The 57,671-nt window shown below is 32.8% G+C and carries 46 protein-coding genes and 5 tRNA genes (1 of these 51 cut by a window edge); 38 read left to right on the top strand and 13 right to left on the bottom strand.

All coding sequences use genetic code 11. The annotated features are described in order from the left end of the window. From IEW41_RS02870 to IEW41_RS02860, 3 genes are all read left to right on the top strand, one after another. A protein-coding gene (locus IEW41_RS02870) for a tetratricopeptide repeat protein (RefSeq protein WP_188604826.1) crosses the window boundary here: on the top strand, positions 1-846 show its final stretch. The gene continues 2,175 nt to the left of window position 1, outside the view; only the last 846 of its 3,021 coding nucleotides appear in the window; its start codon lies off the left edge, out of view; it ends in the stop codon at positions 844-846. A 52-nt stretch (positions 847-898) separates the two neighbouring features. After that, on the top strand, positions 899-2,626 hold the full coding sequence (locus IEW41_RS02865; RefSeq protein ID WP_188604825.1) for a porin family protein: 1,728 nt from the start codon (positions 899-901) through the stop codon (positions 2,624-2,626). 143 nt (positions 2,627-2,769) lie between these two features. Then, positions 2,770-4,386, top strand: a complete 1,617-nt coding sequence (locus IEW41_RS02860; RefSeq protein ID WP_188604824.1) for an amidohydrolase — start codon at positions 2,770-2,772, stop codon at positions 4,384-4,386. 2 nt (positions 4,387-4,388) lie between these two features. On the opposite strand, the gene IEW41_RS02855 is transcribed toward IEW41_RS02860, so the two are convergent. Next, positions 4,389-5,084: a class I SAM-dependent methyltransferase gene (locus IEW41_RS02855; RefSeq protein ID WP_188604823.1), complete on the bottom strand. Its 696-nt coding sequence runs from the start codon at positions 5,082-5,084 to the stop codon at positions 4,389-4,391. Positions 5,085-5,142: 58 nt separating this feature from the next. On the opposite strand from IEW41_RS02855, the gene IEW41_RS02850 reads away from it, so the two are divergent. The 5 genes from IEW41_RS02850 to IEW41_RS02830 all read left to right on the top strand — a co-directional run bounded on the left by IEW41_RS02850 (position 5,143) and on the right by IEW41_RS02830 (position 8,902). Continuing rightward, the gene (locus IEW41_RS02850) at positions 5,143-5,640 is read left to right on the top strand and encodes a YkgJ family cysteine cluster protein (RefSeq protein WP_188604822.1); all 498 of its coding nucleotides are present in this window, start codon (positions 5,143-5,145) and stop codon (positions 5,638-5,640) included. A 46-nt stretch (positions 5,641-5,686) separates the two neighbouring features. Then, positions 5,687-6,586 carry a hypothetical protein gene (locus IEW41_RS02845; protein ID WP_188604821.1) on the top strand — a complete coding sequence of 300 codons (900 nt, stop codon included), beginning with the start codon at positions 5,687-5,689 and terminating at the stop codon, positions 6,584-6,586. 4 nt (positions 6,587-6,590) lie between these two features. Beyond that, on the top strand, positions 6,591-7,418 hold the full coding sequence (locus IEW41_RS02840) for a sterol desaturase family protein (protein WP_188604820.1): 828 nt from the start codon (positions 6,591-6,593) through the stop codon (positions 7,416-7,418). A 193-nt stretch (positions 7,419-7,611) separates the two neighbouring features. Continuing rightward, positions 7,612-8,337 (top strand): hypothetical protein, encoded by a 726-nt coding sequence (locus IEW41_RS02835; RefSeq protein WP_188604819.1) that lies wholly within the window; start codon positions 7,612-7,614, stop codon positions 8,335-8,337. 154 nt (positions 8,338-8,491) lie between these two features. Next, the gene (locus IEW41_RS02830) at positions 8,492-8,902 is read left to right on the top strand and encodes a hypothetical protein (RefSeq protein ID WP_188604818.1); all 411 of its coding nucleotides are present in this window, start codon (positions 8,492-8,494) and stop codon (positions 8,900-8,902) included. A gap of 1 nt (position 8,903) precedes the next feature. Here IEW41_RS02830 and IEW41_RS02825 read toward each other — a convergent pair whose 3' ends face one another. After that, a complete protein-coding gene (locus tag IEW41_RS02825) occupies positions 8,904-9,986 on the bottom strand; it encodes a serine hydrolase domain-containing protein (RefSeq protein ID WP_188604817.1) in 1,083 nt (360 codons plus the stop codon). Then, a complete protein-coding gene (locus IEW41_RS02820; RefSeq protein ID WP_188604816.1) occupies positions 9,986-11,227 on the bottom strand; it encodes an exo-beta-N-acetylmuramidase NamZ family protein in 1,242 nt (413 codons plus the stop codon). Before IEW41_RS02820 ends, IEW41_RS02825 begins: the two co-directional genes overlap by 1 nt. A 9-nt stretch (positions 11,228-11,236) precedes the next feature. Here IEW41_RS02820 and IEW41_RS02815 point away from each other — a divergent pair, with 9 nt between their 5' ends. Together IEW41_RS02815 and IEW41_RS02810 are read left to right on the top strand one after the other, a co-directional pair. Then, the gene (locus IEW41_RS02815) at positions 11,237-12,475 is read left to right on the top strand and encodes an ABC transporter permease (protein WP_188604815.1); all 1,239 of its coding nucleotides are present in this window, start codon (positions 11,237-11,239) and stop codon (positions 12,473-12,475) included. Positions 12,476-12,817: 342 nt separating this feature from the next. Continuing rightward, entirely contained in the window at positions 12,818-13,798 is a 981-nt protein-coding gene (locus IEW41_RS02810; protein WP_188604814.1) for a PLP-dependent cysteine synthase family protein, read from the top strand. Positions 13,799-14,094: 296 nt separating this feature from the next. Here the strand turns inward: IEW41_RS02810 and IEW41_RS02805 are convergent, their stop codons facing one another. Together IEW41_RS02805 and IEW41_RS02800 are read right to left on the bottom strand one after the other, a co-directional pair. Then, positions 14,095-15,876, bottom strand: a complete 1,782-nt coding sequence (locus tag IEW41_RS02805; protein ID WP_188604813.1) for a DGQHR domain-containing protein — start codon at positions 15,874-15,876, stop codon at positions 14,095-14,097. Positions 15,877-15,885: 9 nt separating this feature from the next. Further along, a complete protein-coding gene (locus tag IEW41_RS02800) occupies positions 15,886-17,151 on the bottom strand; it encodes a DNA methyltransferase (protein WP_188604812.1) in 1,266 nt (421 codons plus the stop codon). 217 nt (positions 17,152-17,368) lie between these two features. On the opposite strand from IEW41_RS02800, the gene IEW41_RS02795 reads away from it, so the two are divergent. Next, positions 17,369-19,246 carry a B12-binding domain-containing radical SAM protein gene (locus tag IEW41_RS02795; RefSeq protein ID WP_188604811.1) on the top strand — a complete coding sequence of 626 codons (1,878 nt, stop codon included), beginning with the start codon at positions 17,369-17,371 and terminating at the stop codon, positions 19,244-19,246. A 55-nt stretch (positions 19,247-19,301) separates the two neighbouring features. On the opposite strand, the gene IEW41_RS02790 is transcribed toward IEW41_RS02795, so the two are convergent. The 6 genes from IEW41_RS02790 to IEW41_RS02765 form a co-directional block, all read right to left on the bottom strand. Further along, the gene (locus IEW41_RS02790; protein WP_188604810.1) at positions 19,302-19,739 is read right to left on the bottom strand and encodes a DUF1801 domain-containing protein; all 438 of its coding nucleotides are present in this window, start codon (positions 19,737-19,739) and stop codon (positions 19,302-19,304) included. Positions 19,740-19,916: 177 nt separating this feature from the next. Continuing rightward, complete coding sequence (locus IEW41_RS02785) at positions 19,917-20,576, bottom strand: NAD-dependent epimerase/dehydratase family protein (RefSeq protein ID WP_188604809.1); 660 nt, start codon at positions 20,574-20,576, stop codon at positions 19,917-19,919. A gap of 7 nt (positions 20,577-20,583) precedes the next feature. After that, positions 20,584-21,498 carry a helix-turn-helix domain-containing protein gene (locus IEW41_RS02780; protein ID WP_188604808.1) on the bottom strand — a complete coding sequence of 305 codons (915 nt, stop codon included), beginning with the start codon at positions 21,496-21,498 and terminating at the stop codon, positions 20,584-20,586. Positions 21,499-21,508: 10 nt separating this feature from the next. Continuing rightward, positions 21,509-22,015: a hypothetical protein gene (locus IEW41_RS02775; protein WP_188604807.1), complete on the bottom strand. Its 507-nt coding sequence runs from the start codon at positions 22,013-22,015 to the stop codon at positions 21,509-21,511. A gap of 23 nt (positions 22,016-22,038) precedes the next feature. Further along, positions 22,039-22,989, bottom strand: coding sequence for an SDR family oxidoreductase (locus tag IEW41_RS02770; RefSeq protein WP_188604806.1), 951 nt, complete (start codon positions 22,987-22,989; stop codon positions 22,039-22,041). Between the two features lie 424 nt (positions 22,990-23,413). Continuing rightward, on the bottom strand, positions 23,414-25,258 hold the full coding sequence (locus IEW41_RS02765; protein WP_188604805.1) for a PLP-dependent aminotransferase family protein: 1,845 nt from the start codon (positions 25,256-25,258) through the stop codon (positions 23,414-23,416). Between the two features lie 109 nt (positions 25,259-25,367). Here IEW41_RS02765 and IEW41_RS02760 point away from each other — a divergent pair, with 109 nt between their 5' ends. The 26 genes from IEW41_RS02760 to IEW41_RS02635 all read left to right on the top strand — a co-directional run bounded on the left by IEW41_RS02760 (position 25,368) and on the right by IEW41_RS02635 (position 50,515). Next, positions 25,368-26,639 (top strand): DUF2851 family protein, encoded by a 1,272-nt coding sequence (locus tag IEW41_RS02760; RefSeq protein ID WP_188604804.1) that lies wholly within the window; start codon positions 25,368-25,370, stop codon positions 26,637-26,639. An 88-nt stretch (positions 26,640-26,727) separates the two neighbouring features. After that, on the top strand, positions 26,728-26,955 hold the full coding sequence (locus tag IEW41_RS02755; RefSeq protein ID WP_188604803.1) for a PspC domain-containing protein: 228 nt from the start codon (positions 26,728-26,730) through the stop codon (positions 26,953-26,955). 3 nt (positions 26,956-26,958) lie between these two features. Continuing rightward, positions 26,959-27,978 (top strand): potassium channel family protein, encoded by a 1,020-nt coding sequence (locus IEW41_RS02750; protein ID WP_188604802.1) that lies wholly within the window; start codon positions 26,959-26,961, stop codon positions 27,976-27,978. Between the two features lie 113 nt (positions 27,979-28,091). Next, positions 28,092-29,762, top strand: a complete 1,671-nt coding sequence (locus tag IEW41_RS02745; protein WP_188604801.1) for an alanine/glycine:cation symporter family protein — start codon at positions 28,092-28,094, stop codon at positions 29,760-29,762. A 9-nt stretch (positions 29,763-29,771) separates the two neighbouring features. Continuing rightward, positions 29,772-30,659, top strand: a complete 888-nt coding sequence (locus IEW41_RS02740; protein WP_188604800.1) for a ComEA family DNA-binding protein — start codon at positions 29,772-29,774, stop codon at positions 30,657-30,659. Positions 30,660-30,676: 17 nt separating this feature from the next. After that, positions 30,677-31,843, top strand: coding sequence for an acyl-CoA dehydrogenase family protein (locus IEW41_RS02735; protein WP_188604799.1), 1,167 nt, complete (start codon positions 30,677-30,679; stop codon positions 31,841-31,843). Between the two features lie 16 nt (positions 31,844-31,859). Further along, entirely contained in the window at positions 31,860-33,281 is a 1,422-nt protein-coding gene (locus IEW41_RS02730) for a carboxypeptidase-like regulatory domain-containing protein (protein ID WP_188604798.1), read from the top strand. Positions 33,282-33,382: 101 nt separating this feature from the next. Further along, a complete protein-coding gene (gene rpsU / locus IEW41_RS02725; RefSeq protein WP_188604797.1) occupies positions 33,383-33,577 on the top strand; it encodes a 30S ribosomal protein S21 in 195 nt (64 codons plus the stop codon). Between the two features lie 329 nt (positions 33,578-33,906). Then, entirely contained in the window at positions 33,907-35,379 is a 1,473-nt protein-coding gene (locus IEW41_RS02720; protein WP_188604796.1) for a T9SS type A sorting domain-containing protein, read from the top strand. A gap of 133 nt (positions 35,380-35,512) precedes the next feature. Continuing rightward, complete coding sequence (locus IEW41_RS02715) at positions 35,513-36,406, top strand: tyrosine-type recombinase/integrase (protein WP_188604795.1); 894 nt, start codon at positions 35,513-35,515, stop codon at positions 36,404-36,406. Positions 36,407-36,430: 24 nt separating this feature from the next. Continuing rightward, on the top strand, positions 36,431-36,733 hold the full coding sequence (gene hpf, locus IEW41_RS02710; protein ID WP_188604794.1) for a ribosome hibernation-promoting factor, HPF/YfiA family: 303 nt from the start codon (positions 36,431-36,433) through the stop codon (positions 36,731-36,733). A gap of 101 nt (positions 36,734-36,834) precedes the next feature. Then, a tRNA-Thr gene (locus IEW41_RS02705) sits at positions 36,835-36,908 on the top strand. A gap of 62 nt (positions 36,909-36,970) precedes the next feature. Further along, positions 36,971-37,052 (top strand) — tRNA-Tyr (locus tag IEW41_RS02700). Positions 37,053-37,166: 114 nt separating this feature from the next. Beyond that, positions 37,167-37,239, top strand: a tRNA-Gly gene (locus tag IEW41_RS02695). Positions 37,240-37,316: 77 nt separating this feature from the next. Beyond that, positions 37,317-37,388 (top strand) — tRNA-Thr (locus IEW41_RS02690). Positions 37,389-37,450: 62 nt separating this feature from the next. Next, positions 37,451-38,638 carry an elongation factor Tu gene (tuf, locus tag IEW41_RS02685; RefSeq protein WP_188604793.1) on the top strand — a complete coding sequence of 396 codons (1,188 nt, stop codon included), beginning with the start codon at positions 37,451-37,453 and terminating at the stop codon, positions 38,636-38,638. 61 nt (positions 38,639-38,699) lie between these two features. After that, positions 38,700-38,772, top strand: a tRNA-Trp gene (locus IEW41_RS02680). 96 nt (positions 38,773-38,868) lie between these two features. Continuing rightward, positions 38,869-39,063: a preprotein translocase subunit SecE gene (gene secE / locus IEW41_RS02675; protein WP_188604792.1), complete on the top strand. Its 195-nt coding sequence runs from the start codon at positions 38,869-38,871 to the stop codon at positions 39,061-39,063. Positions 39,064-39,080: 17 nt separating this feature from the next. Continuing rightward, positions 39,081-39,638, top strand: coding sequence for a transcription termination/antitermination protein NusG (gene nusG, locus IEW41_RS02670; protein WP_188604791.1), 558 nt, complete (start codon positions 39,081-39,083; stop codon positions 39,636-39,638). Between the two features lie 69 nt (positions 39,639-39,707). Next, positions 39,708-40,145: a 50S ribosomal protein L11 gene (rplK, locus tag IEW41_RS02665; RefSeq protein WP_188605577.1), complete on the top strand. Its 438-nt coding sequence runs from the start codon at positions 39,708-39,710 to the stop codon at positions 40,143-40,145. 12 nt (positions 40,146-40,157) lie between these two features. Further along, complete coding sequence (gene rplA / locus IEW41_RS02660; protein WP_188604790.1) at positions 40,158-40,847, top strand: 50S ribosomal protein L1; 690 nt, start codon at positions 40,158-40,160, stop codon at positions 40,845-40,847. Positions 40,848-40,865: 18 nt separating this feature from the next. Beyond that, positions 40,866-41,387 carry a 50S ribosomal protein L10 gene (gene rplJ, locus IEW41_RS02655; protein WP_188604789.1) on the top strand — a complete coding sequence of 174 codons (522 nt, stop codon included), beginning with the start codon at positions 40,866-40,868 and terminating at the stop codon, positions 41,385-41,387. Between the two features lie 60 nt (positions 41,388-41,447). After that, entirely contained in the window at positions 41,448-41,822 is a 375-nt protein-coding gene (rplL, locus tag IEW41_RS02650; protein WP_188604788.1) for a 50S ribosomal protein L7/L12, read from the top strand. A gap of 133 nt (positions 41,823-41,955) precedes the next feature. Further along, positions 41,956-45,768, top strand: a complete 3,813-nt coding sequence (gene rpoB / locus IEW41_RS02645; protein WP_188604787.1) for a DNA-directed RNA polymerase subunit beta — start codon at positions 41,956-41,958, stop codon at positions 45,766-45,768. A gap of 72 nt (positions 45,769-45,840) precedes the next feature. Beyond that, complete coding sequence (rpoC, locus tag IEW41_RS02640; RefSeq protein WP_188604786.1) at positions 45,841-50,142, top strand: DNA-directed RNA polymerase subunit beta'; 4,302 nt, start codon at positions 45,841-45,843, stop codon at positions 50,140-50,142. 55 nt (positions 50,143-50,197) lie between these two features. Then, on the top strand, positions 50,198-50,515 hold the full coding sequence (locus tag IEW41_RS02635) for a DUF3467 domain-containing protein (RefSeq protein WP_188604785.1): 318 nt from the start codon (positions 50,198-50,200) through the stop codon (positions 50,513-50,515). Positions 50,516-50,739: 224 nt separating this feature from the next. On the opposite strand, the gene IEW41_RS02630 is transcribed toward IEW41_RS02635, so the two are convergent. Together IEW41_RS02630 and IEW41_RS02625 are read right to left on the bottom strand one after the other, a co-directional pair. Then, complete coding sequence (locus IEW41_RS02630; protein ID WP_188604784.1) at positions 50,740-50,967, bottom strand: (4Fe-4S)-binding protein; 228 nt, start codon at positions 50,965-50,967, stop codon at positions 50,740-50,742. A gap of 218 nt (positions 50,968-51,185) precedes the next feature. Beyond that, positions 51,186-52,772 (bottom strand): peptide chain release factor 3, encoded by a 1,587-nt coding sequence (locus tag IEW41_RS02625; RefSeq protein WP_188604783.1) that lies wholly within the window; start codon positions 52,770-52,772, stop codon positions 51,186-51,188. A gap of 565 nt (positions 52,773-53,337) precedes the next feature. On the opposite strand from IEW41_RS02625, the gene IEW41_RS02620 reads away from it, so the two are divergent. Further along, positions 53,338-57,671, top strand: a 4,334-nt coding sequence (locus tag IEW41_RS02620) for a beta strand repeat-containing protein (protein WP_188604782.1), incomplete at its 3' end; no start/stop codon positions are given.

The following is a 57,671-nucleotide window of genomic DNA, read 5'->3' as shown; positions in this document are numbered from 1 at the left end:
TATCTTGCAGCAGAAAAACAGTATTTAGACAATAATACAGATAATGCCATTAAGCAGTTTAATAATTATTTAAGCTCGTTTCCAAATGGTATTCATGCCTTAAAATCTCATTTTTATATAGCACAATTATATTCTAAAAAGGCACTTCCAGAAAATGCTCAACCTCATTATGAGTATGTTGTAAATAAGCCAAAAAGTGAGTTTACTGAGCAGTCTTTGGTGAAGTTGTCTGAAACTTATTTAAATGCTTCACAATGGAACAAAGCAATACCATTATTAAAGCGTTTAGAATCTGAAGCCGATTATCCTCAAAATATAACCTATGCGCAATCAAATTTAATGAATGCTTATTATCAGCTATCAAAGTATAATGAAGCTGAAGCTTATGCTGAAAAAGTATTGGCGAGCTCTAAAATTGATAATAAAGTAAAAAGCGATGCGCAAATTATTATTGCACGTTCAGCAATTAAAACCAATAACGAGACAAAAGCTAAATCTGCTTATGCCGAAGTTGAGAAAATTGCAACAGGTGCTTTGGCTGCTGAGGCTTTATTTTATAACGCCTACTTTAAAAATAAAGAAGGTAAATATGAGGCTTCTAACACAACAATTCAAAAATTAGCGAAAGATTATTCTAGCTATAAATACTATAGTGCAAAAGGACTAGTAGTAATGGCAAAGAATTTTTATGCATTGAAAGATGCTTTCCAAGCAACATATATTTTGGAGAGTGTTATTAATAATTTTTCAGAGTTTGACGATGTAGTTACTGAAGCGCAAGCCGAATTGAAAAAAATAAAAACAGAAGAAGCTAAAACAAATTCATCAATCACAACAGAAAACTAACATCCTTACGAAAGTAGGAATCTCGTATAGTTCTGTTCAATGTATTAATAAAATGACAAACAAAATCAAATATATTTTCATAGCAACAATTTTTACTGCTTCTACAGTTTTCGCTCAAGAGCGAACTAAAGATACTTTAGATCCAGAAGTGGTAAATGTGGTAAAACCATATACACCAACAATATCTGATGCTTTTAAAGTTAAAGAAACCCCAACTTTAGATGACGAAACTACAGCAACTAAAAAGCCAATTAAGTATAATATATTTTCTATTCCTGTAGCGTCAACATTCACACCTGCAAAAGGAAAAGCTGCAAGCGTTAACAAAGCCAAACAAGAAAAATTATATGATAATTACGCGTCATTAGGTGTTGGTACTTACACAACAATTTTAGGTGAAGTGTATCTTAATCACGCATTAAGCAGAACAGAAAGTGTTGGAGGTTATTTGAGCCATCATTCTTCTGGTGGTGGCATTGAAGGCTTGTTGTTAGACGACAAGTTTTCTAACACTAACTTAAATGTAAATTATAGTAAGAAATTAAGAGATTACTCTTGGACAGTTGATGGCGGATTTTTATACCAAACGTATAATTGGTATGGATTGCCACAGCCTTATTTTGATGCAACAACGGCAGATACTTTAGATGTTAGTCATTCGTATTATGGAGCAAATTTTGGTGGAAAAATTAAGTTTGATGATGCTTGGTTTAAAGATGGTAGTGTGCGTTTTCGTCGATTTGGAGATAATCAAGGTTCAGGAGAAAATAGATTTGTAGCCAAAGGGAAAGTAAATATTCCTGTACAAGGTGAAACTATTTCTACAAGTATCACTTTAGATTATTTAAGTGGAAGTTTTGATAGAAATTATTATACAGATGATGAACTTAAATATGGAAATTTTAATGTTGGTGTAGCGCCAAGTTATCAGTTAATAGAAGACGATTTAACACTTAATCTTGGTGTTAATTTGGTGTATTTAAACGATACTGAAGCTGGAGAAAACAAGTTTTATCTATACCCAAATATAACAGCTAGTTATCGTTTGGTTGATGAGTTATTAATCGCTTATGGTGGTATTGAAGGCGGATTAATTCAAAATACATATGAAGATTTTGCACAAATTAATCCTTTTGTTTCGCCAACCTTGTTTGTCGCTCCAACAGATCAACAGTATAACGCTTCGGTAGGTTTAAAAGGACGTTTGTCTAATAATATGAGCTATAATATTAGCGGACATTATTTGGCAGATAGAAACAAAGCACTTTACAGAGCAAATAGTATTTTAGGAGGCGCAACAGAAGATTATCAGTATGGTAATTCTTATAGAATAGTTTATGATGATGTATCAACATTTTCATTAGCTGGAGAGTTAAATGTAGATGTTAACAGAAACTTTAAACTTGGTTTGAAAGCCGAATATTTTGCGTATAGTACAGATGCCGAAGCAGAGCCTTGGAATCTTCCAGATATTAAAGCATCATTGTTTATGGATTACCAAATAAACGAGCATTGGTTTGCTGGAGCTGGATTGTTTTATGTAGGTGAGCGTAAAGATTTATTTTATGAAGAAGCTACATTTTTTCCAACTACTCCAATGACCATAACTTTAGATAGTTATTTTGATGCCAATGCACATCTTGGTTATAAAGTAAATAGCCAGTTGTCTGTGTATGCTAAAGCTAACAATATTGCAAATCAAGATTACCAACGTTGGTTAAATTATCCTGTACAAGGAATTCAGTTTTTAGCAGGTGCAACATATCAGTTCGATTTTTAATAAATTCCTGCGAAGGCAGGAATCTCATTTTAAATAATTCAAAAGCGTTCTTCCATAGTGTCGAACGCTTTTCTTATTTTTACAATATAAGCTCGTCAGGTCGAGCGCAGTCGAGACCTAATCAATGAAATAAAAACTTTATCATGAAAAAACTTCTATCTCTAATTATTCTAATGTCTTGTCTTTCTTGTCAGACATCTAAAGAAACTGTCGATTCTATTATAATCAACGCATCTGTTTATACAGTTAATTCAAATTTTGATAAGGCTGAAGCATTTGCTATAAAAGAAGGAAAATTTGTTGATGTTGGTACCAATGCAGAAATACAAGAAAAATATACTTCTGAGACTATTATCGATGCCAAAGATCAAACTGTTGTTCCTGGATTAATAGATGCACATTGCCATTTTTTAGGAATGGGTTTTAATCAGCAATCTGTAAACTTAGTTGGGACAAAAAGTTTTGATGAAGTGGTGCAAAGAGTTGTAGAGTTTCAAAAGGAAAAGAATTTAAATTATATAGTTGGAAGAGGTTGGGATCAAAACGATTGGGACATTAAAGAGTTCCCAAATAAAGCTAAACTAGATAGTTTATTTCCTAATACACCTATATCGTTAACGCGTATTGATGGTCATGCAATTTTATGTAATCAGGCTGCATTAGGTTTAGGTAAAGTAACAGTGAATAGTAAAATAGATGGAGGAGAAGTAGTCATTGAAAACGGAAAATTATCAGGTGTTTTAATAGACAATGCCGAAAATTTAGTAATGAATTATTGGCCAAAATCGTCTAGACAAGATGTTGTAAATGCATTATTAGACGCTCAAAAAGTTTGTTTCGATTATGGGTTAACAACTGTTGATGATGCTGGTTTAAGTCCAGAATCTATCCAAATAATTGATAGTTTACAGCAGGTAGGTGATTTAAAAATTCGTATTTACGCAATGGTCTCAGCATCTAAAGAAAATTTAGAGTATTACTTAAATAAAGGCATTACAAAAACCGACCGACTTAATGTACGTTCATTTAAGTATTATGCTGATGGAGCATTAGGTTCACGAGGTGCTATGTTAAGAGCACCTTATAGCGATAAACCTGGTCATTTTGGATTGTTGGTTACCGATTTAGAAACCTTTAATGATGCTGCGCAACGTATTGCTAATTCAGAGTTTCAGATGAATACACACGCTATTGGCGATTCGGCAAATCATGCTGTTTTGCAAACTTATAGCAAAGTGTTAAACGGAAAATCTAACAGACGTTGGAGAGTAGAGCACGCGCAAGTAATATCACCTGAAGATTTTAAGTATTACAATGATATTATACCATCAATACAACCTACACATGCAACTAGCGATATGTATTGGGCTGAAGATAGACTAGGAGCAGAGCGTGTAAAAGGTGCTTATGCTTATAAACAATTATTGAATGCTTATGGTAAAGTAGCATTAGGAACCGATTTTCCTGTGGAGCAGGTAAGTCCGTTTTTAACTTTTTATGCAGCAGTAGCTAGACAAGATTTAGAGCAATATCCTGATGGAGGTTACCAAATGGAAAACGCATTAACAAGAGAAGAAACCTTAAAAGGAATGACCATTTGGGCTGCCTATTCTAATTTTGAAGAAAATGAAAAAGGAAGTATTGAAGTTGGTAAGTTTGCAGATTTCATCATTTTAGACACAGATATTATGACTGTTGATGCGCACCAAATTCCGAATATTAAAGTAGTGAAAACGTTTGTGGATGGGAAGGAGCAGTAAGTTTAACTCAACCTCGCCAAATAATCATAATGCTCACCTTCAATAACTAATTCGCACTGTAAACCAACAGCTTTACATGCTGTAAGCAAAGTGTTAAAATCGAGGTATAACCATTTCATTGGTGTTTCATCTTCACCTTTGTAGCTTAAAAAATAGTCGAGTTCGCCATAGTAGTCTGAGTTCATGTTTTGCCAAACGCCACCATCGTCATCTTCATACATATAAGTAATATCTGATGAATCTATTAAAATCTGTCCTTGAGGTTTTAAAAGCGATTTTAAATGCTTTAAGTATTTTGATACTTGCGATAGTTCTTGAAAAATACCTGTACCATTCATCAGCAATAAAATAGTATCAAAAGTATCGGTTTCGTTTAGGACATCTTTTAATTCAGAATTTAAAACACCTCGTAGTTTAGTAACTTCAATGGCGCCTTTAGAGATGTCAATGGCTTTTACATCTATACCTTTGCTTTGTAAATACAAGCTATGACTTCCAGAGCCACAACCAACATCTAGTACCTTTCCTTTAGCTAACTGTAAAGCTTTTTGCTCTAATTTAGGCATCTCTTTATAACTTCTAAAGAGATACGGAAGTGGTAATTCATCTTCATCAGAAATACTTGTAGATGTGATGAGGTCTTCAGTATAATTACCATTTTGATAATCTAACAATGCTTTTCCGAATAGATCTTTCATTAAAAATATTTGTCATACTGAACTTGATTCAGCATCTTATTAATGTTAAATTTGCTATATGCAAGACATCATAAACAATCTTCCAAAGCTCGCCAAAGATAAGCATAAGGAAAATAAAACCTTCTTTACAAAGCTTAAAAAGAAGACGCCAAAACAATTGGATTATCTCATGCAAGAGTTACATGACCAGGAGTTTAAACGTACAGATTGTTTAACATGTGCAAATTGTTGTAAAACTACAGGGCCTTTATTTACTGATAAAGATGTTGAGCGTATAGCGAAGCATTTTAAAATGAAGCCATCGCAATTTATAGATCAGTTTTTACGTATCGATGAAGATAATGACTACGTATTGCAAAGTGTACCTTGCACGTTTTTAGGAGCCGATAATTATTGTTCTATTTATGATGTAAGACCAAAAGCATGTCGTGAGTTTCCGCATACTGACAGGAAAAAGTTTCAGCAAATATCTAATCTAACATTAAAGAATGTTGAAATATGTCCTGCTGCTTTTAATATAGTTGAGGAAATGAAAAAGAGGATTGCGTTTAAATAAATAGCATTAGGAATAATTATTGATATATAACGTATTAAAAAAAGCTATGAAAAATCTAATTATAAGAGCTTCGTTAATTTTTTTCACAGTTAATTTATCGTATTCACAAGAATGGATGACCTCTTTAGAGATTGCCCAAAAGTTAGCATTAATGCAAAATAAGACAGTTCTTATGGTCTGGGAAGAAGCAACTAAATACCCTTACCTTGTATATGTAGATGATGAAAAAGGTGGAACGATTGTAATTGGAAACTTATTTGAAGATGAAAAAATAAGTCAATTAATTTGGAAAAATTTTGTGCCTGTAATAGTAAGTGAAAGCCAACATGCTAACTTATACAAGAAAGTAAAAGGCAAACGAAAACAGCGCTATATTGATAAATTTAATGATGACTCAATAAAAATAATGGATGCCAACGGCAATATTATTAATACCTCTTATGTAGCTGAAGACTATTTGGATATTGCAAAATTAATTGAGAATTATGCATTAAACACCCAATTAGTTACACTTGAATTAGAAGCTTATAAAAAGGAAAAAAACTTCTATTCTGCCTATTACCTGGCTTCAAAATATTTAGATTTAGCAGTGTATGTCAATGAGGCAATACGATCAGAAATTATTGATTTATCCAATATTTATTTAGATGAAGCTGTAGGTTTTTTAGAAATTGAAGCTACAGAAGATAAGTCAACTCTAAAACAAAGAGCTGAGCTTTTAAAAATTCAGGAATATCTAATTTTAAATAGACCAAAAAGAGTATTGAGAGAATTAAAAAAAATGGATGCTGAAAATATAGAGAGTACTAATGAAGCATTAGTTAACTTTTTATATTATACTGCTTATAGCATTTTAAAAGATGAAAAAAATATTGAGCTATGGAAAACTAAAGTTTCTTTATTAAATTTGAAAAAAGCACAAATGATTATTAATATAAATACTTAGCCACTTGGAATCTATCATAAATTATTTCGAAACCATCCCATCACTTCACAGAAGTATTATACTAGTTGGAGGTATTACTTTTTTCTGGCTTTTAGAAGGTACTTTACCTCTGTTTAATTTCAAGTATAAAAAATGGAAACATGCTGTACCTAACTTGTTTTTTACCTTAACAACTGTAATAGTTAATTTCGGATTAGCATCCTTATTGGTTTTTACATCACTTTGGGTAAAGGAAAATGATTTCGGAATTATTAATTGGTTACCAGAAATGCCTTTATGGTTATATGTTGTTTTAGGAGTGTTGCTTTTAGATTTTGTTGGAGCTTATTTAGCGCATTATGTCGAGCATAAAGTAAAACCATTGTGGATGATTCATTTAGTGCATCATACAGATCATAAGGTAGATACCACTACTGCGAACAGACATCATCCTTTAGAAAGTGTAATTAGATTTATGTTCACATTATTTGGTGTCTTTATTATTGGAACTCCAATTGCTATTGTATTCTTATACCAATCATTATCACTAGTAGCAACACAATTTAGTCATGCAAATATTAAATTACCTCGTAAAGTTGATACAGTATTAAGCTATGTTTTGGTATCACCAGATATGCATAAAGTGCATCATCATTATATGTTACCATATACAGATTCTAATTATGGAAACATCTTTTCAATCTGGGATAGATTGTTTGGAACCTTTATGAAGCTAGACAGAGAAACTATTGTTTATGGTGTAGATACCTTTCCAAATGAAGAGGAAAATAGTAATATTAAAGACCTTCTTAAGCAGCCTTTTCATAAATATAGAAAGCCAACGAGTTTGTAAATCTACTCGATTGCTTTTTTGTTATTCATCTGTTTTTTTTGTACATCTAAACAATATATCGCAACTTTTTGTACGTTAAACTAAAATTTAATGTATGCAGCTTTGTTCATTTTATCTTTGAGTTAAATAATTAATCCTAAGCTACTTAAGTGGTTTAGTTTGTTTTTTGTTTAACCCTCAAATGACCCCAGTCATGAACAAACCAGCAAACATTGAACTAAAAGTTCAATTACTTTCCGTAATACTATTTTTTGTATTAAGTGTAAATTTTAATGCATTTGCACAACATACATTTACAACCATTAAAAAGAATTTAAATCCTGATGCAGTTAACCTCGAACACGATTTAACTGTTAATGGAGATTCGTTAGTTTTAAAAAGCGATTATCTGTTTGATAAAATTGGATTCTTAAATAATGGTAATAGAAAAGTACTTCAATTTAATCCGCCAGTATTTTCAGCACAAGTTCCAGTAAATCAATTTCCTGTTGGTAATTATACTGTTTTGGTATATGAAAGCGATAGAATTATAGTGTTTAGAATTTCGAGACTTATGGAGTATGATGATGTTGAGGTACTTAGTGATGTTGCTATGAATGATGTAACTTTGGTTAATAGTACTGAAGAGCTGACTTCTGAAGATATTTCTAAAATCATGGCAAAAGTTGAAGATATGAGTAGTACCATTGTAATGAATGATGTTAGTATAAATAATGATGTAAAGATTGAATCTAGCGAAGTAGATAAAACATCAGATGAAAAGAGTATAGGTTTTGCAACGTCAATTACCGTTAAAGAAGAAAAACAAAAGGGCTATAACATTACTAATTTAGAGCGAGAAGGGACTATGACTCGTGAAGAGTATAGAAAAACACACGCTAGACCTAACGGAAAACCATATAACAACAAAAAGGAGTAAGCCAGTATGTGGTTTAAAGATACTTCAACTCCTTTTTTTACCGTTCATAGATTTTATTGTCTAGATAAAAAATAATATATCTAGATTAGATCTTAGGGATCAGACTATTTGCTATTAATTCAACAAACGTTGAGGTTAATAGCATTTTATATATATGGGTAAATATAGAAGATTAGTCATTGCATCCGTTATGGGTCTTTACATTCAAAAATCACAAGGGCAGCAAAATTTTGCTACGATTGAAAAGAATGTAAATATCAGAGCAAAAGACCTAATCCACGATTTAAATAAAACAAAAGATACTTTAATACTTAAAAGCACTAAAGGCATCGATTTTGTATATTCAATTAATAGTAAATATAAAAGAGAATTGGATGTCGAAATAGACGCTAACGCTACTTTGGTTAAAATACCATTAAATAGGCTCAGTAAAGGCAAACATACTTTTGTTGTTGGTCAATCACCTTTAAAAATCATTTTTGTTGTTCGTGTACAAAAAGAAAATCCTGCAATAGTATTAGTTTCTAATAATGATAAAGCTTTAGGAACTAACAAAGAAGATTAATTTAATCCAAAAAAATAGCTTCTAACTCATCACCAAACTGCTGCACTTGTGCACCAGAAAGGTTAGTTAAAATAGAGATTACAAGTTTTTCTTGCGGATAAACAATTAAAATCGTTGCAGCTCCAACACCACCTCCTGTGTGGTAATATTTTGGAGTGCCATTTTTAGAAGTTTCTACAGAAAAACCAATACCATAACCTGTATTGTTTCCTGTATCTAAATGTTGTGATGTGATTAGTTCTTTAATAGCTTCTTTAGATACAATTTTAGGGAATAATAGTTCATTCCCTAATTTCACAATATCTTCAGATGTCGATAAAAATCCTCCACCAGCTACTTTATATTCGTTAGCCACAGGATCACAAACAACAGGTTTTCTATAATTAGACTTTCTGTAAAACTCACATCTATTAGGTATTACAATATCAGATGCATCTATTACTGTATTAGTCATCTGTAAAGGCTTGAATACAGAATCTGTTACATAAGCATTAAACTCTTTCTGTGAAGCTTTCTGCATGGCTTCACTCATAAGTACATAACCAAAAGAGTTATATAAAAACTGAGTTCCAGGTTGAAAAACAAGTGAGTCGTTTTTAAATAAATCTAATCCTTCTGTAATCGACATTTTTTTATTAAGTGCATACTCATTATTATCTTTATAATGTCTAATGCCTGCGAGATGTCCACCAAGCTGTCGTACTGTAAAATCGAATTTCTGTTTTGGGTAGTCAGGTAAATAAGTGTAAATACTTTCGTTTAAATTAATCTCTTTATCATCTACCATTTTAGCTAAAGCAATAGCAGTAATCGATTTTGAAATACTAGCAATTCTAAACTGTGTTTCGTCTGGTTTTACTTTTGTTTTAGGCTTACGTTTTGCTTTTCCAAAACCATCAGACCAAATAATATCACCATGTTGTGATACTGTAATAGCCATTCCAGGCACACGTTGCTTTCGTAAAAACTTTTTAGCAAGCTTTTTTGCAGTTCTTATTTTGGCTTGTTGCGGACTGTCGATAGTCTGACTAAAACCCAATGAGGTAGATAGAAGTATAAAAGAGGCAATAATTCGTTTAAGCATTAGTTATAAATCAAATAGGTTTTACGCATGTTTTTAAATTCTTTAAGACCTTTAGCCCAAGTAGCTTTAATCTCTTTTTCAGACAGACCTTCTTCTATCTGTTGTTGTAGTGTTGTAGTTCCAGCCAATTTGGTAAAAAAAGCATTAAAAAATATCTTTTTATCTACAGTATGATTGTAGGCTTCAATTAGAAAACTTAAATCTAAAGTACTTAAAGCTTCCGAATTACTTAAATCTTTTCCAAAACACATTTTACCTTGATGAGGTGGCGTTTTTGCGCCTTCGTTAGGTTGAGGTACAAATTTAAAAGTATAATAATCTTTATACAAATACGGACTTCCATAAACCTGAAATTGCTTATGTGTACCACGACCTACACTCACATTAGTACCTTCAAAAAAGCACAAACTTGGATATAAATTTATCGAAGTATCATTAGGTAAGTTTGGCGATGGTTTAATAGGCAAACTATAAGCAGTTTTGTGAGTATAATTTTTAATAGGAATCACAGTCAATTCACATTGCACACCTTTGTTTAACCATTGTTCTCCATTAATCATTTTGGCATATTCGCCAATGGTCATCCCATGAACCACAGGAATTGGATGCATACCAACAAAACTTTTATGTTCTGGCTCTAAAATTGGTCCATCAACATAATGACCATTTGGATTTGGTCTGTCAAAAATAATAACAGGAATATTAGCTTCTGCACAAGCCTCCATAACATAGTGTAAAGTAGAAATGTAGGTGTAAAAACGAGTGCCAACATCTTGAAGGTCAAAAACCATAAGGTCAATACCTTTTAGCTGCTCTGGTTTTGGTTTTTTATTGTCACCATAAAGTGAAATAATTGGGATTCCAGTTTTTGTATCTACACCATCTTTTATAACTTCTCCAGCATCAGCAGTACCTCTAAAACCATGCTCTGGAGCAAATACTTTTTTTACAGCAATATGCATCGCAAGTAACGAATCTACACTATGCGTGTAAGTATTGTTATCACGTTTAAAAATAACCGAACTCTGATTGGCAACAATACCAACGTTTTTACCTTTAAGCAATGGTAAATACAGCTCTGTTTGGTTAGCACCTACTGCAATTTCTTCAGCAATTATATCGTTACTTTCTTCGGTAGTATCATTTGTGTTAGATTGGTCATCACGCTTCGAAAAGTTTCCACAAGAAATCAATACCAAAACAAATAATAAAACTGTATTTTTGAACATCTTAAAACGCATACATTAATTTTGAATTACGAGTTATTTTTAGCTAAACGTATTATAGGCAGTAAAGCGTATAAAAGTAGTGTTTCGGCACCAATTATAAAAATTGGAATTGCCGCAATTGCTATCGGAATTATAGTTATGCTCATTGCCATTGCTACAGGAATTGGGCTCCAGCAAAAAATACGCGATAAAGTCGTAGCTTTTAATGGAGATATTACCATTACCAATTATGATACCAATGTGTCCGACGAGTCAGAAAAACCAATCTCCATACATCAAGAATTTTATCCGAAGTTTAAAAACATCGAAGGTATAAAACACGTACAGGCAGTAGCAACCAAGTTTGGCGTTGTACGTACCGAAACCGATTTTGAAGGCATTGTATTAAAAGGCGTAGGTAACGATTATAATTGGACGTATTTTAAAGAGTTCTTGGTCGATGGTCGTTTACCAGACTATTCAAAAGATATGAATAGCGAAGTCCTTATTTCGCAGTACTTGGCTAACCGATTACACTTTAAAGTAGGCGATAGCTTCCAAACGCTATTTGGTAAAGAAAGCGCTAACGAAATTCCGTTTCAGCGTACCTTTAAAGTGGTAGGTATTTACAACTCAGGGTTTCAGGAGCTGGACGAAAAATTCGTAATTGGCGACCTTCGTCATGTGCAACGTCTTAATAAATGGGACGAAGACCAAATAGGCAATTTCGAGGTGTTTATTGACGATTTCTCTCAAATACAATATAAAGGCGTCGAAGTGTACCAAGCCACACCTTCTAACCTCAATGCCGAAACTGTAGAACAAAAATACGCGTCAGTATTCGAGTGGATAAAAATATTCGACAACAACACTTATGGCATTATAGGTATAATGATTATCGTTGCAGCAATTAACATGATAACAGCCTTACTCGTATTAATCCTCGAGCGCACACAAATGATAGGTATTCTCAAAGCATTGGGTAGCAACAATTGGAGCATACGCAAAGTGTTTTTATACAACGCAACCTATCTTATAGGCTTAGGTTTATTTTGGGGAAATCTCATTGGGTTAAGCATGTTGTTTATTCAAAAATATACAGGCATCATAAAATTCCCAAATCCCGAAGAGTATCACATGAGCACCATTCCAGCCTATATTAGTTTAGATTATATCCTGCTGCTCAATATAGGCACATTCGTAGTGTGTTTACTTATATTGCTTATCCCTTCAATCATCATCACAAAAATATCACCAGTAAAAGCCATTCGTTTCGAGTAGTTGGGCGTTACCTTTCAGGTCGAGCTTTCGTCACTCGCTTTTAAAACTGTCATATCGAGCGCAGTCGAGATACAGTTTTAAAGAGCTCAAACAATCGCCTCAATCACTAACGCGAAAAAGGCAATAGTTAAAAGGCATTAGTAAAAAGTAAAAAATAAATTCTCTATAGTTTGTCATTCCGCACTACGATGCGGAATCTATCTATTTAATATTGTCATATCGAGCGCAGTCGAATGTCATATCGAGCGCAGTCGAGATACAATTAACAATTAACTCAATCACTAACACAAAAATTGTAAATCGCAAATAATAAAACTACCTTTGCATCGCAAAATTAACAGAATGAAATACGCAAAAAACATATTAGAAACTATAGGTAACACACCATTAGTACAAATAAATAAACTCACAGCAGATTTACCTTGTTTAGTATTAGCAAAATACGAAACCTTTAATCCTGGCAACTCTACAAAAGACCGAATGGCATTAACCATGATTGAAGATGCCGAAGCCGACGGTCGCCTAAAACCAGGAGGAACCATTATAGAAGGTACTTCAGGAAATACAGGAATGGGTTTAGCATTAGCAGCCATTGTAAAAGGTTACAAATGTATTTTTGTGTTGTCCGACAAGCAGTCTAAAGAAAAAATGGACATACTTCGCGCAGTAGGAGCTGAGGTTGTTGTTTGCCCAACTGATGTTGAGCCAACCGATCCTCGTTCGTACTATTCTGTATCAAAACGATTAGCAACCGAAGTACCAAACTCATGGTATGTAAACCAATACGATAACCCAAGTAATGCCAAAGCACATTACCAAAGCACAGGACCAGAAATCTGGGAACAAACCGATGGTAAAGTCACACATTTTGTGGTTGGTGTTGGTACTGGTGGTACTATCTCTGGTGTTGGTAAATACCTAAAAGAGCAAAACCCTAATATTAAAGTTTGGGGAATCGATACTTATGGTTCGGTGTTTAAAAAATACCACGAAACTGGTATTTTCGATGAAAAAGAAATTTACCCTTACGTTACCGAAGGTATTGGCGAAGATATATTACCAGAAAATGTCGATTTTAGTATTATCGATGGCTTTACTAAAGTAACTGATAAAGATGCTGCGGTATATACACAACTATTAGCAAAACAAGAAGGTATGTTTTTAGGTAATAGTGCTGGTGCAGCTATTAAAGGACTCTTACAACTTAAAGAACACTTTACTAAAGACGATGTGGTTGTGGTATTATTTCACGACCATGGTAGCCGTTATGTTGGTAAAATGTTTAACGACGATTGGATGAAAAAAATGGGCTATATCGACTAGTCTTTTTGTCTCACTGAGCGGAGTCGAAGTGCCATAACGAGTAGCATGTAGCAACAATAATAACCTTGTCATACTGAACTTGTTTCAGTATCTATAAAAATAAAAACCTGAACGAAAGTTCAGGTTTTTTTATGGTTGGGTTTGATGGTTCGCTTAACCTCTGCGTTATGCGCAGTAAGGTTTAGGATTTTAAACACTAACTTTTCGGTTTATAACTGACCTTTATTTTATTATTTATCTTTCGTTTAAGCACTAAAACCGCTATTTTTTATATACGTTGTTAGGCAAAGTTTTTTTCAGAAGTATTTCTTATAAATAGCTTCTCCCATTTTTCGATATTGACTTGATTTAAATTGCTTGAAATCAAATTTGTCAATGTTTTTCAATTTTGTTTTGTAAGTATCAACTGTAGAAACTTTGTTATTTTCTATCAGTAATCTTAAAACATTCAATACACCGTTTATAAAAGTTACTGTTAATAAACCTTTTGGATTTCCTGGACTGTAAGTTTTCCATTGATCACTATCCAAATTCATTTTCAGAGCAATTAATAAATCTCTAATTTTTTCAACAGAGAATTGAATGTACTCCTCAAGCAAATCAAACTCTTTGTTGTCTTTTTGTTTCAGTTTTTGTTTATCAGGATTACTCCAAATAACATAAATACTGTCTTGAGCCTTAACATCTTCAATTTTTATTAACGGTCTCAACCCAAAACTAACAATCGAAGCAGTTTTAATCTTTCCTTTTTCATACCAATATTGTTCTATTAAATTTCCAATAGGTCCGCTTTTGTTTAATCCTGCTAATATTCGTTTGCCAATTGCAACTGATGAAAAAGGACTAATCATTAATTCTATTTCTTGTTTTAATTGAGATCTTACATTAGTTTGATTAGAATTTATTTCCAAGAATAAATTAGCTTCAAATTTTAATCTAGCTTGCTTGCTTTCAATTTTAGGAAAAAGAATTCCTGTAACCAATAAATTTTGAATGGTTCTCAATTTCGCAATTTTAGGTTCAAATTGATCATCTCCTTCGTGATAAGCATAAGTTCTATGTTGCCCATCAATCAAACCAATAATATTACATTCATCATTAATTTCAATCAGAGCAGGTGTCACTTCTGTTGCATTTTCTCCAACAAATTGTCCATTATCATTTACTGTTAGAAGATTATCTTCTTTGTCATATAGTTTAATTTTATCGATTGATATTGTCGAGATTATATTGTTAATAAAAACTCTGTTCTTATCAGTTAAATATCTTCTCATACTAGATATTTTCTTTGATTCAAACATACGCTGATAGTGTCCAACATTTTCAATATCACGCCATCCATTTTGTCTTAGAACATATGATCTTTTTAGTAATGATTCCGCATCAATATAAAATGATACTATTTTATAACCTTCATCAAAAGAGCTTTTTTCTTCTGGAAGAATGTGTCCTGAAAATTTATTGGAGGATCCAAGTGATGAATTTTTAATATTTGAACCATAGTCCTCAATTGGAATTTTGATAAATTCTAAAAATTCATATTTACTAGACCTTTTAATTACTTTAGTTAGACTTTTAAAGTATTGCACAATATGATAATCGAAAAACGTTACATTTTCAATTAAATCTTTATGTTCTTCTGATATGGTTTTTTTGGAACAATATAGAATTTGTAACCTTAATTCATTTTTTGAATAATTACCTTCAATGTTTTCTTCATAATGTTTTTTAAAACTTTTTAGTTTTTCTTCTTTTAATAAAAAATCTATAAAATTTCGTTTATCTAGATTGACTTTGTCATAGAATATTTTTTTTGCAAATAGATGATCTTTAGGATCACCAATAGTATATTCTACTAATAAAATGATATTTTCACTTATAAAAACATCATCCATTTCCGTTTTTCGATTGTTATATTCGAAATGCTTTCCGTCTATGTATGGTAATCTTTGAAATCCAATATTCTTAAGAATAGTTGAAATTTCGTTTCTTTGATCTCTTTTCTCTTTCCTTATAGCTTTTTCTTGTGGAGAAAGCTTTTTACTTGGTGTCTTTTTTCTTGTTTTTGTTTTAGCCATACGAGAAGTTTATAAGTAATCATTTTCATTTAAGTCAACGCAAATTTTGCTTATGACTCTTATTTTAGGAGAATCTAGATCAGAGTTTTTTACATAAGAATATGTATTGGTTTTTGTATAACCAAAATGATTTTTATGATTAAACTTTTTAGCTTCAATAAATTTGAATATTGGCTCTATACCAAATTTTGATAAAGGGGCTTTATTGATTATTTTTTTTGCTTCATCAGTAAAAATAGTTTCATCAACTTGACCAATAATTTGATATTCAACTTTGAGTAATTTGTGCTTTATATTACTGGCTTTTTTTGGTACAACAAAAATTTTAAAATTCTTAAAATCGATGTTTTTCTCAATATTAGCAATTAACACACGAGCGAATTTTAGAGATCTTAAATTGAGAATACGATTTTCAAAATCTCCTTGATCTTTATTTTGAATAACAAGCTCATACTCCTTTCTATATTTAGAAAATGTCTTTTCTAAATATTCTTTAAACATTGAAATGTAATTTTTATTTAATTCAAATCCGATATAGTTTCTTTTCATATATGCAGATTGTGAAAGAACTGTTCCACTACCTGCGAAAGGATCTAGTATATTATCATTTTCGTCTGTACTTATTTGAATCATTGTCGCAACCATATTTTGGGGTAAAGGGCAGAAATGTCTTATATATTCTTCTCCCCAAGAGCCTTGAGTTGGAATGGGAAATTCCCATACTTCATCTAAAGCTTTCCCTTTCGGATTATATCTTTCAGGATATTTTATCCACCATTTTTTTAATTGTGAGGTGTCATAAACTCTAACACTATCCTTATTTGATTTGTAATTTGCTGTTTTCGAAAAGAATAGAATATATTCAAACTTACGTTGCATAAATCCATTTGTCGACCAAGGAACTGTTTTATCCTTTTTCCAAATAATTACATCTTGAAGCAGCCATCCAATTTCTTTTAGTTTATTAGACAGATCAAAAGGTAAAGTGATTACCTGATTATTTCTTTTGAATGTGTCTATTATTATCCATAATGTCCCATTCTGTTCCGTGATTTCAAATACACCTGCAAAAATTGATTTTAAATCATTTAAATATTCCTCATAAGTTTGTCCATATCCTACTTGATTATCAGAATCATAGTCTTTCATATCATAGTATGGAGGAGAAGTAATTGTTGTTGTAACCTTTGTGTTAGAATCAATTGTATCTAAAATATTTCTAGCATCTTGATTATAGATTACGTTCAATGTTTTTTTTGCAGTTTTTAATTTCATTAATATTGATGCAGTTTTTTTAAATTTTGCCAATGCGACGATATGGATTGTTTAAATTATCGATATCGATAGTTAAGCGAAGTTAGTTTTTAAATACGAGATATGAAATACGTAGTTCTACGTAATTTAACAGTTATTTTGTTTTAATTTTTTTTGTTTCTATCTAAAAGAGTACAAATTAAATTAATTTCATTGTATAGAATTCTATCTTTGTATAATGCAATCTAAAGTCCTTTTTATTACACCACCTTTTACGCAGTTAAATACAGCGTATCCTGCGTCTGCATATCTTAAAGGGTTTTTGGAAGCTCAGGAGATTTCTGTTGCGCATTCCGATTTAAGTATTGAACTGTTTACCTCAATTTTTACTGGCGATTTTCTGCAAACTGTTTTTCAGGAAGCTGATGCGTTAGAGAATTATCATTATCCTAAAGTGCGTAAAATGAAAGCGCTTTACATTTCTAGGGTTGATGTGGTGATTAAGTTTCTTCAAAAGCAAGATATTATAACAGCTCATAAAATTTTAGAGTCTGATTTTTTACCATTAGGACACCGATTGGTAAACGTTAATACAGATATAAAATGGGAGGCTGGAGATATAGGCATCATCGATAAAGCGAAACATTATGCCACGCTTTTTATTGAAGAAATTGGCGATTTTATTCAAGCTAATGTCGATGAGTTTTTTGCATTTACTAAATATGCCGAACAAATTGCTACTTCAGCTAGTAGTTTTGACCAGATAGATGAGTTTTTAAGCTATCAGCCAACTATTATTGAAGAGCAAATGCTGGATATTTTGGTAGCTAAAATTGAAACGCATAAGCCAAATTTAGTGTGCTTTACCATTCCTTTTCCTGGAAACCTATTTGCTGCTTTGCGTTGCGCTCAATTTATAAAACAACTGTTTCCTGATATTTATGTGGCTTTTGGTGGTGGCTATTGTAACACAGAGTTACGTTCACTTAGCGACCCAAGAATTTTTGAATTTGTAGATTTTATAACCTTAGATGATGGCGAAGGACCTTTGCTAAAAATAGTGCGTTTTATTGACGGTAATAGCAATAGCAACGAACTGGAAAGAACCTATGTGCTGGAAAACGAACAAGTGGTGTACAAAAACAAAATACCAAACACCATTTTTCATCATAAAAATTTACCTGCACCTAATTATTCTGGTTTGCCTTTTCATAAATATGTATCCTTTTTAGATGTGGTTAATCCTATGCATCGTATGTGGACAGATGCCAGATGGAATAAACTAACAATCTCACATGGTTGCTACTGGAAACAATGCTCGTTTTGTGACGTAAACCTCGATTATATTGGTAATTACCAAAACACAACTGCTGAAGATTTAGTAAACAAAATTGAAAAAATAATTAAGGATACAGGTATTACTGGGTTTCATTTTGTTGATGAAGCTGCACCACCAAAAATGTTAAGAGCATTATCTAATGCGCTGATAAAAAGAAATGTCAAAATTACGTGGTGGACAAACATTAGATTCGAAAAAACTTTCGATTTTGAATTGTGTAAACTCATGGCTGCATCAGGTTGTATTGCTGTAACTGGAGGCTTAGAAGTGGCTTCCGACCGACTATTGGCTAAAATGAAAAAAGGTGTAGATATTGCTCAGGTAACACGAGTAACGCATCATTTTTCAAAAAACAATATCATGGTGCATGCATACCTTATGTACGGATTTCCAACACAAACTGAACAAGAAACTATTGATTCGTTAGAAGTGGTGAGGCAGTTGTTTGAAAAGAACTGTATTCAGTCGGCATTTTGGCATCTGTTTACAACAACCGTTCATAGTCCAATTGGTAAAAACCCTGAAGCGTTTGGAATACAAATAACTGGTCCTGCTTTTGAAGGATTTGCTCAAAACGATTTATATCACGAAGATCCACAAGGTGCTAACCATACTAAATACACAAAGGGTTTAAACCTCGCTCTACATAACTATTTAAATAAGGCAGGATATAATAAAGAGTTACAACATTGGTTTAACTTCTCAATACCTAAAACCAATCATCCTAAAGACTTAATTGAAAGTTTTTTGTCTCCAATGGCAACAACCACTGAATAAGGATTAATGATTTTAGACGTTATACTAATATTGTTTCTGTGTTTCGCTAATTGGTTTATTTGGTTCTGCAAGAACATTCATGATGCTCACTAATATATTTAATAGATTCTAAACTAAGTTTTTGTAAAACATTAATATCGATATCAGAAAGTTTTTTCACATAAATACAGGCTTTACCCATTTTAAATTTACCAAGGTCAGCTAACAATAATTTACTTTTTTCTGTATGAGAATAAACATAGAGAGAGAACGCTGCTTTTCTCGGAGAAAACCCAAGTACTGGAGCATCGCCTTCATGTCCGCTGGCATATTTATAATGGTAGTTCCCAAATCCAATAATAGTTGGTCCAAACATTTTGGCTTCTTCTCCAGACCATTCTTGCAATAATTTTATTAGACTAAAACTATCGGCTTTTTTCTGTTCGTTGTCAACGTATGAGTTTATAAAATCTATTACATTTTCTCCTGTATAAGTTGTCTTTGTCTTTGCCATAATTCTAATCTTGATTACTGTATTTAAATCTTTTTGCTCACCACTAACACCTGTAATAATAGCAATAAGGGTGTCTTTGGATAGTTTAGCTAATTTAGTTTTTTAATATTTAAAATAGAAATACAGAGTTTTTTGTAATTAGTACTCAATACTTGCATAGAGTAAACCAGTCATTTTTTATAAAACAACTTTGTTTATATCTGCGCCTTCAAGATGTTTTAAGGACTGAGGGTTGTTATACAAATTAATCATTGCTTGCCCAATTCTTGAAGTAGTTGTAACCGATTTCATTCTTTTTAATAAAGGAAATATAGGTTTAGTAATACTATAGAATAAATTGTACAATTTGGTTTTAGATTTTACACCACGTTCTGGTAAAATTGCTCCAGGTCTAAAAGCATAAGCGTCTTTAAAACCTTTATTTAAAATCATATTTTCGGTTTTTCCTTTTACTCGTGCCCACATCGTATTACTTTGTTCGGAGCTATCTGTTCCTGCACCTGAAACATAGGTAAATAACATATTAGGATTTGCATCGTAAATTGTATTTACCAATGCCTCTGAAATGGTATACGTGAGTTTATAATAGACTTCTTCACTTATACCTGCCGATGATACACCCATACAATGGAAACAGGCATCATAACTTGCAAATTCATTTTGAATAGTGCTAAAATCAGTGAAATCTTTATGTATGATTTCTTTTATTTTGGGATGAGACATAGTAATAGAACTTCTGTTGATTAATAAAATATTTTCAACTCTTGCATCATCAATACATTCTAGCAAAACGCCCTTGCCAACCATACCTGTTGATCCTGTTATTATAACTCTCATAAGTTGTTTAATTTAAATTTCGGTATTCAGAAGGACTAAATCCTGTTTTCGATTTAAATACTTTACTGAAATGTTGCGGATACTCAAAACCAAAATCGTAGGCAATTTCGCTAACTGAAGAATTTGAATTCAATAATTTGGTTTTTGCTTCTTCAACCATAAATAGCAAAACATGTTCTTTTGTCGTTTTTCCTGTTTCAACCTTTAACAAATCACTTAAATAATAGCCAGATAAATGAAGAGCTTCGCCACATTGCTGAACCGTTGGCAAACCATGTTCTACTAATTGGTTTGAAGCGAAATAGTGTTTTAAGAATTTCTCAAATTTAATTAAGTAATCTTTGTTATAAGTACTACGCGTATAGAACTGTCTGTCATAAAAACGTTTGCTGTATTTTAAAATACTTTCTAAATTAATGATGATTAACTCTTGGGTATGTTTATCAATATTTTGGTCTATTTCGTTAGCAATATTGGTTACAAAATCTAATAGAATTTTTTTCTCTTTGTCTGAAACATGTAAGGCTTCGTTGTTTTCATATTCAAAAAAAGTATAATCTGAAATTGTATGTGCTAAAGACGAGTGTCTAATAAAATCAGGATGAAAGAAAATATCCCAACCTTCTCCATCTTGTATTCTTTGGTTTGAGTCTTCCTCAAATTGCATAACTTGTCCAGGAGCTGTAAATACCAAGCTGCTATCCTGATAGTCATATGATTTTCTACCATACTGAAAAGCACCTGTACCAATTTCTTTTAAGCTAATTATGTATAAATCGAAACTGTATTTGCCTGCCGAAACTTGTAGTTTTTGCTTCAATTCTCTTGTTGAAATGGCAGAAATCAGTGGGTGTGCTGGACTAGGTAAACCAATTGCTTTATGAATGCTGTTGATGCTGTCTATCTTAATAATATCTTTCATTGTTCTAAAATTAGTGCTTTTTTTCTACTAATTGTAATTGCTTATTATAAGCTTCAATTCTGCTATGGGCTGTACCATCTATCAATAAAATAACAACAAGCATAGCAATAGTTGTAATCATACTCGCTCGCCAAATTGGTGTGTTGACAAAGAAAATAACTAGAGCACAGGCAGCGATAATTAACGGAATGGCAGTAAAAACAATATTATTATATTCCTTTAAAGTTGCTTCAGTACGCTCAATTTCCGATTGTACAAAGGCAGAAGCATTATTATTGTATGCCTTTTCAAATGCTACAATTCTAGATTTATTTGTAAAAAATAATCCAAATCCTATAGTCATTAGTAAAGCGCCTGCTATTAATAAAGGAATAATGTAGGCTTTTGCCATATCAGTTTTTCCCAATTGCCAAAAGCCAAAACTTGCCGCTATAAATAGCACTCCAAAAAGAATGAAAAATGGTGTTGAAAAAAGTTCGGCTTTTGCCCATTCTGTTGCTGTTTTTAAAATATCCATATCGTTTTTTTTAATCTTCTAATTTAAAAATTCCACTTTAAACCAGTGGCTTCTTCTGATGCTTCCCACAACTTCACTGCCACAACTTTATCTTTTGCGTGTGGTTCTAATTTACATTCTCCAACGGGACCTGTCCAATAATTCCTTCCTGTAGGACCATAAAATCCATTTTGGTTAAGGTTTGGTTCAGTCGCACACATTAATTGTGGATAAGAACCTTTTTCTGCCGATTGTACCAAAGGAGATAATTTCATTAATTGCCAAATAAAGCGAGTCATCATACTTCCGTTGGTTTTAATTAATGAAGTTCGCGATGCACCTGGATGACAAGCATAAACTTTTACATTTGTTTTATCAGCTTTTTTTAATCGGTCTTGCAATTCGTAAACACTCATAATCTGAGCTAATTTACTTTGACTATATACTCCATTCGGACTGTAATTCTTATCCCAGTTCATGTCGTCAAACTGAATGTTCTTAATACCTAAATTATAACCCATACTGCCTACAGTTACTATACGTCCTTTAGATTCTTCAATACGTGGATAAAGAAGCCCTTGTAATAAGAAGTTACCATAATGATTTACACCTAGCTGACTTTCAAAACCATCAACCGTAAGTGTTTGTTTTGGTACTTGGGCAATAGCAGCGTTACAAATAAGTGCATCGATTTGAGAGACTGTTTTAAGTACCTCTTCTGCTGCTTTTTTTACAGAAGCTTGTACTGCCAAGTCCATTTGTATAGATGATACATCAATATTATTACCAAGTTCTTGTTTTAAAGTCACGATGGTCTCTGCTGATTTTTTTTGGTTTCGATTAAGCATGACCACTTTTGCTCCCTTTGAGAGTAGTATTTTTGCTGCTTCAAATCCTGTACCACTTGTAGTACCAGTTATAATGTATGTTTTACCTTTTAAATTCTCTATTCTTTCAGGTGTCCATCCTTGTTTGCCAAATTGATTTGTATTCATTTTTTGTCTAGTATAAATTATAAGGCAAAATTCTAAAAACCAGTACTTACAGATGTATATATTTTAAGGAAAGGCGAATACTTTTTAAGGAAAGGTTATCTATTATAATAAAAAGTAATGTTTATGTACAGCGCAACTGTATAGATTGGTTAAATAAACAATATTAATAATTAAATTAAGCTTAGTTTTTAGCATTAAAAAAAGAAATACGTTTAACGAAAGTGCCTTCAGGGCTCCTTCAGGGCTCCTTCAGGTCTCCTTAAGGTCTCCTTCAGGTTAACCTAAGGTCAACCTAAGGTCATGAAGTAAAACATGTAAAACTTTTTTTAGACTTACAAAAGAAAACTCACTTTATGTTGTTTGGCAACATCATAAAGTGAGTTTACTAAAACTAGAGATTAAAAGGTTGTAATGATGTTGCGTATTAAATGCTTTCAACAAACTTTATAAACACCTTTTTATGATGGTCTAAATCCATATTTGGAGATAATGCTGCACGTACAATATAGTCTTTATCACCTTCTTTAGTTGTGCCTTGTGTTGATGTTGCAGGAATAGTCCAATAACAGCCTTTTAATTGCCCATAACTAACGCAAAACTTACTCTCATTAGGAATTTCGGTAATCATTAAATTAATTAACTTAAGGTTTAAGGCTCTTTTATAAGTTTCTCTCTCTTCATCAGTCGCACCTTTAGTAGGAAGATCTAATGAAAACACCGATGGTGTAAACCCTTGCGCTGCCAATGGTTCAGATACAAAGTTAATTTTTGCATCTGGTAATGTTTTATTGATAAAGCTTACAAAGTCTCGTGTATTGGTATAAGCATCAGCAATACGTTGATTCATTGATGGTAATTGCTTGGCTAGTATTTCCATTTGTAGCGTTGTAGCTTCATTATCGCAAAGTTTTAAGTGTAGTTCTATTTTAGCCATCAACGCTTCCGCTTTTTTATTGGCTACACAGTATCCAGCAGTACATTTTCCTCCACTTGGAAACTTAGAACCACTGACATATGAAATAGTTCTAACCGATGAAAGCATATCATCATCTCCTAAAAACTGAACATTAGGACAAAATGTTTGATCTAATATAAACACTGGATCTATAGCATGCTCACCAGTTGATGTTTTTCGCACCTTGCTTAATACCTCTTTTAATTTTATAAGATCTGGAACTTCAACTCTTGGGTTTGTTGGTATTTCAGCAATGATATAAGGAATGGCATCTGCTTTAGCAATAGTGTTTAAAACTTGGTCAATACTTTGTACCATATCGTTATCACCATCTACTGGTAAGTCAACCACTTCTACATTATCAATACATGCAGCAACACGTCTTGCTTGGTCGTTAGTACCACCATAACAATTAGGTGGAACAATAAACTTTATGGCTTTGCCTTTATGGTTATCTAATGCATCATGAACGAGTCCCATCATTATAGCATACTGAATAGATAATCCGCTAGAACCAACTAATGCTTTTATTGACGAGCCAGTTACAGTTGCAATTGAATTTAATACAGATGCTTTATTTGAAGCAACAGAGGCATCACTAAAAACATAAGATGTTTTCTCTGTAAGCACTTTTAAGGCTGCATAACAATTGGCTGGTGTCATGGCAATAGTTTCTCGTCGTCGCACATGCTGAATTTCGGAAACATAGCTTTCATTCTGCGTACCATTAACTAATAATACACTTCCAAAATGCGAATGTGTATTAATATAAAAGTCAACCTCTGGTTTCAGATTAAAATTACAGATATCATCTTGTTGTGAAATATAAATAGTGCTTCCATTATACTGAGGCAAATTGTTGATGTTTTCAATATGCTTTAAGTCAAATGAGTAACCATAAACACGTTTTATTAGTTCGGCATCAAAAAAAGGAGGTAATTGGTCAGTATAAACTATTTGTGTGTCTTTTTGTTCTAATAAATTCTTTCTTAAAACAGCCAAAATAGGTGTCGTTTTAGATGAAAAACTAATAACGTTTTTTGACTTTGTATTATTTAAGTTAGCAATTGTCCACTCGAGTACACTCGATAATGGATGACCTAATCTAATATAATCGTAAGCTGTTGGTAATTTACTTAGTGCAGACGAATCATAAGTATTGGTGTTATATAAATTCTCAAACAGGTCTAAAAACTCTGTTTTAGCTAACGATTCATCATAAATATCCAATCGATGGGTTGTTAAATTCAACCAGTCTGTTGGCATATTTTTTATCACTTCATTTATATAAGTCAGCATTTTATTGTCTTGCATATCAATCACCTTTAAATAGGCTGCGAATATACATTAATTAGATTTTTCTTTAAAGGGTTGTAAGTCGTTTTGTTGTTAAGTTCTAAGTAATTTTATTATTTTTAGCCTCATGCAAGAAGAGTTACTTCATTATGTTTGGCAACATAAAAAATTTAATACACTCAATTTAAAAACAACAAATAAAGATAGTGTGTCTATTGTTTCTGTTGGACAACACAACCTAAATGCTGGTCCAGATTTTTTTAATGCTCAACTAAATATTGGTGAACAACTTTGGGCTGGTAATGTTGAGGTGCATATTAAGTCTAGCGATTGGTATGTGCATAACCATGAAACAGATACGGCTTATGATAATGTAATACTTCATGTCGTGTACGAGCATGATACAGAAATTTACAGAAAAGACAATTCAGTAATACCAACTTTAGAGCTTAAAACCTTTATCAATAAAGATGTATTACATAACTACCAAAAGCTGTTTGCCAATCAAAATAAATGGATAAATTGTGAAAACGATTTTGCTGCTATACCAGAGTTTACACTCAACAATTGGTTAGAGCGATTATTTTTTGAGCGTTTAGAGCGTAAAGCCAAAACTATTGATGAGTTGCTAATCGCTTCAAAGAACGATTGGGAAGCTGTGCTTTTTAAATTGTTAGCTAAAAATTTTGGTCTTAAAGTTAATGGTGAAGCCTTTTCTAGTTTCGCCAAGTCTATCGATTTTTCTGTAGTAAGAAAACTACAATCTAAACCAGAGCAGCTAGAAGCTTTATTTTTTGGACAAGCAGGTTTATTAAACGATGATATACAGGATATTTATTACTTAGGTTTGCAAAAAGAATATGCTTTTTTAAAGCAAAAATTTGGGTTAACAAATACACAAGTTGTGCCTCTGCAGTTTTTTAGATTACGACCTCCAAATTTTCCAACTATTCGTTTATCGCAATTGGCAATGTTGTATAATAAACACAATAATTTGTTTTCAAAAGTGATTGCCACAAATACAATAGATGAGTTGTATAGTTTGTTTATGGTCTCAACATCTGTGTTTTGGGAGAATCATTATACCTTTAGTAAGGTTTCAAAAACATCAAAGAAAATACTTACCAAATCGTTTATCGATTTGCTATTAATTAATACTATTCTGCCGTTAAAATTTTGCTATGCAAAACAAAAAGGCGAATTAAATGATGAGGTGATATTAACAATTGCACAGCATATTACTTCTGAAAAAAACAGCATAGTTAATGCTTTTAATAATTTAAAAGAGGTATCAGCATCAGCATTACAATCGCAAGCATTACTTCAGTTAAAAGTCGAATATTGTGATAAGAATAAATGTTTACAATGTGCTATTGGGAATTCGTTAATCACTAAATAAATTAGTACATTGCAGCATGAAATGAGCTAAAACTTATTCAAACTTTATTAGCGAATTACATTGATTAAAAAATAATAGCAACTACTAAATGAATTTGTTTTATAAACCATTACTCTATTTTCAAAAGCATGGGTACTATGTGTGTCAGCGTATTGCAGAACGTTTAGGGATTAGAGCTAAGGTGGTAAGAACATCATTTATGTATCTAACCTTTGTAACCTTAGGCTTTGGTTTTGCTTTGTATTTATTTATAGCATTTTGGATGCGAATTAAAGATTTATTGTACACAAAACGGTCTTCAGTATTTGATTTATAATCTATGGCTAATCCTTTAATAAAACTTTTTAGAACTAAAATTTACATGGCAGTAACACTATTGCTAATGTTATTGGCAATAGGTGTTTTAGGATTTAGAATCATGTCTAATTACTCATGGATAGATGCTATTTATATGACAGTAATTACAATAACTACTGTTGGTTTTGGTGAAGTACAGCCTTTAGATGATTTTGCCAAGATATTTACTATCTTCCTTATTTTGGCAAGTGTTATTATTGTTGGTTACGCATTAACAGTCATAACAGAATATATTTTAAGCAAAAATGATATTGAAGAATTAAAACTAAAAAAGATGCAAAAAAAGATTGATAGCCTATCTAACCATATCATTATTTGTGGTTATGGTAGAAATGGGAAACAAGCAGCTTCAAAGCTATTGGCTCATGGAAAACCTTTTGTCATCATTGAAAAGGATAATGAAATTGCAGAACGATTTCAAAGTGAAACAATGCCATTTATTATTGGCAATGCTAATGAAGATGATACACTTTTCAAGGCGGGAATTGATAGAGCAAGTACTTTAATTTGCGCTTTACCAGATGATGCCGATAATTTATTTGTTGTGCTTTCAGCAAGACAGATAAATAAAGATATGTGTATTATTAGCCGTGCCTCTCAAGAAACATCTTATAAAAAACTAAAACTTGCTGGAGCAAATAATGTAATAATGCCAGACAAAATAGGAGGTGATCATATGGCGTCATTGGTTGTTGTTCCAGATTTAATCGAGTTTATAGACAATCTATCAATTGTAGGTCAAGCAAACATTAATATTGAAGAAATATCAATAGAAAAACTATATAATACTGATGAAGTAAAAACTATAAGAGATTTAGATTTACGAAAAAAAACAGGATGTACAGTCATAGGCTATAAAAATGGTAATGGTGAATATGTTGTAAATCCTGATGCAGGAATAAAACTACTACCTAACTCTAAAATTATTGTTTTAGGGCAACCAGAGCAGATTCAAAAATTAAATTCATTATACAATATATAAAAGAGGTAAAACAAGCTTTTTAACAACAGATGTTTTAAAAAATCAATTTTTTTTAGCATCTTGTCACAGTTTTTTACAAAAACACAAAATAACTAACTAATACTAATTTACTCATGAAGAAATATCTTCTTACAGTTCTTACTGTTTTATTACCTATTATCACTTTTGCTCAAGACAAAGGTCTAGACGAAAAAGTTAACGATGCTTTTATGCCTATTGCCACTTGGTGGGAAGGATTTGTTTTAACCAGAGTGCCTATTGGTGAGTATAATATTCCTTTTGTTGTAATTTTATTAGTTGTAGGTGCAACATTTTTTACTGTATATTTTAAATTCCCAAGTATTACAAAGTTTAAAACTGCAATTAATACTGTTAGAGGACGCTATGTAGATATCGAAAAGCATGGTGTTGATAAACTTTATAATAATGACGAAGCTTTAGCGATTGAAGATATTCCTGATACTATTCGTGACGAAAGTGCACATGGAGAGGTATCTCACTTCCAAGCTTTAGCTACTGCTGTTTCTGGAACTGTAGGTTTAGGAAATATTGCTGGTGTTGCTGTAGCAATCGGACTTGGTGGTCCAGGAGCTACATTTTGGATGATTGTTTGTGGTCTTTTAGGGATGTCAACAAAATTTGTTGAGTGTACACTTGGTGTAAAATATAGAGATGTTGGACCAGATGGCACTGTTTATGGTGGACCAATGTATTACCTGTCTAAAGGTTTAAAAGAAATGGGCTTTGGAACTTTTGGTAAAATACTAGGAGTTTTATTTGCTATACTATGTGTTGGAGCTTCTTTTGGTGGTGGTAATGCTTTCCAGTCTAACCAAGCAGCTGTTCAAATTAGCACGCTATTAGGTTTAAGTGGAGGTTCTAATGGAGTTATTATTGGAATTGTTCTAGCTGTTTTAGTTGGTATAGTGATTATTGGTGGTATTAAACGTATTGCAAAAATTACAGAAAAGATTGTACCATTCATGGCAGGTCTATACATTTTAGCATCATTAATTATCATATTTGCTAACTTCAGCGATATAGGTTTTGCGTTCTCTTTAATTATTGATGGAGCATTTACACCTATGGCTGGACTTGGAGGCCTTGTTGGTGTATTGATTGTTGGTTTCCAAAGAGCTGCATTTTCAAACGAAGCTGGAGCAGGTTCTGCTGCAATTGCTCACTCTGCTGTACGTACAAAATATCCTGCATCTGAAGGTGTTGTGGCACTTTTAGAGCCATTTATTGATACTGTAGTAATATGTACAATGACAGCTTTAGTTATTATATTCTTTAACATTAACGGAACAGATGCGCAATCGGTATTTAATTATACTGCCGAGCATGGAAGTAGTGTAATTTTAAATTCTAACGGACAGACTATTAATGGTGTTGATTTAACATCTATGGCTTTTGATTCTGTTATACCTCACTTCTCATATGTATTAACAATCGCTATTGTATTGTTTGCTTTTTCTACAATGATTTCGTGGTCTTATTATGGATTACAATCATGGAAATACTTATTCGGGAAAGGTAAAACTGCAGATATGGTTTATAAAGTTTTATTCTTATTATTTGTTGTTATTGGTGCTGCTGCAACATTAGACGCTGTTATTAAGTTCTCTGATGCAATGATTTTGGCATTAGTATTCCCTAACATGATAGGATTATTCTTCTTATTCCCTAAAGTAAGACAAGAGATGAAACGTTATCTTACAGCTATTTCTATTAAAAAAGAAGCAATTCAAGATGGAGCTGAAGATATCACAAAACATATGTAATATATAAAAATGAGTGCATTTAAATCCCATTTCGTGTTTTCTAAAAACCAACGAAATGGGATTTTTATTTTATTAGCACTTGTCGTTATTGTTCAATGTGCATACTTCTTTATAGATTTTTCTTCTGATGATATTGAGGTTAATTCAAAAGAATTGACAAAGTTTCAACACGAAGTAGATTCACTTAAGCTAGTTGAAATTGAAAAGAGCAAACCAAAAATATTTCCTTTTAATCCAAATTTTATAACCGATTACAAAGGGTATTCTCTAGGAATGTCTAATGAAGAAATTGATAGGTTGTTAGCGTTTAGAAAACAAGACAAGTGGATTAATTCTGTACAACAGTTTCAGGATGTAACTCAAGTGTCAGATTCCCTGTTAAGTGAGATTTCGCCATACTTTAAATTTCCAGATTGGGTTACAAACCCTAAGTCTAAATCTAATTGGAAAGATTATAACAATTCAAACCAATATCAAACTAAGACATTTGAACAAAAAGCAGATTTGAATACAGCAACAGCTCTGCAACTTCAAAAAGTTAATGGTGTGGGTGTAAAACTATCTGACAGAATAGTAAAATTTAGAAACAAATTTGTAGGAGGTTTTATAGCTGATGTGCAATTACAAGATGTTTACGGACTTTCTCCTGAGGTTATAGAGCGTATCACAAATGAGTTTACAGTTAAAACACCTCGTAAAATTCAAAAAATAAATCTTAATGCAGCTACTAGAGACCAATTAGTAACTATACAGCATATCGATTATGAAATTGCACATCATATTATTGAGCAACGTACACTTCGTGACGGATTCAAATCATTAGACGATTTAACAAAAGTTAAAAACTTTCCCATCCAAAAAATTGAGATAATTAAGTTATATTTGACCCTTAATTAAGTATTAAAAAAGAATATATGAATACCATGTACTTCACAGAAGAACATCAACTTTTTAGACAAAGTTTACAAGATTTTTTAAAGAAAGAAGTCGTTCCACATATTGATAAATGGGAAAAAACAGGAACAATAGAACGCTTTATTTGGAAAAAATTTGGTGATATGGGATTCTTTGGGCTTAATTATCCAGAACAATATGGAGGATTAAATCTAGATCTTTTTTATACAGTTATTTTTCTTGAAGAACTTCAGAAAATAAACTCTGGTGGTTTTGCAGCAGCAATGTGGGCACATGCCTATTTAGCAATGACTCACGTTAACAAAGAAGGAAATCATGAGATTAAAGAAAAATATTTAACACCTAGTATTACAGGAGATAAAATAGGATGTTTATGTATTACAGAGCCTTTTGGAGGTAGTGATGTTGCAGGAATGCGAACTACTGCTGAAAAAAAGGGAGATACTTATGTGCTGAATGGTTCTAAAACATTTATTACAAACGGAATTTATAGCGATTACCTAGTAGTTGCAGCCAAAACTAATCCAGATGCAGGACATCATGGAATGAGTATTTTTATTTTAGATAGAGATACTAAAGGAGTTTCTGCAACCAAACTAGATAAATTAGGTTGGAGAGCATCAGACACTGGTGAAATTGCATTCGATAATGTAGTGGTTCCTGCTAACCAATTAATGGGTGAAGAAGGTAAAGGATTTCCTTACATTATGCAACATTTTGCACTGGAGCGACTTATTATGGGTATTAATGCTCATGCACGTGCAGAGTTTGCTTTAGAGTATGCATTACAATATATGTCAGAGCGTACTGCTTTTGGAAAAACAATAGATAAATTCCAAGCTTTACGTCATAAAGTAGCAGATTTTTATACAGAAATGGAAATATGCAAAGAGTTTAATTACTCAGTTGCATACAGACTTAATAAAGGTGAGTATGTGGTAAAAGAGGCTACAATGTCTAAGCTACAATCTACTAAAATGGCTGATGAAGTAATTTATGGTTGTTTGCAATTTTTAGGCGGTTATGGTTATATGGAAGATTATCCGTTGGCACGTTTATTGCGAGATAGCAGGCTAGGACCAATAGGCGGAGGGACTTCTGAGATACTTCGCGAAATCATCGCTAAAATGGTAATAGATAAAAAAGATTATAAGCCAGCAACTTAATTTAATACGACTGCATATGAAAGTCAATTGCCTCAAATACGTTTTAACCTTATCAGTATCATTATTTTGTTTTTCTGTATGTTCTCAAACAGAACTTAAAAATAAAATTGTTGATTTTGGCACTCTACTTCCTATAGAAAGCGCAAGTATTTATGTTAAAAATACAACCATTGGTACAGTAAGTAATTCAGACGGAAAGTTTGTATTGCTTGTGCCAAATGAGTTTAAAAACGATACACTTATTATTTCATCAATAGGTTATAAAAGTTTCAAAACTCCAGTTAATGAATTTGATAATTCTTTAGAAATTTATTTAGAAGAAGATATTGCATCTTTAGATGAAATTGTACTTGTTGCCGAAACCAGACCAAAAACAGGTAATGATATTGTATTACGTGCAATTGAAAGATTGCCACGAAATATGCCAGATTCATCCTATTTGCAAAAAGGATTCTTACGTCATAAAGAACGTAATAAGAAAGAATTTAAGTGGCTAATTGAAAGTGCTATTACCTTATACGATTCAGGTTATAGTTCAAATTCTGCAGAGAATTTAAAAATTAATGTCGACCAAGTTCGTAAAAGTTATGACTTAAGAGATGTAGATAGCCTACTAACATATACAGCTTATCTCCAACAAAAAGGAAATAAAAGAAATTTACAAGCTAGAAACTTAAGACGAGACACTATTCAAACATCATCATTAATAAAAGCAATTAAATGGAATGATACTAGAGTAAATGGTTTACAAAATTTATTTCAAGGAAAGCTTAACTTGGTTAGAAACTCTACAAATTCAAAATCACTTTTTGGTGAAAACATTTTAGATAATCATCATTTTGAATTAGATACTGTTTTAGTAGATAACGATAGAAAAATCTATAAAATTAAAATATCTGAAAGTACTGATTTTATAAATCTAGAAACCAAAGGTATCTTTAATGATGGTTATGTAGCTAATGGTTGGATATATATTTATTGGGATACTTATGCCATCAAAAAAATAGAGTACCAATTAATAGCAAAATCAGACGCTCAAAAAAATAGGAGTAAGGCACTTTTTGATACCCAGATAAATCATAAGTTAGTTATTAACTATATGGAATTTGAAGGTAAGATGTATCCAAATTACATTTACTACGAAACGCCAAAACTTGTAAATGTAGGTTTTAAGCCAACAAAAATGGGTGAAGATGACTCACAATATGATAAAAGTGAGCGCTATTATTATACAGTTCAAGAAGTATTATTTACTGAAATCATTCTGGATTCAGAAAAAATAAGTGAAGCTTTATCTAGACCTTGGGATCCTGATATATTTTCTGTTAAACCATATAACAAAGAATTTTGGAGGAATTATAATACTCTATTGGAAAGCGAAGAAGATGAACAACTTATACAAGATTTAACAAAACGATCTTCTTTGTATAAAGACTAAAATACTAATCAAAATATTTTTTAATTTTTTAATTGTACATTATTAATTACTTTTTATATTTGCATCCTTAAAAATTCTAAAAGAGAGGAGGTTAAGATACTATGTTAATAATACCAATTAAAGAAGGAGAAAATATAGATAGAGCGCTAAAGCGTTTCAAACGTAAGTTTGACAAAACTGGTGCAAAACGTCAATTGCAAACTCGTAAGCAATTTACTAAACCTTCAGTAGAACGTAGAGCACAAATTCAAAAAGCGCAATACATTCAACGTTTAAGAGATGCAGAAAATATATAATCTTTTTAGATTTATAAAAAAAAGGCTGGAAATAGTTCCAGCCTTTTTTATTTTTTAAAAACTGTTATTTTTTTATTAATTCTGAATACTATTTTCTTTTTTCTTATTCGTAACTTTCAACTTTAATTATAAAATGATACATGAGTAAGAAACCAAAAAATATTACAAAAAAAAAGAAAAAGTTTTAACAGTTATTAACAAGCCATAATAACCATCATTTTTTTAAAATTTAATTAAATTTTTTTTTGTTGTATTTAATATATGTTGAATACTTTATAAATAGTTTTTTTTTAAAACCTATATTTATAATCTATTTAATTCATAACAAAATGAAAACGAAAAAAACATTACTTTTTTTAATATTTCCATTGTTAGGTTTTACACAAACCCAAATAGGTGCCGATATCGATGGCGAAGTCTCATATGATCAAAGTGGCTATAGTGTAAGTTTATCTTCTGATGGTAGTACTGTGGTGATTGGGGCTCCTTATAACGCCGGAAATGAAACTAATTCAGGACATGTACGCGTGTATAAAAACATGTCGGGCACTTGGACTCAAATAGGTGCCGATATCGATGGCGAAGCCCCAAGTGATATAAGTGGCTGGAGTGTAAGTTTATCTTCTGATGGGAGCATTGTGGCGATTGGGGCTCTTTATAACGATGGAATTGGAAGTAATTCAGGGCATGTACGCGTGTATAAAAACATGGCGGGCACTTGGACTCAAATAGGAGCTGATATCGATGGTGAAGCCACAGATGATTATAGTGGCCATAGTGTAAGTTTATCTTCTGATGGGAGCATTGTGGCGATTGGGGGTATAAATAACGACGGAAATGGAAGTAATTCAGGACATGTACGCGTGTATAAAAACATGGCGGGCACTTGGACTAAAATAGGAGCCGATATTGAAGGTGAAGTCTCATATGATCAAAGTGGCTATAGTGTAAGTTTATCTTCTGATGGGAGCATTGTGGCGATTGGGGCTCCTTATAACGATGGAAATGGAAGTAATTCAGGGCATGTACGCGTGTATAAAAACATGGCGGGCACTTGGACTAAAATAGGGGTCGATATCGATGGTGAAGCCGCATATGATTATAGTGGCTATAGTGTAAGTTTATCTTCTGATGGGAGCATTGTGGCGATTGGGGCATATGCTAACGACGGAAATGGAAGTTTTTCAGGGCATGTACGCGTGTATAAAAACATGGCGGGCACTTGGACTAAAATAGGGGTCGATATCGATGGCGAAGCCGCAAGTGATATAAGTGGCTGGAGTGTAAGTTTATCTTCTGATGGGAGCATTGTGGCGATTGGGGCTCTTTATAGCGATGGAATTGGAAGTAATTCAGGGCATGTACGCATGTATAAAAACATGGCGGGCACTTGGACTCAAATAGGAGCCGATATCGATGGTGAAGCCACAGATGATTATAGTGGCCATAGTGTAAGTTTATCTTCTGATGGGAGCATTGTGGCGATTGGTGCTATTTATAACGACGGAAATGGAAGTGATTCAGGACATGTACGTGTGTATAATTTATCGGTGGTATTATCTTCAGATAGTTTTGTTTTAGAGCGTTTTAGTATTTTTCCTAATCCTGTTTCTAATGTTTTAAAAATTAATTTAAAAACGAATTTAATTTTACAAAAAGTAAATATTTACACATCGCTAGGGCAATTAGTTAAAACAGAAAACAAAAATGAAATAAATGTTTCTAGCTTAGCAAAAGGTAATTACTTTGTAGAGGTTATTACCAACAAAGGAAAGGCTACAAAAAAGATTATTATTAATTAAAATTAGTAAGGAATACATTAACAAAGGCTGGAAACTAGTTTCCAGCCTTTTTTTGTTTTTATATTTATTTTATCATCACAAAGTTGTGATTTAAATTTTAAACTTTTAATTTTAATTATTTAACACTTTATAGATGTCTTTTAAATCATTTACAGATTATTTATTGCTTGAAAAAAACTATTCAGCATTAACTGTAAAGGCATACCAAACTGATTTAGAAAATTTTTCAGAGTTTATATTAAAACAATACGATTCCAATACTATAAATGACGTTAACTATTCTCAAATAAGAAGCTGGATAGTTAATTTAGTTGAAGATGGTATAACTAATAGAACAATAAACAGGAAAGTATCGTCATTAAACTCATACTATAAGTTTTTATTAAAAACCGAATCTATTAGTATAAACCCATTAGTAAAGCATAAGGCGTTAAAGACAAATAAAAAAGTACAAATACCATTTTCTGAAGACGAATTAAAAACTGTGATATCTGATTTAGAAAAGGAAACAGATTTTAAAGGATTACGAAACAGATTAATTGTCGAACTATTTTATGCAACAGGAATTAGACGTATTGAATTAGTACAAATTAAACTCTCGCATATAGATTTGGCTAATAAAACGTTAAAAGTATTAGGTAAGAGAAATAAAGAACGATTCATCCCGTTAATTAGTTCAGTAGTTGAAACTGCAAAAGAGTACTTATTGATTAGAAATGAGTTAGAAACAATACAAGATGAGCAGTACCTTTTTTTAACTAAAAAAGGGTTAAAAATTTATGAAACACTTGTATACAGAATTATAAATGATTATTTTAGTAAGGCATCTTCTAAAGTAAAACGGAGTCCGCATATATTAAGGCACTCATTTGCAACTCATTTACTTAATCAAGGCGCAAATTTAAATGCTGTAAAAGAACTTCTTGGGCATTCAAGTCTAGCAGCTACTCAAGTTTATACTCATAATAGTATAGCAGAGTTAAAAAAAGTGTATTCAAATGCACATCCAAGAAGTAAGAAAGAATAATTGTCTAACCAAAAAAAGAGAAGTATGAAAGTTAACACACAATCAGTAAATTTTAATGCAGACAAGAAGTTGATTGATTTTATTCAAAAACGCATGGACAAACTAGATTTGTTTTATGATAAAGTGATTCAATCTGATGTGTATTTAAAAGTTGAAAATACAAGCGATAAAGAAAATAAAATATTTGAAGCAAGAGTAAGTGTACCAGGAGATAGCTTTGTTGTAAAAAAGCAATGTAAAACTTTTGAAGAAGGCACAGATATGGCAATTGCATCGCTTGAAAGACAGTTAAAAAAGCGAAAAGAAAAATTAAGAACACATTTATGATAAAAATTTTTCAAAAAATGTTTTGAATAAATAAATAAATCTTTACATTTGCAGTCCGTTAGAAATAGCGGGCTTTTTTATTGTGAAAAAAGCAGCAAAAAGCCGATGTAGCTCAGCTGGCTAGAGCAGCTGATTTGTAATCAGCAGGTCGTGGGTTCGAGTCCCTCCATCGGCTCTTTTTAAATTCAATTTTAGTATTGAATTTAAAAAGTAAATAAATTGAAATTTTGAAAAATTGGGGAGATACTCAAGCGGCCAACGAGGGCAGACTGTAAATCTGCTGACTACGTCTTCGCAGGTTCGAATCCTGCTCTCCCCACAAAAAGTTCGATTGTATTCGAACAAGATTAGTAAGTTAGATACACTAATCCAAAATAAAGATCATTAAAATCTTGAAATTTGAAATTCTATTAATATGAATTTCATAAAAATTGCGGGAGTAGCTCAGTTGGTAGAGCGTCAGCCTTCCAAGCTGAATGTCGCCGGTTCGAACCCGGTCTCCCGCTCTTAAAACTTTGAGTTAACGTTTAACGTTTTAAAGTTTCTTGTTTTTTAACAGAGCTTTATTGTCAAAACCTTAAAAGCCGGTGTAGCTCAGGGGTAGAGCGTTTCCTTGGTAAGGAAGAGGTCACGAGTTCAATTCTCGTCATTGGCTCATTAAAATAAGAAAATTAAATTTTTGAACACTAATATAAATTAAGATTAAATAAATTAAACATGGCAAAGGCAACTTTCGATCGTTCAAAACCACACCTTAACATAGGTACTATTGGACACGTAGATCACGGTAAAACAACTTTAACTGCTGCTATTACTAAAGTATTAGCTGATGCAGGTTTTTCAGAAGCAAAATCATTCGATCAAATTGATAACGCACCAGAGGAAAAAGAAAGAGGTATTACAATTAATACTTCACACGTAGAATATGCAACAGCTAATCGTCACTACGCTCACGTTGACTGTCCAGGTCACGCGGATTACGTAAAGAACATGGTTACTGGTGCTGCTCAAATGGATGGTGCTATTCTTGTGGTTGCGGCTACTGATGGTCCAATGCCACAAACTCGTGAGCACATCCTTTTAGGACGTCAAGTAGGTATTCCTCGTATCGTTGTATTCATGAATAAAGTGGATATGGTTGATGATGAAGAGTTATTAGAATTAGTAGAAATGGAAATTAGAGACTTATTAAGTTTCTATGAGTATGATGGAGATAATGGTCCAGTTATTGCTGGTTCAGCTTTAGGTGCACTTAACGGTGAGCAAAAATGGGTTGATACAGTATTACAATTAATGGAATCTGTAGATTCTTGGATTGAAGAGCCTTTACGTGAAGTTGATAAGCCTTTCTTAATGCCTATCGAAGACGTATTCTCTATTACTGGTCGTGGAACTGTTGCTACTGGTCGTATTGAAACAGGTATTGCTAAAACTGGTGATCCAGTTGAAATCATTGGTATGGGAGCTGAGAAATTAACTTCTACTATCACTGGTATTGAGATGTTCCGTCAAATCCTTGATAGAGGTGAGGCTGGAGATAACGCAGGTATCTTATTAAGAGGTATTGAGAAAACTCAAATATCTAGAGGTATGGTTATCGTTAAGCCAGGATCAGTAACTCCACACGCTAAATTTAAAGCTGAGGTGTATATCCTTAAAAAAGAAGAAGGTGGACGTCACACTCCATTCCATAATAACTATCGTCCACAATTCTACGTTCGTACAACGGATGTAACAGGTAATATTGCTTTACCTTCAGGAGTTGAGATGGTTATGCCAGGAGACAACCTTACTATTACTGTAGAACTTATTCAAAAAATTGCAATGAACGTTGGTTTACGTTTCGCAATACGTGAAGGTGGTCGTACAGTTGGTGCAGGTCAGGTAACTGAAATTTTAGACTAATTATATAATCTATATATAAGTTAAGGTGTCTTGATTTTTCAAGACGCCTTGATTTATATTTACGGGTTTAGCTCAGTTGGTAGAGCACTGGTCTCCAAAACCAGGTGTCGGGAGTTCGAGTCTCTCAACCCGTGCATAGTAGTTGTGATTGTAAATTAAATACAATCTAAATAAAATAAGACGAAAAGTCTACACTAAGCTTTAGCTGGTGTATAAATACAAAAAGAACAATGGCAGGATTTGTAAATTACGTTAAAGAATCATTTGGGGAATTAAAAAACAATGTGTCATGGCCAACATGGTCAGAAGCACAAAGTTTAACCATTTTAGTGGCTGTTTTTTCAATTATATTTTCACTCGCAATTTGGGGAGTTGATACTGTTTTTAGTAAAGTTATTAAGGCATATTTTAGCTGGATTAACTAAAAAAATAAAATTAGAGGATGTCTGAGACAAGTGGAAATAAAAAATGGTACGTTGTTAGAGCTGTAAGTGGTCAGGAAAACAAAATTAAAGCCTATATAGAGAACGAAATTGCTCGTTTAGGACTTGAAGATTTTGTAGATCAAGTATTAGTTCCAACAGAAAAAGTGATTCAAATTCGTAACGGTAAGAAAATAAACAAAGAAAAAGTTTATTTCCCAGGTTATATTATGATTCAAGCTAATTTAAGTGGAGAAATTCCACATATCATAAAATCAATAACAAATGTTATTGGATTTTTAGGTGAAACAAAAGGCGGAGACCCAGTGCCATTAAGACAGTCTGAAGTAAACAGAATGTTAGGTAAAGTAGATGAGTTAACTGTAGATGCAGATGCAAATGTGGCTATTCCATTTACAATAGGAGAAACTGTAAAAGTAATCGATGGACCATTCAACGGATTTGATGGTACAATCGAAAAAATAAATGAAGAAAAGCGTAAGCTAGAAGTAATGGTTAAGATTTTCGGAAGAAAAACACCATTAGAGTTAAGCTATATGCAGGTAGAAAAAGTTTAATAATTGTTACATACATAGATAGTATGTCTTTTGGCTTCCATTAAAAGATGTGCGACTAAAATTTTTAAAATGGCAAAAGAATTAAGTAAAGTAGTTAAGCTACAAGTTCGGGGAGGTGCAGCGAATCCATCGCCACCGGTAGGACCCGCTTTAGGAGCTGCTGGAGTTAATATCATGGAATTTTGTAAGCAGTTTAATGCTAGAACACAAGATAAACCTGGTAAAGTATTACCAGTTGTTATTTCTGTGTTTAAAGACAAATCCTTTGATTTTGTAATAAAAACTCCACCAGCTGCAGTACAATTATTGGAAGCGGCCAAAGTAAAAAAAGGATCTGGAGAACCGAACAGAAAGAAAGTAGCAAAAGTAACTTGGGAACAGGTGAAAGCAATAGCAGAAGATAAAATGCAAGATTTAAATGCATTTACAATGGACTCTGCTATGAATATGGTTGCTGGTACAGCAAGATCAATGGGAATCACTGTAACTGGTACTAAACCAAACTAAAAAATTTCTGAAATGGCAAGATTAACAAAAAAGCAAAAAGAGGCAAGAGCTAAAGTTGATAAAAACAAAATTTATTCTCTTGAAGAAGCTTCAACATTATTAAAAGAAATCACTTACACAAAATTTGATGCATCTGTAGATATTGCAGTTAGACTAGGAGTAGATCCTCGTAAAGCAAATCAAATGGTAAGAGGTGTTGTTTCTTTACCTCACGGAACAGGAAAAGACATGAAAGTTTTAGCATTAGTAACACCTGACAAAGAGCAGGAAGCTAAAGATGCTGGAGCTGATTACGTAGGTTTAGATGAGTATCTAGAAAAAATCAAAAATGGTTGGACAGATGTTGACGTTATCGTTACTATGCCAGCTATTATGGGTAAACTAGGTCCATTAGGTAGAGTATTAGGTCCTAGAGGTTTAATGCCAAATCCAAAAACAGGTACAGTTACTATGGATGTTGCTAAAGCAGTTGCAGAAGTTAAAGCTGGTAAAATTGATTTTAAAGTTGACAAAACAGGAATTGTTCATGCTCCAATTGGAAAAGCATCTTTTAGTGCTGATAAATTGAAGGATAACGCAAATGAGTTGTTAACTACTTTAATGAAATTGAAGCCTACAGCAGCAAAAGGTGTTTATATGAAAAGTATTTACATGTCAAGCACAATGAGTCCAAGTATATCAATTGATACTAAAATAGGTTAGTAGTTAAACTTTAATATTATGACAAGAGAAGAAAAATCACAAGTTATTGAAGAGTTAACTGCTCAATTAGCAGATAATGCACATATATATTTAACAGATATATCTGGATTAGATGCAGGTAACACTTCAGACTTACGTCGTGCTTGTTTTAAAGCAAACATAAAACTAGCAGTCGTAAAAAACACATTATTGGAAAAAGCTATGGAAGCTTCTGATAAAGATTTTGGAGATCTTCCAAAAACTTTAAAAGGAAATACTTCTGTAATGTATTCTGAAACAGGAAATGCTCCAGCTAAAGTTATAAAAGCATTCCGTAAAAAATCTGATAAGCCTTTGCTTAAAGGAGCTTTTATTGAAGAGGCTATATATATTGGTGATGAGCAATTAGATGCTTTAGTTGATATCAAATCGAAAGAAGAGTTAATTGGTGATATTGTAGCATTGTTACAATCTCCAGCTAAGAATGTTATTTCAGCTCTTAAATCGAGTGGTGGTAAACTAGCAGGTATAGTAAAAACATTATCTGAAAAAGAAGGATAATCAAACAAGTACGCACTTAAACAAATTATATTTTATTAAAATTATTAAAAACGATAGAAAATGGCAGATTTAAAAGATTTCGCAGAACAATTAGTTAATTTAACAGTAAAAGAAGTTAACGAATTAGCTACAATATTAAAAGATGAGTATGGTATCGAACCAGCTGCTGCTGCAGTTGCAGTTGCTGCAGGTGGTGGTGGTGCTGCTGAAGCGGCTGAAGAAAAGTCAGAATTTGACGTAGTTCTTAAAGCAGCAGGTGCTTCTAAATTAGCAGTTGTTAAATTAGTAAAAGAACTTACTGGTTTAGGACTTAAAGAAGCTAAAGAATTAGTTGATGGTGCACCAAGCAACATCAAAGAAGGCGTATCTAAAGACGAAGCAGAAGCTTTAAAAACATCTTTAGAAGAAGCTGGAGCTGAAGTTGAGCTTAAGTAAGCTTAACCCAAACCTACAAATTATGGTTTAGGTCTATTACGCCTCAAAAGCGTAATATGACCTAAACCCTTTTGTGTATATAAAATGTACATAAAAAAACAAAACATTTTTTTAATCAAAATCTCGTTCATCGATGTTAGCACAAAAAGCTGAAAGATTAAATTTCTCTTCTATTGTAAATAGAACGGAGTATCCTGATTTTCTGGATATCCAAATAAAATCCTTCCAGGATTTTTTCCAATTAGAGACTAAATCAGAAGAAAGAGGGAATGAAGGACTCTACAACACCTTCATGGAAAATTTCCCTATAACAGACACTCGTAATCAATTTGTATTAGAGTTTTTGGATTATTTTATTGATCCACCAAGATATACTATTGAAGAATGTATTGAAAGAGGGTTAACTTACAGTGTGCCTTTAAAAGCACGTTTAAAACTGTATTGTACAGATCCTGAACATGAAGACTTCGAAACAATCGTTCAAGATGTATATTTAGGAACTATTCCTTACATGACGCCTAGCGGTACTTTTTGTATCAATGGTGCAGAGCGTGTAGTTGTTTCTCAATTACATAGATCGCCAGGAGTTTTCTTTAGTCAATCATTCCACGCCAATGGAACAAAATTATATTCTGCAAGAGTTATCCCTTTTAAAGGATCTTGGATAGAATTCGCTACAGATATCAATCAAGTAATGTATGCTTATATTGATAGAAAGAAAAAATTACCTGTAACAACATTATTCAGAGCTATTGGTTTTGAACGTGATAAAGATATTCTTGAAATATTTGACCTTGCAGAAGAAGTTAAAGTTTCAAAATCTGGTTTAAAGAAAATCTTAGGACGTAAACTTGCTGCACGTGTATTAAATACTTGGCATGAAGATTTCGTTGATGAAGATACAGGTGAGGTAGTATCTATTGAACGTAACGAAATTGTTCTTGATCGTGATACTATTTTAGATAAAGACAACATTGAAGAAATCATTGAAGCTGATGCTAAAACAATTCTTTTACATAAAGAAAGTGCACAGCAAGGTGATTACGCAATTATACATAATACACTTCAAAAAGATCCAACAAACTCGGAGAAAGAAGCTGTAGAACATATTTACCGTCAACTACGTAATGCTGAGCCGCCAGATGAGGAAACTGCACGTGGTATTATTGACAAATTATTCTTCTCTGACCAACGTTACTCTTTAGGTGAAGTAGGTCGTTATAGAATGAACAAAAAATTAGGTCTTGATATTGGAATGGATAAGCAAGTGCTTACCAAAGTAGATATCATTACTATCATCAAATATTTAATCGAACTTATCAATTCTAAAGCAGAAATTGATGATATTGATCACTTATCTAACCGTCGTGTACGTACAGTTGGTGAGCAATTATCTCAACAATTTGGTGTTGGTTTAGCTCGTATGGCTCGTACTATTCGTGAGCGTATGAACGTTCGTGATAATGAGGTGTTTACACCAATAGATTTAATTAATGCAAAGACATTATCGTCTGTAATTAATTCTTTCTTTGGAACAAACCAATTATCTCAATTTATGGATCAAACAAATCCATTAGCTGAGATTACTCACAAACGTCGTTTATCTGCACTTGGACCAGGAGGTTTATCTCGTGAAAGAGCAGGTTTCGAGGTTCGTGACGTTCACTATACTCATTATGGTCGTTTATGTCCAATTGAAACTCCAGAGGGACCAAACATTGGTCTTATTTCTTCACTTTCAGTGTATGCTAAAGTTAATGGAATGGGATTCATTGAAACACCATACCGTAAAATAGAAAATGGTGTAGTTGATATAAAAAATACACCTATTTACTTAAGCGCTGAAGAAGAAGAAGATCAGTTAATCGCTCAAGCAAATATTAGAGTTGATGACAAAGGAAAAATCATTGAAGACAAGATTATTGCTCGTCAAGAAGGAGATTTCCCAGTAATTGATCCATCTAATGCAAACTATACAGACGTTGCTCCTAATCAAGTTGCATCTATTTCTGCATCATTAATTCCATTCTTGGAGCATGATGATGCCAACAGAGCCTTGATGGGATCTAACATGATGCGTCAAGCCGTACCTTTATTACGTGTTGATGCTCCTATCGTAGGAACAGGTTTAGAGCGTCAAGTAGCTTCAGATTCTAGAGTATTAATAAATGCTGAAGGAGATGGTGTTATTGAGTATGTTGATGCAAATGAAATTACTATTAAATATGAGCGTACTGATGAAGAAGCTATGGTTAGTTTTGATAGTGATACTAAAACATATCCATTAGTAAAATTCAGAAAAACCAATCAAGGTACGTCTATTAACTTAAAACCTATTGTTGAAAAAGGTGACAAAGTTAAAAAAGGACAAGTGCTGTGTGAAGGTTATGCAACTCAAAATGGTGAATTAGCACTTGGTCGTAATATGAAAGTGGCATTTATGCCATGGAAAGGTTACAATTTCGAGGATGCTATTGTGATTTCTGAAAAAGTAGTTCGTGATGATATCTTTACATCTATTCATATTGATGAGTATTCATTAGAAGTTCGTGACACTAAGTTAGGTAACGAAGAATTAACTAATGATATTCCTAACGTTTCTGAGGAGGCTACAAAAGACCTTGATGAAAACGGTATGATTCGTATTGGTGCTGAGATTAAACCTGGAGATATCTTAATTGGTAAAATCACTCCAAAAGGGGAATCTGATCCAACACCTGAAGAAAAATTATTAAGAGCCATTTTTGGAGACAAAGCAGGTGATGTAAAAGATGCATCATTAAAAGCTTCACCTTCATTACATGGTGTGGTTATTGAAAAGAAATTATTCTCAAGAGCTGTAAAAGACAAACGTAAGAGAGCAAAAGATAAAGAAGATATCGATGCTTTAGAAGCAATCTATTACAGAAAATTTGATGATTTAAAAGCGATTTTAGTCGAGAAGTTATTTAACATAGTAAATGGTAAAACTGCTCAAGGGATCTTTAATGACCTTGGTGAAGAAATCATTCCAAAAGGTAAAAAATATACCTTAAAAATGTTAAACGCTGTTGATGATTATACGCATTTAACATCAGGTACTTGGACTACTGACGATCATACAAACAATCTTATTGCTGATTTAATTCACAACTATAAGATTAAAGAAAACGATCTTCAAGGATCATTACGTCGTGAGAAATTTACAATATCTGTAGGTGATGAGTTACCAGCAGGAATTATCAAATTAGCTAAAGTTTACATTGCTAAAAAACGTAAACTAAAAGTTGGTGATAAAATGGCAGGACGTCATGGAAATAAAGGTATTGTTGCTCGTATCGTTCGTCAAGAAGATATGCCTTTCTTAGAAGATGGAACTCCAGTTGATATTGTATTAAATCCACTTGGTGTACCTTCTCGTATGAACATTGGTCAGATTTATGAAACAGTTCTTGGATGGGCTGGTCAAAAACTTAATAGAACTTTTGCAACACCAATTTTTGATGGTGCTACACTAGATCAAATTAATGAGTTTACTGATGAAGCTGGTATACCACGTTTTGGACATACATATTTATACGATGGTGGAACAGGAGATCGTTTCGATCAACCTGCAACTGTTGGTGTAATTTATATGTTAAAACTAGGACATATGGTTGACGATAAGATGCACGCACGTTCTATTGGACCTTACTCACTTATTACACAACAACCTCTTGGTGGTAAAGCACAATTTGGAGGTCAGCGTTTTGGTGAGATGGAGGTTTGGGCTCTTGAAGCCTATGGAGCTTCTGCTACATTACGCGAAATCTTAACAGTAAAATCAGATGATGTTATAGGTAGAGCTAAAACTTACGAAGCAATCGTAAAAGGTGAGCCAATGCCAGAACCAGGACTACCTGAATCTTTCAACGTATTAATGCACGAATTGAAAGGATTAGGATTAGATATTAGATTAGAAGAATAAATTTAGGTATGTAGTTTCAGTCTTTATTTTATGTAAAGACTGAAACATACAAACTGAAGACTATAAAGTATTATGGCAAAAAGACAAGATAAAAATACAGTACAGAGATTTAATAAAATCTCTATTGGTTTAGCTTCTCCAGAATCTGTTTTAGCAGCATCTCGTGGTGAAGTTTTAAAACCTGAAACTATTAATTATCGAACACACAAACCAGAACGAGATGGGTTATTCTGTGAGCGTATTTTTGGTCCTGTAAAGGATTTTGAATGTGCTTGTGGTAAATATAAGCGTATACGTTACAAAGGTATCGTATGTGATCGTTGTGGTGTTGAAGTAACAGAAAAGAAAGTACGTCGTGATAGAGTAGGACACATTAATCTTGTTGTTCCTGTAGCTCACATTTGGTATTTCCGTTCATTACCAAACAAAATAGGTTATTTATTAGGATTGCCTTCTAAAAAATTGGATATGATAATTTACTACGAACGTTACGTAGTAATCCAACCAGGTAATGCTAAAAATGTAGATGGAGAACCATTACAAAAAATGGATTTCTTAACGGAAGAAGAATACTTAAATATTCTAGAATCTCTTCCTCAAGAAAATCAATACTTAGATGATCACGATCCAAATAAATTCGTTGCAAAAATGGGAGCTGAATGCTTGATTGATTTGCTTGCACGAATTGATTTAAGTGAATTGTCTTATGAGTTGCGTCACAAAGCAAACACAGAAACATCTAAACAGCGTAAAACTGAAGCGTTAAAACGTCTTCAAGTTGTTGAAGCTTTCCGTGATTCTAACGCAAACCGTGAAAATCTTCCAGAATGGATGATTATGAAGGCTATTCCAGTAATTCCACCAGAATTACGTCCGTTAGTGCCTTTAGATGGTGGTCGTTTTGCTACATCAGACTTAAATGATTTATATCGTCGTGTAATTATTCGTAATAATCGTTTAAAGCGTTTGGTTGAAATCAAAGCTCCTGAAGTGATTTTACGTAATGAGAAACGTATGTTACAAGAATCTGTAGATTCATTATTTGATAACACACGTAAAGCATCTGCTGTAAAAACAGATTCTAACAGACCATTAAAATCATTATCAGATTCATTAAAAGGTAAGCAAGGTCGTTTCCGTCAAAACTTACTTGGTAAGCGTGTCGATTATTCAGCACGTTCGGTAATCGTCGTTGGACCAGAATTAAAATTATTTGAATGTGGATTGCCAAAAAACATGGCAGCAGAATTATACAAACCTTTTATTATCAGAAAATTGATAGAAAGAGGTATTGTTAAGACTGTAAAATCTGCAAAGAAAATTATAGATAGAAAAGAACCTGTAGTTTGGGATATTTTAGAGAATGTTTTAAAAGGACATCCAGTGCTTTTAAATCGTGCTCCTACATTACACAGACTAGGTATTCAGGCTTTCCAACCAAAATTAATTGAAGGAAAAGCAATACAGTTACACCCATTAGTATGTACTGCATTTAATGCAGATTTCGATGGTGACCAAATGGCTGTGCATTTACCATTAGGACCAGAAGCTATTCTTGAAGCTCAATTATTAATGTTGGCGTCTCATAATATCTTAAACCCTGCAAATGGTTCTCCAGTTACTGTACCTTCTCAAGACATGGTTCTTGGTTTATATTATATGACCAAAGAGCGTAAGTCAACAGACGAAGTAAAAGTAAAAGGTGAAGGTTTAACATTCTACTCTGCTGAAGAAGTAAACATTGCTTACAACGAGAAGAAAGTTGAATTAAATGCATCAATAAAAGTTAGAACTTTAGATTTTAATGAAGAAGGAAAATTAGCACCACAAATTATTTCAACAACTGTTGGACGTGTGTTATTTAATGAAAAAGTTCCAGCTGCTGCAGGATATATCAATCAGGTATTGACTAAAAAATCGTTACGTGATATTATTGGTAATATTCTTAAAGTAACTTCTGTTCCTGAAACAGCAGAATTTCTTGATGAGATTAAAGACTTAGGATATAAGTTCGCTTTCCAAGGTGGATTATCATTCAGCTTAGGAGATATTATTATTCCTGCTGAAAAGCAAAGCATGATTGATAGTGCCAACAAAGAAGTAGATGGTATTATGGCCAACTATAACATGGGACTTATCACTAATAATGAGCGTTATAACCAAGTAATTGATATATGGACATCTACCAATGCTGAATTGACAGAGTTGTCTATGAAACGTATTCGTGAAGACCAACAAGGGTTTAACTCGGTATATATGATGCTTGATTCTGGAGCTCGTGGATCTAAAGAACAGATTCGTCAGCTTACAGGTATGCGTGGATTAATGGCAAAACCTAAAAAATCTAATGCAGGTGGAGGAGAGATTATTGAAAATCCAATTCTTTCTAACTTTAAGGAAGGGCTTTCAATTCTTGAATACTTTATCTCAACGCATGGTGCTCGTAAAGGTCTTGCCGATACAGCACTTAAAACTGCCGATGCTGGTTACTTAACACGTCGTTTAGTTGATGTGTCTCAAGATGTAATTATATACAGTGAAGACTGTGGTACATTAAGAGGTATTGAAGTATCTCCATTAAAGAAAAATGAAGAGATTATTGAATCTTTAGAAGATAGAATTGTTGGTAGAACTTCATTAAATGATGTTTATGATCCAATGACTGAAGAGCTTTTAGTTGGTGCAGGTGAGCATATTCACGACAATATTGCAAAACGTATTGGTGAATCTGCATTAGAATCAATCGAGGTTCGTTCTGCATTAACATGTGAAGCTAAACAAGGTATTTGTTCTAAATGTTATGGTCGTAACCTAGCTACTGGTAAAATGGTACAAAGAGGTGAAGCTGTTGGTGTTGTAGCTGCTCAGTCTATTGGTGAGCCAGGAACGCAGTTAACACTTCGTACATTCCACGTTGGAGGTATTGCAGGTAACATTTCTGAAGAAAATAAATTAACTGTTAAGTTTAATGGTATAGCTGAAATTGAAGATTTAAAAGTTGTAAAAGGAACCGATAGCAATGGTAAAGCTGTTGATGTTGTAATTTCTCGTACATCTGAAATGAAATTAGTTGATGCTAAAACAGGTATTACTTTAAGTACAAATAACATTCCTTATGGATCATTCATCTACGTTAAACCAGGTGATAAAGTTGCTAAAGGAGATGTAATATGTTCTTGGGATCCATATAATGGTGTAATTATTTCTGAATTTGCAGGTAAAGTTTCTTATGAAAATATTGAGCAAGGTATAACTTACCAAGTAGAGATAGATGAGCAAACAGGTTTCCAAGAGAAAGTAATTTCTGAATCTAGAAACAAGAAGTTAATTCCAACATTACATATTGAAGATTCTAAAGGAAACACTTTACGTTCATACAACTTACCAGTTGGAGCCCACTTAATGATTGATGATGGTGAGAAGATTAGTGTAGGTAAAGTATTGGTAAAAATACCACGTAAGTCTGCTAAAACAGGAGATATTACAGGAGGTTTACCACGTGTAACCGAGTTGTTCGAAGCACGTAACCCTTCTAATCCAGCTGTAGTAAGTGAGATTGACGGTGTAGTTTCTTTTGGTAAGATAAAGAGAGGTAATCGCGAGATTATTATTGAATCTAAATTAGGTGAAGTTAAAAAATACTTAGTTAAATTATCTAATCAGATTCTTGTTCAAGAGAATGATTATGTTAAAGCTGGTATGCCTTTATCTGATGGTTCAATAACTCCTGACGATATCTTAAATATTAAAGGACCATCTGCAGTACAACAATACTTAGTAAATGAAGTACAAGAAGTATATCGTTTACAAGGTGTGAAAATTAATGATAAGCACTTTGAAGTTGTTGTAAGACAAATGATGCGTAAAGTAAAAATTATTGATTCTGGTGATACAATTTTCCTTGAAGATCAATTAGCACATAAAGCAGATTTTATTGAAGAAAACGATAAAATCTTTGGAATGAAAGTAATTGAAGACGCAGGAGATTCTAAAACATTGAAGCCAGGTCAGATTATTACTATGCGTCAATTAAGAGACGAAAACTCAATAATTCGAAGAGAAGATGGTAAGTTAGCTGAAGCAAGAGATGCAAGACCAGCAACAGCTACTCCAATTTTACAAGGTATTACAAGAGCGTCTTTACAAACTAAATCATTTATTTCTGCTGCATCGTTCCAAGAAACAACAAAAGTATTGAACGAAGCTGCTGTAAGTGCAAAAGTTGATGATCTTGACGGACTTAAAGAGAATGTTATTGTAGGACATAGAATACCTGCTGGTACAGGTGTTAGACGTTATGATAATATAATTGTTGGGTCTAAAGAAGAGTTTGATGAAATGATGAAAGCGAAAGCTGAATTTAATTATAACTAATGATAAAAGATTCCTGTGAAAACAGGAATCTTTTTCTTTCTAAATATATCATAAAATGAGTGATACTAAAGATACGCCAAAACAAGGGCAAATAAATATAGAGTTAGATGAAAAAGTTGCTGAAGGAACTTATTCAAATTTAGCCATAATCAATCATTCAGTTTCTGAATTTGTGATTGACTTTGTTAGTATTATGCCTGGTACTCCAAAAAGTAAAGTAAAGTCTAGAATAATTTTAACGCCTCAGCATGCTAAACGTTTAGTAAAAGCATTAAGTGAAAATGTGCACCGATTTGAAAAGGCACATGGCGAGATTAAGGATTACGAGCAACCTCCAATTCCTTTAAATTTTGGACCTACAGGTCAAGCTTAAAATAAAAAAATGCCTTTGATTTCTCAAAGGCATTTTTTTATTAAATAATTTAGAATAATAAGGATAATAAATGATGATTTGTTTATCAATAAATATAATCTATAACGACTAAAATATTGACCAAAATTAAAAGTGTTTTAAAGAATAAATAAAATCACTTAATGTCTTTTACTTTCAAAAATATTTAAGCTCATTTAACAAGCTTAAATTAAATAATTATTGTTTTAAGCAACTTGATTATTATAATTAAACTTTAATGCTCCTGAAGGACATTTTTTTACTTGTCTAATTATTTTTTCTGTTGAGTCACCATCGAGGTCAATCCATGGAATAACAGAATTTCTAAATACATTTGAAAGTTCGCGTGCACAACGCTCAGCATTGATGCAAACACATGGTTCGTAAGTTACAGTAATATCACTATTACTGAATACATTGTCAGTAGTTATCATAAGTAGATCAATTTGGGGTTATGAATCTATTTAATAATTAGGTTAAAGAGTTAAAAACCAAAACAATAACTTAATTATGTTATATTAAATGTATTGAACATGATAATTAAAAACTTAAACTAAACGATTAAATGTAATAAAAACACGTCGAAATACAATTATATTTTAATTAAATCGATGAAATACACTATAATTATTTGCCCTTTTTTGCTAAGTGTCTAAAATTCAGAGGTTAAATGAAAAGTTATATTTGGATATTTTTGCTGAGTCATTTGTAAAGAAAAGGCCGAATCTGCTAAAAAGACTAATTGATTTTGTTTGTCTTTAGCTAGATAGCGTTGTTTTACAGTTAAAAATTCTTTATACTCTGCGCTTTTAATGTCTTTTGCTTCTACCCAACAAGCCTTAAAAACATTCAAGTTTTCATAAGTACATTTGGCACCATATTCATGCTCTAATCTGTATTGAATTACTTCATACTGTAGCGCGCCAACTGTTCCAATTACTTTTCTTCCATTAAGTTCTAGTGTAAATAACTGTGCTACACCTTCATCCATTAATTGGTCAATACCTTTAAACAATTGTTTAGATTTTAAAGGGTCAGCATTATTGATATATCTAAAATGTTCAGGAGAAAAACTAGGAACACCTTTATAATTAATTGCTTCGCCTTCAGTTAGTGTATCACCAATTTTAAAATTACCAGTATCGTGAAGTCCAACAATGTCACCAGGATATGATACATCAACAATTTCTTTCTTTTCAGCAAAAAAAGCATTTGGACTTGAGAATTTTAGATTCTTTCCATGTCTTACATGAAGATATGGTTTGTTTCGTTCAAATTTTCCTGATACAATTTTTACAAATGCTAAACGGTCTCTGTGGTTTGGATCCATATTAGCATGTATTTTAAATACAAAGCCAGTAAATTTGGTTTCATCTGGTTTTACTAGTCTTTCTTCGCTTTGTTTAGGTCTTGGTTTTGGTGCAATTTCAATAAAACAATCAAGTAATTCTCTAACCCCAAAATTATTAAGTGCAGAACCAAAAAATACAGGTTGTAAATGACCATCTAAATAGGTTTGTTTATCAAATTCTGGATAAATGCCTTCTACAAGTTCAATTTCTTCTCGCAAAGTCTTTGCAGCTTTATCACCAATAAGCTTATTTAATTCTGGAGATTCTAAATCAGAAATCTCTATAGTTTCTTCAATATTTTTTCGACTATCACCACTAAATAGGTTGATGTTCTTTTCCCATAAGTTATAGATACCTTTAAACTCATAACCCATTCCTATCGGAAAACTTAAAGGCACTACTTTAAGACCAAGTTTTTGTTCAACTTCATCTAATAAATCAAAAGCATCTTTACCTTCTCTGTCCATTTTATTAATGAAAACGATCATAGGTATGTTACGCATACGACAAACTTCAACGAGTTTTTCGGTTTGTTCCTCAACTCCTTTAGCTACATCAATAACAACAATAACACTATCAACAGCAGTAAGGGTTCTAAATGTATCTTCAGCAAAGTCTTTATGTCCAGGTGTATCTAATATATTAACTTTTATGCCATCATACTCAAATGCTAAAACAGAGGTAGCAACAGAGATACCACGTTGGCGCTCAATCTCCATAAAATCACTTGTGGCTCCTTTTTTTATTTTATTGCTTTTAACAGCACCAGCTTCTTGTATAGCACCTCCAAATAATAATAATTTTTCAGTTAGAGTAGTTTTTCCAGCATCTGGATGTGAAATAATTCCGAATGTTCGTCTTCGGTTGATTTCGTCTATAAATTTCATTAAAAATTAATTTTGGCAAAGATATATATCTTATATAAATATAGCTTCAAAAAAGGTATAATAAAGTTTTCATAGTGTTCTATTTTATATAATTATAGATATGAGTAATTGTTGAGTAGTGTTTTTAATTAAACCATAACATCACTTTTATAAGTTTGCAAAAGTGATTTAAAAATTTAGAAGAGTATTTGATTTTGATATTCTAAGAAAGAATCTGTTTTAGTAAATATTTAATATGAATTTTCTTGCGTTTAATCGATAAAAAATGTTTTTCACCAAATTAATGGTTCATAATAGTATCTATTTAAAGTTAGATGATATTTTTGCAATTAAGTGAAATTACGGAAAAACCGTAATTTTTAAACTAAGGGATTAATTGATAGCATTTTCTTCTCTTTTATAAATAATAAATTAACATCTTTAAATTTAGATGCAATATAGTATTGTGTTTATGTGAGTAAGATATATGTGTACTTAAAAAAGCAACCTATAAGTAGGGTGTTTTTTGATTTAAGTGTCTAAAATTATAAATAAACAGTATAAAATAAATTTACCTTAAGATAATATGAAAATTTCTACACAATTCTCGTTTTCTAAAATTTTAACTTTTATAGCAGTAATTGTTTTTTCATTTGTATCGCAAAGTAAGTTGTATGCACAATGTACAGCTTCTTATCCTTACAATAATGATGATAATATTTGGATTGCTGGATATCACTGTACTTTAGCTTTTACTGAAAATGGTCTATTTGCTTGGGGTGATGCAATGGGGCCAACTGGAGTCGAGATTACTTCACCGCTTGAAGTTTCTCCCGCTAATGGTTATAATTATACAGGGACAGTATTACTGGCTACTTTGGGAGATCAGATTTCATCTTCTAATCCTCAAAATTTTGTTTTAACTACAACAGGTTTATATGTTTGGGGAAATGAAGGTCAAGTAATTGCTAATTCTTTAACAACGAGTTCAACATTTCAGCCAACAACATTACCAGTAGGTGTATTACCTGCTGACATCAGAAAGTTAAAAGCTTCAAATGATATTTTAGCAATACTTACAAATAGTGGTAATGTTTATATTAGAGCGCTTTCAAATGCCAATTTATTTGGAGACGGATCAACAGTAATTGACAACGTTTGGCATCAAGCTAGCATTTCTAACGTTCAAAGTATTAAAGTGTCTGAAGATGCTGTTTTTGCATATACTACAACAGGAGATTTTTATACGTGGGGAGGAACAATATATTTAGGGAATGGATCTGGAACAACATCAAGTTCAACTCCTGTTTTAATGACTTCTCCATTTCCAGGTTTTGTGCCTTCAATGATTAGTTTAACAACTGAAAACAATCCTAGTTATTTTGCTTTAAGCCCTAGTGGTTTAATTTATTCTTTAGGAGAGGGAGAGGATGGTAGATTAGGTATTGGTAGTCAAACAGATCAAACTAGTTGGGTAATAGTGAGAAATCCAACAGACACAGGAAATTTAACTAATGTTCATTTTATTGATGCTGCAGATAATTCAAATGGGCATGGAGGAATTGGAGCAATAACCACTGATGGGACACCGTATTTATGGGGAGATAACTCATTTAATATGTTGTCAAATGCTGCTGCTGCAGATCAATTACTTCCTATTGTGCCATCTGGATTTACTGTTGGGACAGATTTTGCTTCATATCTAGAAATGTCTGGACACTATACTTTAATTCAGATTGATGGAAATGCTTCACCTTGCTTTGTTGGTCATACACTAGAAGGGAATTTAGGAACTGGTGTTTCAGATCCACCAGATATTACTTCATTAGATTGTGATGAAATTCCAGATATTGATTTTTGTGTTTCTGCACCAGCTTTAACAATAACTGCTAATGATGATGATTTTTTAGGTACACCAATTAATCCTGCTACTGGAGCTACAACAACTAGCGTATTTGCCAATAATGGTAATGGTGTAGATGATGCAAACGGTTCAACAGCCACAGACGCTAATATTGATGATAATATAAATATAACTCTAGATGGAGGTTTAACAGGTGTTACTATAAATACCGACGGAACAATAAATGTTCCTGCAGGTACAACACCAGGAACCTATAATGTTACTTATCAAATTTGTTTAACTGCTGATAACTCAATTTGTGATACAGCTGTAGTAACCATTGTAGTAGGTGATTGTTTAGACTTTCCTACAAATGATTGTGACGGAGATGGCGTTATAAATTCTGCTGATCAGTGTGAAGGGTTTGATGATACAGCAGATAATGATAATGATTCAATTCCTGATGGTTGTGATTTAGATGATGATAATGATGGAATTTTAGATACTGATGAATTTTTTAGTACCTCAGGCTCTCAACCAGCTTGTGGAGGAGAAACAAGTTTTGATTTTACAGGACCATTCACAGAAGAACCTTCAACAGGTGATGGAAATTCTTCTACTTTTTTACAAGGAGAGACTTTTAGATTTTCTAATGTAACTGCAGGAGTAGATGCTTTAGTTACTTTAGTGTCTTTTGTAAATTGTGGTGTAGATATTTTAGATGATAACTCTTCAAATCCTACCTATTTTAAACCAGGTACATTAATTACTGCATTAAATTCTGGACAAGAAGCTTATGTTGAATATAATTTTCAATTTGTTCAATCTGGTACAACAACACCAGTTGTTTTCCCTGAAGTGTTTATTAATTTTAATGATATAGATGGTAACCCAGACTTATTTGAAAGAAATAGAGCTGCCAATCCTATAAGTTATACTGTTGACAATCCAACAAGTTTAACTATAACCAATGAGACTAATTTCATATTAGCTACTTCAGGAAATATAAACGTTCCTGGATCATCAAATGCTAATCCAGACCTTAATATGTCTACCAGATATACGAATTTTTCAAACTATACAATTCGATTAGGTGTTTTAGCAAATAATAACCTTACAACTCAAACAAGATATCATAGTGTTGAATTTGCTTGTGTTACTAATTTTGTTAATCCGCAATCCTCTCTTTCAGATACTGATGGTGACGGAATAGCTAATCATTTAGACATTGATAGTGATAATGATGGGTGTTTTGATGTTGTTGAAGCTGGCCATACTGATGCTGATAATAATGGTACGGTTGATGGTACAGGTTTTGATGCTAACGGTCAAGTAACTGGTTATGCAACTGCATATACAGGGACAAATGCTAATGTTATTACTGCAACTCAAGTATTTGTAACTACTTTACCTGCAAATCAAACTATAGTTAACGGTAATCCTGTGACTTTTTCGGTCGTTGCTTCAGCAGCAAGCACAACTTCTTATACAGGGACCGCACCAACTACTACGCCAAATTATACAATACCTCCTGCTACTGATGTTTCTGGTGCAATAGTGTATCAATGGCAAGAAAATGGAATAAATTTATCTGATACAGGAGTATATAGTGGTACGAATACTGCTGATTTAACAATTTCAGATGTTACAGGACTTGGTGGGAATGTGTATAACGTAATTATAACACATCCTGACAATTTATGTATTGACGAACAAAACAGTGCAACACTAACAACAACAGAGTCACCAAGTATTATAGTAGAGAAGAGTTCAGCGATAAGTACTGATGTAGGCCCAGCAGGCGCAAGTTTAGGAGATACGATCACGTATACGATCACTGTAGAGAACACTGGAAATGTAACGTTAACCAATGTAGGATTAGTAGATACGTTAACGGATTTAAATGGCGTCCCATTAACCTTAACAACAGGCCCAACGTTTGTAAGTTCAAGTTTATCAAGTGCAGCAGGCACCTTACAAGTAGGCGAGATAGCAACCTATACAGCGACGTATGTGATTACACAGAGTGATGTAGATGCAGGTGGAATTAGTAATACAGTCTTAGCCGATGGCGATAGTCCATCAGGCACGAATGTAACTGATGACAGTGATGATCCTAATGATCCGACTGATATCGATCCAGATACGGATGGTGATCCAGATGATCCAACAGTAACGACCATTGCAGAGTCACCAAGTATAGTAATAAGTAAGACAGGTGTATTAGATTTAGGGGTTGATGGTATAGCTACACCAGGAGATTTAATTACCTATACCTATAATGTAAGTAATACAGGAAATGTTACATTATTTGATTTGGATATTACAGAATCCACAATAGATTTTACAGGAACAGGTACATTGCCAACACCAGTTTATGTTAGCGGTGGCGCTGATCTTGACGGAGAAGCTGATGCTATTGATTTAGGCGTTTCGTCTAATACTGGTAATGTTACTTTTGATGATCCAAGTGGTGATGGGATTTTTAATTCTTCAGATGTTACCACAAGTCCTCTAACTGCTACTCCATCTACTTATGGTACTTTGGGTTGGTTTAACTCTGGAAGCTTACGTTGTTTTGGTAATGCGGTAGCAGACTATTCTGGCGCTCCAACCGTAGACGGGTTGTTTAATGTTGATCCTGCAGGTAATTTTTCAACTGCAATGACTTTTTCTGTTGGAGATTTTATCGATAGTACTTCGGGCACTACAGGATGGGGAATAGTATCAAATCTAGCACCTGGGACTTATAATCTAGGTTTTCACACGTTATCAGATAACTATGGTTATATGAATATTACGTTTGATGGAACAGATATTATTGTTAATAATATAGTAATTAATACTAATGCAGGCGAAGGTATTACAGTAGGAAGTGCTGGAGCTAGTGAAGTAGCAATCTACACAGCAACATATGCAATTACCCAAGCGGATATTGATTCAGGATTTGTAACTAACCAAGCAGAAGCTAGTAGTACAAGTCCATCAGGCACGAATGTAACTGATGACAGTGATGATCCTAATGATCCGACTGATATCGATCCAGATACGGATGGTGATCCAGATGATCCAACAGT

This window comes from Aquaticitalea lipolytica, from assembly GCF_014641635.1.
Lineage (GTDB): Bacteria > Bacteroidota > Bacteroidia > Flavobacteriales > Flavobacteriaceae > Aquaticitalea > Aquaticitalea lipolytica.
Note: the sequence above shows the minus strand (reverse complement) of the source record. Positions and strands in the feature narration are given on the sequence as shown.

What these genes read in the sequence shown, in the direction of transcription:
- IEW41_RS02770 (WP_188604806.1), bottom strand. Translation starts at nt 22,989, where the DNA reads ATGAATACAAATCAATTTGGCAAACAAGGATGGACACCTGAAAGAATA.
- rplA (WP_188604790.1), top strand. Translation starts at nt 40,158, where the DNA reads ATGGCAAGATTAACAAAAAAGCAAAAAGAGGCAAGAGCTAAAGTTGAT.
- IEW41_RS02800 (WP_188604812.1), bottom strand. Translation starts at nt 17,151, where the DNA reads ATGAAATTAAAAACTGCAAAAAAAACATTGAACGTAATCTATAATCAA.
- IEW41_RS02795 (WP_188604811.1), top strand. Translation starts at nt 17,369, where the DNA reads ATGCAATCTAAAGTCCTTTTTATTACACCACCTTTTACGCAGTTAAAT.
- rplL (WP_188604788.1), top strand. Translation starts at nt 41,448, where the DNA reads ATGGCAGATTTAAAAGATTTCGCAGAACAATTAGTTAATTTAACAGTA.
- IEW41_RS02635 (WP_188604785.1), top strand. Translation starts at nt 50,198, where the DNA reads ATGAGTGATACTAAAGATACGCCAAAACAAGGGCAAATAAATATAGAG.
- IEW41_RS02720 (WP_188604796.1), top strand. Translation starts at nt 33,907, where the DNA reads ATGAAAACGAAAAAAACATTACTTTTTTTAATATTTCCATTGTTAGGT.
- IEW41_RS02750 (WP_188604802.1), top strand. Translation starts at nt 26,959, where the DNA reads ATGGCTAATCCTTTAATAAAACTTTTTAGAACTAAAATTTACATGGCA.
- IEW41_RS02775 (WP_188604807.1), bottom strand. Translation starts at nt 22,015, where the DNA reads ATGGATATTTTAAAAACAGCAACAGAATGGGCAAAAGCCGAACTTTTT.
- nusG (WP_188604791.1), top strand. Translation starts at nt 39,081, where the DNA reads ATGTCTGAGACAAGTGGAAATAAAAAATGGTACGTTGTTAGAGCTGTA.
- rpoC (WP_188604786.1), top strand. Translation starts at nt 45,841, where the DNA reads ATGGCAAAAAGACAAGATAAAAATACAGTACAGAGATTTAATAAAATC.
- IEW41_RS02810 (WP_188604814.1), top strand. Translation starts at nt 12,818, where the DNA reads ATGAAATACGCAAAAAACATATTAGAAACTATAGGTAACACACCATTA.
- IEW41_RS02850 (WP_188604822.1), top strand. Translation starts at nt 5,143, where the DNA reads ATGCAAGACATCATAAACAATCTTCCAAAGCTCGCCAAAGATAAGCAT.
- IEW41_RS02805 (WP_188604813.1), bottom strand. Translation starts at nt 15,876, where the DNA reads ATGGCTAAAACAAAAACAAGAAAAAAGACACCAAGTAAAAAGCTTTCT.
- rpsU (WP_188604797.1), top strand. Translation starts at nt 33,383, where the DNA reads ATGTTAATAATACCAATTAAAGAAGGAGAAAATATAGATAGAGCGCTA.
- IEW41_RS02790 (WP_188604810.1), bottom strand. Translation starts at nt 19,739, where the DNA reads ATGGCAAAGACAAAGACAACTTATACAGGAGAAAATGTAATAGATTTT.
- rplJ (WP_188604789.1), top strand. Translation starts at nt 40,866, where the DNA reads ATGACAAGAGAAGAAAAATCACAAGTTATTGAAGAGTTAACTGCTCAA.
- IEW41_RS02845 (WP_188604821.1), top strand. Translation starts at nt 5,687, where the DNA reads ATGAAAAATCTAATTATAAGAGCTTCGTTAATTTTTTTCACAGTTAAT.
- IEW41_RS02820 (WP_188604816.1), bottom strand. Translation starts at nt 11,227, where the DNA reads ATGCGTTTTAAGATGTTCAAAAATACAGTTTTATTATTTGTTTTGGTA.
- IEW41_RS02630 (WP_188604784.1), bottom strand. Translation starts at nt 50,967, where the DNA reads ATGATAACTACTGACAATGTATTCAGTAATAGTGATATTACTGTAACT.
- IEW41_RS02755 (WP_188604803.1), top strand. Translation starts at nt 26,728, where the DNA reads ATGAATTTGTTTTATAAACCATTACTCTATTTTCAAAAGCATGGGTAC.
- secE (WP_188604792.1), top strand. Translation starts at nt 38,869, where the DNA reads ATGGCAGGATTTGTAAATTACGTTAAAGAATCATTTGGGGAATTAAAA.
- IEW41_RS02625 (WP_188604783.1), bottom strand. Translation starts at nt 52,772, where the DNA reads ATGAAATTTATAGACGAAATCAACCGAAGACGAACATTCGGAATTATT.
- IEW41_RS02785 (WP_188604809.1), bottom strand. Translation starts at nt 20,576, where the DNA reads ATGAGAGTTATAATAACAGGATCAACAGGTATGGTTGGCAAGGGCGTT.
- IEW41_RS02745 (WP_188604801.1), top strand. Translation starts at nt 28,092, where the DNA reads ATGAAGAAATATCTTCTTACAGTTCTTACTGTTTTATTACCTATTATC.
- IEW41_RS02865 (WP_188604825.1), top strand. Translation starts at nt 899, where the DNA reads ATGACAAACAAAATCAAATATATTTTCATAGCAACAATTTTTACTGCT.
- rplK (WP_188605577.1), top strand. Translation starts at nt 39,708, where the DNA reads ATGGCAAAAGAATTAAGTAAAGTAGTTAAGCTACAAGTTCGGGGAGGT.
- IEW41_RS02735 (WP_188604799.1), top strand. Translation starts at nt 30,677, where the DNA reads ATGAATACCATGTACTTCACAGAAGAACATCAACTTTTTAGACAAAGT.
- rpoB (WP_188604787.1), top strand. Translation starts at nt 41,956, where the DNA reads ATGTTAGCACAAAAAGCTGAAAGATTAAATTTCTCTTCTATTGTAAAT.
- IEW41_RS02855 (WP_188604823.1), bottom strand. Translation starts at nt 5,084, where the DNA reads ATGAAAGATCTATTCGGAAAAGCATTGTTAGATTATCAAAATGGTAAT.
- hpf (WP_188604794.1), top strand. Translation starts at nt 36,431, where the DNA reads ATGAAAGTTAACACACAATCAGTAAATTTTAATGCAGACAAGAAGTTG.
- IEW41_RS02830 (WP_188604818.1), top strand. Translation starts at nt 8,492, where the DNA reads ATGGGTAAATATAGAAGATTAGTCATTGCATCCGTTATGGGTCTTTAC.
- IEW41_RS02780 (WP_188604808.1), bottom strand. Translation starts at nt 21,498, where the DNA reads ATGAAAGATATTATTAAGATAGACAGCATCAACAGCATTCATAAAGCA.
- IEW41_RS02730 (WP_188604798.1), top strand. Translation starts at nt 31,860, where the DNA reads ATGAAAGTCAATTGCCTCAAATACGTTTTAACCTTATCAGTATCATTA.
- IEW41_RS02835 (WP_188604819.1), top strand. Translation starts at nt 7,612, where the DNA reads ATGAACAAACCAGCAAACATTGAACTAAAAGTTCAATTACTTTCCGTA.
- tuf (WP_188604793.1), top strand. Translation starts at nt 37,451, where the DNA reads ATGGCAAAGGCAACTTTCGATCGTTCAAAACCACACCTTAACATAGGT.
- IEW41_RS02760 (WP_188604804.1), top strand. Translation starts at nt 25,368, where the DNA reads ATGCAAGAAGAGTTACTTCATTATGTTTGGCAACATAAAAAATTTAAT.
- IEW41_RS02740 (WP_188604800.1), top strand. Translation starts at nt 29,772, where the DNA reads ATGAGTGCATTTAAATCCCATTTCGTGTTTTCTAAAAACCAACGAAAT.
- IEW41_RS02715 (WP_188604795.1), top strand. Translation starts at nt 35,513, where the DNA reads ATGTCTTTTAAATCATTTACAGATTATTTATTGCTTGAAAAAAACTAT.
- IEW41_RS02765 (WP_188604805.1), bottom strand. Translation starts at nt 25,258, where the DNA reads ATGCAAGACAATAAAATGCTGACTTATATAAATGAAGTGATAAAAAAT.
- IEW41_RS02825 (WP_188604817.1), bottom strand. Translation starts at nt 9,986, where the DNA reads ATGCTTAAACGAATTATTGCCTCTTTTATACTTCTATCTACCTCATTG.
- IEW41_RS02860 (WP_188604824.1), top strand. Translation starts at nt 2,770, where the DNA reads ATGAAAAAACTTCTATCTCTAATTATTCTAATGTCTTGTCTTTCTTGT.